The 57671-nt window shown below is 43.9% G+C and carries 65 protein-coding genes (2 of these 65 only partly in view); 12 read left to right on the top strand and 53 right to left on the bottom strand.

All coding sequences use genetic code 11. The features are described 5' to 3' along the window. The 36 genes from ABLT31_RS01560 to ABLT31_RS01385 form a co-directional block, all read right to left on the bottom strand. Positions 1-133, bottom strand: partial view of a cell division protein SepF gene (locus ABLT31_RS01560; RefSeq protein ID WP_367747991.1) — the 5' portion only. 314 nt of this gene lie to the left of the window's left edge; the window shows 133 of its 447 coding nt (coding positions 1-133); the start codon lies at positions 131-133; its stop codon lies beyond the left edge, outside the window. A gap of 15 nt (positions 134-148) precedes the next feature. Then, positions 149-841 carry a YggS family pyridoxal phosphate-dependent enzyme gene (locus ABLT31_RS01555; protein ID WP_367747988.1) on the bottom strand — a complete coding sequence of 231 codons (693 nt, stop codon included), beginning with the start codon at positions 839-841 and terminating at the stop codon, positions 149-151. 3 nt (positions 842-844) lie between these two features. Continuing rightward, positions 845-1675, bottom strand: a complete 831-nt coding sequence (gene pgeF, locus ABLT31_RS01550; protein ID WP_367747985.1) for a peptidoglycan editing factor PgeF — start codon at positions 1673-1675, stop codon at positions 845-847. 151 nt (positions 1676-1826) lie between these two features. After that, positions 1827-2114 carry a YlmC/YmxH family sporulation protein gene (locus tag ABLT31_RS01545; protein ID WP_367747982.1) on the bottom strand — a complete coding sequence of 96 codons (288 nt, stop codon included), beginning with the start codon at positions 2112-2114 and terminating at the stop codon, positions 1827-1829. Between the two features lie 196 nt (positions 2115-2310). Continuing rightward, positions 2311-3087, bottom strand: coding sequence for an RNA polymerase sporulation sigma factor SigG (gene sigG, locus ABLT31_RS01540; protein ID WP_129196883.1), 777 nt, complete (start codon positions 3085-3087; stop codon positions 2311-2313). A gap of 156 nt (positions 3088-3243) precedes the next feature. Further along, positions 3244-3966: an RNA polymerase sporulation sigma factor SigE gene (gene sigE / locus ABLT31_RS01535; RefSeq protein ID WP_367747979.1), complete on the bottom strand. Its 723-nt coding sequence runs from the start codon at positions 3964-3966 to the stop codon at positions 3244-3246. Positions 3967-3995: 29 nt separating this feature from the next. Next, complete coding sequence (gene spoIIGA / locus ABLT31_RS01530) at positions 3996-4955, bottom strand: sigma-E processing peptidase SpoIIGA (protein ID WP_367747976.1); 960 nt, start codon at positions 4953-4955, stop codon at positions 3996-3998. Positions 4956-5199: 244 nt separating this feature from the next. Next, positions 5200-6345, bottom strand: coding sequence for a cell division protein FtsZ (ftsZ, locus tag ABLT31_RS01525; protein WP_367747974.1), 1146 nt, complete (start codon positions 6343-6345; stop codon positions 5200-5202). A gap of 57 nt (positions 6346-6402) precedes the next feature. Continuing rightward, complete coding sequence (gene ftsA / locus ABLT31_RS01520; protein WP_367747972.1) at positions 6403-7668, bottom strand: cell division protein FtsA; 1266 nt, start codon at positions 7666-7668, stop codon at positions 6403-6405. Positions 7669-8090: 422 nt separating this feature from the next. Further along, positions 8091-8447 (bottom strand): small basic family protein, encoded by a 357-nt coding sequence (locus tag ABLT31_RS01515; RefSeq protein ID WP_367747969.1) that lies wholly within the window; start codon positions 8445-8447, stop codon positions 8091-8093. 5 nt (positions 8448-8452) lie between these two features. Then, the gene (locus ABLT31_RS01510) at positions 8453-9169 is read right to left on the bottom strand and encodes a DUF881 domain-containing protein (protein WP_367747967.1); all 717 of its coding nucleotides are present in this window, start codon (positions 9167-9169) and stop codon (positions 8453-8455) included. Position 9170: 1 nt separating this feature from the next. Further along, a complete protein-coding gene (locus ABLT31_RS01505) occupies positions 9171-9920 on the bottom strand; it encodes a DUF881 domain-containing protein (RefSeq protein ID WP_367747965.1) in 750 nt (249 codons plus the stop codon). After that, positions 9917-10690 carry a cell division protein FtsQ/DivIB gene (locus tag ABLT31_RS01500; RefSeq protein WP_367747963.1) on the bottom strand — a complete coding sequence of 258 codons (774 nt, stop codon included), beginning with the start codon at positions 10688-10690 and terminating at the stop codon, positions 9917-9919. Before ABLT31_RS01500 ends, ABLT31_RS01505 begins: the two co-directional genes overlap by 4 nt. A 108-nt stretch (positions 10691-10798) precedes the next feature. Further along, entirely contained in the window at positions 10799-12052 is a 1254-nt protein-coding gene (gene murA, locus ABLT31_RS01495) for a UDP-N-acetylglucosamine 1-carboxyvinyltransferase (protein WP_367747961.1), read from the bottom strand. Between the two features lie 15 nt (positions 12053-12067). Continuing rightward, positions 12068-12973 (bottom strand): UDP-N-acetylmuramate dehydrogenase, encoded by a 906-nt coding sequence (gene murB, locus ABLT31_RS01490; protein ID WP_367747958.1) that lies wholly within the window; start codon positions 12971-12973, stop codon positions 12068-12070. A 156-nt stretch (positions 12974-13129) separates the two neighbouring features. Next, a complete protein-coding gene (gene murG, locus ABLT31_RS01485) occupies positions 13130-14230 on the bottom strand; it encodes an undecaprenyldiphospho-muramoylpentapeptide beta-N-acetylglucosaminyltransferase (protein WP_367747956.1) in 1101 nt (366 codons plus the stop codon). A 51-nt stretch (positions 14231-14281) separates the two neighbouring features. Then, entirely contained in the window at positions 14282-15370 is a 1089-nt protein-coding gene (gene spoVE / locus ABLT31_RS01480) for a stage V sporulation protein E (RefSeq protein WP_367747954.1), read from the bottom strand. Positions 15371-15466: 96 nt separating this feature from the next. Beyond that, positions 15467-16858 (bottom strand): UDP-N-acetylmuramoyl-L-alanine--D-glutamate ligase, encoded by a 1392-nt coding sequence (gene murD / locus ABLT31_RS01475; protein ID WP_367747951.1) that lies wholly within the window; start codon positions 16856-16858, stop codon positions 15467-15469. Next, entirely contained in the window at positions 16858-17820 is a 963-nt protein-coding gene (gene mraY / locus ABLT31_RS01470) for a phospho-N-acetylmuramoyl-pentapeptide-transferase (RefSeq protein WP_367747949.1), read from the bottom strand. Before mraY ends, murD begins: the two co-directional genes overlap by 1 nt. A 39-nt stretch (positions 17821-17859) precedes the next feature. Next, a complete protein-coding gene (locus ABLT31_RS01465) occupies positions 17860-19335 on the bottom strand; it encodes a UDP-N-acetylmuramoyl-L-alanyl-D-glutamate--2,6-diaminopimelate ligase (protein ID WP_367747946.1) in 1476 nt (491 codons plus the stop codon). A gap of 38 nt (positions 19336-19373) precedes the next feature. After that, complete coding sequence (locus tag ABLT31_RS01460; protein ID WP_367747943.1) at positions 19374-21305, bottom strand: stage V sporulation protein D; 1932 nt, start codon at positions 21303-21305, stop codon at positions 19374-19376. A gap of 105 nt (positions 21306-21410) precedes the next feature. Beyond that, positions 21411-23666 (bottom strand): penicillin-binding transpeptidase domain-containing protein, encoded by a 2256-nt coding sequence (locus ABLT31_RS01455; RefSeq protein WP_367747940.1) that lies wholly within the window; start codon positions 23664-23666, stop codon positions 21411-21413. Between the two features lie 25 nt (positions 23667-23691). Beyond that, positions 23692-24069, bottom strand: a complete 378-nt coding sequence (gene ftsL, locus ABLT31_RS01450; protein ID WP_367747937.1) for a cell division protein FtsL — start codon at positions 24067-24069, stop codon at positions 23692-23694. Between the two features lie 26 nt (positions 24070-24095). Next, positions 24096-25028 carry a 16S rRNA (cytosine(1402)-N(4))-methyltransferase RsmH gene (gene rsmH, locus ABLT31_RS01445; protein WP_367747934.1) on the bottom strand — a complete coding sequence of 311 codons (933 nt, stop codon included), beginning with the start codon at positions 25026-25028 and terminating at the stop codon, positions 24096-24098. A 13-nt stretch (positions 25029-25041) separates the two neighbouring features. Further along, positions 25042-25473 (bottom strand): division/cell wall cluster transcriptional repressor MraZ, encoded by a 432-nt coding sequence (gene mraZ, locus ABLT31_RS01440; protein WP_367747931.1) that lies wholly within the window; start codon positions 25471-25473, stop codon positions 25042-25044. A gap of 137 nt (positions 25474-25610) precedes the next feature. Beyond that, complete coding sequence (locus ABLT31_RS01435; protein ID WP_367747928.1) at positions 25611-26876, bottom strand: adenosylhomocysteinase; 1266 nt, start codon at positions 26874-26876, stop codon at positions 25611-25613. Between the two features lie 21 nt (positions 26877-26897). Beyond that, a complete protein-coding gene (bshC, locus tag ABLT31_RS01430; RefSeq protein ID WP_367747925.1) occupies positions 26898-28517 on the bottom strand; it encodes a bacillithiol biosynthesis cysteine-adding enzyme BshC in 1620 nt (539 codons plus the stop codon). A gap of 175 nt (positions 28518-28692) precedes the next feature. Beyond that, positions 28693-29253, bottom strand: coding sequence for a helix-turn-helix domain-containing protein (locus tag ABLT31_RS01425; protein ID WP_367747922.1), 561 nt, complete (start codon positions 29251-29253; stop codon positions 28693-28695). A gap of 135 nt (positions 29254-29388) precedes the next feature. Then, entirely contained in the window at positions 29389-29793 is a 405-nt protein-coding gene (locus tag ABLT31_RS01420; RefSeq protein WP_367747919.1) for a DUF3397 family protein, read from the bottom strand. A 16-nt stretch (positions 29794-29809) separates the two neighbouring features. Next, a complete protein-coding gene (locus tag ABLT31_RS01415) occupies positions 29810-30724 on the bottom strand; it encodes a ketopantoate reductase family protein (protein WP_367747916.1) in 915 nt (304 codons plus the stop codon). Positions 30725-30800: 76 nt separating this feature from the next. Then, positions 30801-32357 (bottom strand): acyl-CoA carboxylase subunit beta, encoded by a 1557-nt coding sequence (locus ABLT31_RS01410; protein WP_367747913.1) that lies wholly within the window; start codon positions 32355-32357, stop codon positions 30801-30803. A 43-nt stretch (positions 32358-32400) separates the two neighbouring features. Beyond that, complete coding sequence (locus ABLT31_RS01405) at positions 32401-33291, bottom strand: hydroxymethylglutaryl-CoA lyase (RefSeq protein ID WP_367747910.1); 891 nt, start codon at positions 33289-33291, stop codon at positions 32401-32403. 38 nt (positions 33292-33329) lie between these two features. Beyond that, positions 33330-33542, bottom strand: a complete 213-nt coding sequence (locus tag ABLT31_RS01400; RefSeq protein WP_367747907.1) for an acetyl-CoA carboxylase biotin carboxyl carrier protein subunit — start codon at positions 33540-33542, stop codon at positions 33330-33332. Between the two features lie 25 nt (positions 33543-33567). Then, the gene (locus tag ABLT31_RS01395) at positions 33568-34902 is read right to left on the bottom strand and encodes an acetyl-CoA carboxylase biotin carboxylase subunit (RefSeq protein ID WP_367749333.1); all 1335 of its coding nucleotides are present in this window, start codon (positions 34900-34902) and stop codon (positions 33568-33570) included. 211 nt (positions 34903-35113) lie between these two features. Then, the gene (locus ABLT31_RS01390) at positions 35114-35785 is read right to left on the bottom strand and encodes an RsfA family transcriptional regulator (protein WP_367747904.1); all 672 of its coding nucleotides are present in this window, start codon (positions 35783-35785) and stop codon (positions 35114-35116) included. Positions 35786-35895: 110 nt separating this feature from the next. Next, on the bottom strand, positions 35896-36648 hold the full coding sequence (locus ABLT31_RS01385; protein WP_367749332.1) for an enoyl-CoA hydratase/isomerase family protein: 753 nt from the start codon (positions 36646-36648) through the stop codon (positions 35896-35898). A gap of 154 nt (positions 36649-36802) precedes the next feature. Here ABLT31_RS01385 and ABLT31_RS01380 point away from each other — a divergent pair, with 154 nt between their 5' ends. Beyond that, the gene (locus tag ABLT31_RS01380) at positions 36803-37681 is read left to right on the top strand and encodes a 5'-3' exonuclease (protein ID WP_367747901.1); all 879 of its coding nucleotides are present in this window, start codon (positions 36803-36805) and stop codon (positions 37679-37681) included. 63 nt (positions 37682-37744) lie between these two features. On the opposite strand, the gene ABLT31_RS01375 is transcribed toward ABLT31_RS01380, so the two are convergent. Beyond that, positions 37745-38101 (bottom strand): Spx/MgsR family RNA polymerase-binding regulatory protein, encoded by a 357-nt coding sequence (locus ABLT31_RS01375; protein WP_367747898.1) that lies wholly within the window; start codon positions 38099-38101, stop codon positions 37745-37747. A gap of 271 nt (positions 38102-38372) precedes the next feature. Between ABLT31_RS01375 and ABLT31_RS01370 the strand changes: the two genes are divergently transcribed. Further along, positions 38373-39074, top strand: a complete 702-nt coding sequence (locus ABLT31_RS01370; protein WP_367747895.1) for a helix-turn-helix transcriptional regulator — start codon at positions 38373-38375, stop codon at positions 39072-39074. Positions 39075-39196: 122 nt separating this feature from the next. Continuing rightward, the gene (locus ABLT31_RS01365; protein ID WP_367747892.1) at positions 39197-39463 is read left to right on the top strand and encodes a DUF2626 family protein; all 267 of its coding nucleotides are present in this window, start codon (positions 39197-39199) and stop codon (positions 39461-39463) included. Positions 39464-39580: 117 nt separating this feature from the next. On the opposite strand, the gene ABLT31_RS01360 is transcribed toward ABLT31_RS01365, so the two are convergent. The 3 genes from ABLT31_RS01360 to ABLT31_RS01350 all read right to left on the bottom strand — a co-directional run bounded on the left by ABLT31_RS01360 (position 39581) and on the right by ABLT31_RS01350 (position 43175). Next, complete coding sequence (locus tag ABLT31_RS01360) at positions 39581-40786, bottom strand: class I SAM-dependent methyltransferase (protein ID WP_367747889.1); 1206 nt, start codon at positions 40784-40786, stop codon at positions 39581-39583. Between the two features lie 302 nt (positions 40787-41088). Beyond that, positions 41089-41712, bottom strand: coding sequence for an MBL fold metallo-hydrolase (locus ABLT31_RS01355; RefSeq protein ID WP_367749331.1), 624 nt, complete (start codon positions 41710-41712; stop codon positions 41089-41091). 128 nt (positions 41713-41840) lie between these two features. After that, positions 41841-43175, bottom strand: coding sequence for a PhoH family protein (locus ABLT31_RS01350; RefSeq protein ID WP_367747886.1), 1335 nt, complete (start codon positions 43173-43175; stop codon positions 41841-41843). Between the two features lie 403 nt (positions 43176-43578). On the opposite strand from ABLT31_RS01350, the gene ABLT31_RS01345 reads away from it, so the two are divergent. Further along, positions 43579-44121 carry a YhcN/YlaJ family sporulation lipoprotein gene (locus ABLT31_RS01345; RefSeq protein ID WP_367747884.1) on the top strand — a complete coding sequence of 181 codons (543 nt, stop codon included), beginning with the start codon at positions 43579-43581 and terminating at the stop codon, positions 44119-44121. 32 nt (positions 44122-44153) lie between these two features. On the opposite strand, the gene ABLT31_RS01340 is transcribed toward ABLT31_RS01345, so the two are convergent. Further along, a complete protein-coding gene (locus ABLT31_RS01340; protein ID WP_367747881.1) occupies positions 44154-44615 on the bottom strand; it encodes a pyridoxamine 5'-phosphate oxidase family protein in 462 nt (153 codons plus the stop codon). A gap of 145 nt (positions 44616-44760) precedes the next feature. On the opposite strand from ABLT31_RS01340, the gene ABLT31_RS01335 reads away from it, so the two are divergent. Continuing rightward, entirely contained in the window at positions 44761-44997 is a 237-nt protein-coding gene (locus ABLT31_RS01335) for a glutaredoxin family protein (protein ID WP_367747878.1), read from the top strand. An 88-nt stretch (positions 44998-45085) separates the two neighbouring features. On the opposite strand, the gene ABLT31_RS01330 is transcribed toward ABLT31_RS01335, so the two are convergent. From ABLT31_RS01330 to ABLT31_RS01305, 6 genes are all read right to left on the bottom strand, one after another. Then, positions 45086-45430 (bottom strand): c-type cytochrome, encoded by a 345-nt coding sequence (locus ABLT31_RS01330; protein WP_367747875.1) that lies wholly within the window; start codon positions 45428-45430, stop codon positions 45086-45088. Between the two features lie 101 nt (positions 45431-45531). Then, on the bottom strand, positions 45532-45810 hold the full coding sequence (locus tag ABLT31_RS01325) for a hypothetical protein (protein WP_367747872.1): 279 nt from the start codon (positions 45808-45810) through the stop codon (positions 45532-45534). 3 nt (positions 45811-45813) lie between these two features. Continuing rightward, a complete protein-coding gene (locus ABLT31_RS01320) occupies positions 45814-46086 on the bottom strand; it encodes a YlaH-like family protein (protein WP_367747869.1) in 273 nt (90 codons plus the stop codon). Between the two features lie 231 nt (positions 46087-46317). Then, positions 46318-47088 carry an HAD family hydrolase gene (locus ABLT31_RS01315; protein ID WP_367747866.1) on the bottom strand — a complete coding sequence of 257 codons (771 nt, stop codon included), beginning with the start codon at positions 47086-47088 and terminating at the stop codon, positions 46318-46320. A gap of 107 nt (positions 47089-47195) precedes the next feature. Further along, positions 47196-47687 (bottom strand): DUF4446 family protein, encoded by a 492-nt coding sequence (locus tag ABLT31_RS01310; RefSeq protein ID WP_367747863.1) that lies wholly within the window; start codon positions 47685-47687, stop codon positions 47196-47198. 364 nt (positions 47688-48051) lie between these two features. Then, positions 48052-48651 (bottom strand): hypothetical protein, encoded by a 600-nt coding sequence (locus tag ABLT31_RS01305; protein ID WP_367747860.1) that lies wholly within the window; start codon positions 48649-48651, stop codon positions 48052-48054. A 195-nt stretch (positions 48652-48846) separates the two neighbouring features. On the opposite strand from ABLT31_RS01305, the gene ABLT31_RS01300 reads away from it, so the two are divergent. The 3 genes from ABLT31_RS01300 (at position 48847) to ABLT31_RS01290 (ending at position 52203) form a co-directional block, all read left to right on the top strand. After that, a complete protein-coding gene (locus tag ABLT31_RS01300; protein ID WP_367747857.1) occupies positions 48847-49479 on the top strand; it encodes a DUF1054 domain-containing protein in 633 nt (210 codons plus the stop codon). A gap of 124 nt (positions 49480-49603) precedes the next feature. Next, positions 49604-51073 carry an aminotransferase class I/II-fold pyridoxal phosphate-dependent enzyme gene (locus ABLT31_RS01295; RefSeq protein WP_367747854.1) on the top strand — a complete coding sequence of 490 codons (1470 nt, stop codon included), beginning with the start codon at positions 49604-49606 and terminating at the stop codon, positions 51071-51073. A gap of 143 nt (positions 51074-51216) precedes the next feature. Beyond that, positions 51217-52203, top strand: a complete 987-nt coding sequence (locus ABLT31_RS01290; RefSeq protein WP_367747851.1) for a 4Fe-4S binding protein — start codon at positions 51217-51219, stop codon at positions 52201-52203. 52 nt (positions 52204-52255) lie between these two features. Here the strand turns inward: ABLT31_RS01290 and ABLT31_RS01285 are convergent, their stop codons facing one another. Next, entirely contained in the window at positions 52256-52774 is a 519-nt protein-coding gene (locus ABLT31_RS01285; RefSeq protein WP_462976454.1) for a MarR family winged helix-turn-helix transcriptional regulator, read from the bottom strand. Positions 52775-53022: 248 nt separating this feature from the next. Between ABLT31_RS01285 and ABLT31_RS01280 the strand changes: the two genes are divergently transcribed. Then, positions 53023-53457: a DUF1885 family protein gene (locus ABLT31_RS01280; protein WP_367747849.1), complete on the top strand. Its 435-nt coding sequence runs from the start codon at positions 53023-53025 to the stop codon at positions 53455-53457. A gap of 81 nt (positions 53458-53538) precedes the next feature. On the opposite strand, the gene ABLT31_RS01275 is transcribed toward ABLT31_RS01280, so the two are convergent. Together ABLT31_RS01275 and ABLT31_RS01270 are read right to left on the bottom strand one after the other, a co-directional pair. Further along, positions 53539-54099, bottom strand: a complete 561-nt coding sequence (locus tag ABLT31_RS01275) for a hypothetical protein (RefSeq protein WP_367747847.1) — start codon at positions 54097-54099, stop codon at positions 53539-53541. A gap of 130 nt (positions 54100-54229) precedes the next feature. Then, positions 54230-54394: a hypothetical protein gene (locus ABLT31_RS01270; RefSeq protein ID WP_367747845.1), complete on the bottom strand. Its 165-nt coding sequence runs from the start codon at positions 54392-54394 to the stop codon at positions 54230-54232. Between the two features lie 77 nt (positions 54395-54471). Between ABLT31_RS01270 and ABLT31_RS01265 the strand changes: the two genes are divergently transcribed. Beyond that, positions 54472-54963, top strand: a complete 492-nt coding sequence (locus ABLT31_RS01265; RefSeq protein ID WP_367747842.1) for a hypothetical protein — start codon at positions 54472-54474, stop codon at positions 54961-54963. A gap of 12 nt (positions 54964-54975) precedes the next feature. Here the strand turns inward: ABLT31_RS01265 and ABLT31_RS01260 are convergent, their stop codons facing one another. Then, the gene (locus ABLT31_RS01260) at positions 54976-55530 is read right to left on the bottom strand and encodes a phosphatidylglycerophosphatase A family protein (RefSeq protein ID WP_367747839.1); all 555 of its coding nucleotides are present in this window, start codon (positions 55528-55530) and stop codon (positions 54976-54978) included. A 34-nt stretch (positions 55531-55564) separates the two neighbouring features. After that, complete coding sequence (locus tag ABLT31_RS01255; protein WP_367747836.1) at positions 55565-55828, bottom strand: hypothetical protein; 264 nt, start codon at positions 55826-55828, stop codon at positions 55565-55567. A 211-nt stretch (positions 55829-56039) separates the two neighbouring features. Between ABLT31_RS01255 and ABLT31_RS01250 the strand changes: the two genes are divergently transcribed. Together ABLT31_RS01250 and ABLT31_RS01245 are read left to right on the top strand one after the other, a co-directional pair. Beyond that, positions 56040-56552, top strand: a complete 513-nt coding sequence (locus tag ABLT31_RS01250) for a 2'-5' RNA ligase family protein (protein WP_367747833.1) — start codon at positions 56040-56042, stop codon at positions 56550-56552. Next, on the top strand, positions 56513-56992 hold the full coding sequence (locus ABLT31_RS01245) for a GNAT family N-acetyltransferase (protein ID WP_367747831.1): 480 nt from the start codon (positions 56513-56515) through the stop codon (positions 56990-56992). Before ABLT31_RS01250 ends, ABLT31_RS01245 begins: the two co-directional genes overlap by 40 nt. Here the strand turns inward: ABLT31_RS01245 and ABLT31_RS01240 are convergent. Continuing rightward, positions 56989-57671, bottom strand: the 3' portion of a protein-coding gene (locus ABLT31_RS01240) for a PHP domain-containing protein (RefSeq protein WP_367747828.1). Its footprint extends 160 nt past the window's final position; only the last 683 of its 843 coding nucleotides appear in the window; the start codon falls outside the window, past its right edge; its stop codon occupies positions 56989-56991. The genes ABLT31_RS01245 and ABLT31_RS01240 overlap by 4 nt on opposite strands.

Here is a 57671-nt window from a genome sequence, read left to right as displayed (position 1 = left end):
CCTTCTTGTTTATCGAAACAGGCTCTTCCGATTCCGGCTCATGCTTTTGATGAGTTCGTTCAGGATACTCCTCCTCGTAAGTCTCCTCTCCCGAGAGACCTAAAAAACCCATGATTCCTTTTAACACTCCCATGGCTTTTATCTCCTCCTACTTTGTCTCATTTCCGACCAGGATCGAACCTAGGCGAATAAAGGTAGCCCCCTCCTCAATTGCAACCTCAAAGTCATTCGACATCCCCATAGATAAATGTTGGAGCTGTACGTTAGGCAAATGAAGTTCATTCAATTCCCTGCGCAGTTCTCTCAATCGCTTAAAAACAACACGCGTTTGTTCCGGGACGGATTCATAAGGGGCCATCGTCATTAATCCACATAAGTTTATATATTTCATCTTACTTGTTTCTTTGACAAATTCCAACACTTGATTAGGCTGTAATCCAAATTTTGTCTCTTCTCCTGAGATATTGACCTGTATGAAGCAGTTTGTAACAATCTCTTTTTGCTGGCCTCTCTTCTCGATCTCCTCGGCAAGGGAAAGCCGGTCAAGAGAATGAATAAAGGAAAACCGACCAATCACATCTTTCACCTTATTCGTCTGCAGGTGTCCGATGAAATGCCAAGTGGCCCGGTCTCCAAGTGCCTCCCATTTCGGTACAGCATCTTGCACTCGGCTTTCTCCAAGATGAATAATGCCCTCATCCAAGGCTCGCTTAGTCGTTTCTAAACTCACATATTTAGTTACAGCTACAATCTCAACGTCCTTGGGATCCCGTTGAGCACGCTTGCATGCGGTTTCGATGCGTTCTTTGACTGTTTGAAAAGATAGTTGGATATCCTGCAATTTTTACACCTCTTCACGCCATCCAAGAAACGCCGCCATTCTTCCTGTCTTTCCTCCATCCGCCCGATAGGAAAAAAACAAATCGTTTCGGCAGCTAGTACACCATGAACTGACTTGGATATGTTCATGCGGTATACCTGCTTGAATGAACATATGATAGTTAACACGTTTAAGATCGATATGATACTTGCCATTCGTTGTATCCTCGAGCCAATCCTTTGCCGTTTCAGGATGCAACTTTTCGGATATTCGGTTTACGACGTAATCATCTACCTCGTAGCAGCAACCGCCTATAGAAGGTCCGATCGCAACGCGCAAGTTTTGCTTTTTTACGCCCTGCTCGCTTACTATGGATTCGACAATTTTCTGGGAAATAGCTGCTGCTGTACCTTTCCATCCCGCATGGGCAATTCCCACCCATTTCTGCTCTGGTTCCATGATCAGCAAAGGAACACAGTCGGCATAAAATGATGTCAATAAAACATTTTTTTCTGAAGTGATTAAGCCATCTGTCCCTGTGATTGCGTCTTCCATCCTTGTACGGCCTCGTCCTCGCTCGGTCGTCCGGATAACCGCGATCTCGCTCCCATGTATCTGATCTGCACAAGTCCAGCTCTCAAAGGGAAAATCAAGTAGCCGGCATAGCTGCTTGCGATTTTCTACTACAGACTGTAGTTGGTCCCCTACATGCAGACCGCAGTTCATCGACTCGAAGGGCAAATTACTTACGCCACCTTGCCGTGTCGTAAATCCTGCAACTAAACCTGGAAATTCTTTCTCCCATTCAGCTATTCTAAGAAGGACAGTCTCCTGTTCCAAAACAAATGGTTCCAAAGGTCAAATCCCCCCCATTTTAATTATAATTCATCTTACCATATTCCCTTCTACTACCTCAATGTCCTAGGTTTGTCAAGCAGATGGCTCCACTAAAATAGCATGCTCTTTTATAGGCGAGGTTTTCCCTCTTGAGCATGCCAGAAAAGGATCAATATGGTTTATAGCCTTCTTCCTCCAACTGTTTCTGTTCCTTATAATGTGTTTCTTCTAGACGAACAAGAACAACATCTTTTCCAATCTTAATAATATTCTTCCAAGGAATCACTATATCGGTTCCCCCGCCAAAGAATCCGAGAAATTTCCCCTGTCCGGGAACGACAATGGCATCAATTTGACCTAGCTTCAAATTAATTTCCAAGTCTGTCACTTGGCCTAGTCTTCTTCCATCCAACACATTGACAACATCTTTGGTTTGGAACTCAGAGATTTTCATCATATGCTAGCCCACCCTTAACATGGCTCTTCCAACCTTACTAACATATATATGTCTCTTGCGGGCAAACATGTGACTAAAAAAACGGATCACTTGTCTCATGCCATTGTTCAGCATACGGAAAAAGCACCCAGACGTGCTGGATGCTTTTTACACTGTCAGAATTTACACTGAAGACAGCATGGACAAATTTCATATTCTATTGTACGTGCTTTTGCATTTGAGAAATGGCCGCCTTTTCAAGCCGAGATACTTGGGCTTGAGAAATGCCAATTTCCTCTGCCACTTCCATCTGCGTTTTCCCTTCAAAGAATCGCATGGACAAGATGAGCTTTTCTCGATCATTCAATCGATGCATGGCTTCCCGTAAGGCGATTTCCTCCACCCACTGGATATCCTTGTTTCTTTCGTCACTGATCTGGTCCATCACATAGATGGGATCACCGCCATCCTGGTAGATCGGTTCGAACAAGGAAACTGGATCTTGGATCGCATCCAATGCGAAAACAACGTCTTCCTTCGGAACATTAAGGGCTTCGGAAATTTCGTAAATGGTTGGTTCACGAGAATTCCGGTTTGTTAGAGAATCCCGGATTTGTAGAGCCTTGTAGGCAATGTCCCTAAGAGATCTCGATACCCTTATAGGATTGTTGTCTCGAAGATATCGACGAATTTCTCCGATAATCATCGGAACAGCATAAGTGGAAAACTTAACGTTTTGTCCGAGGTCAAAGTTATCGATGGCTTTCATTAGCCCAATGCATCCCACTTGGAACAAATCGTCAACGTATTCACCTCTGTTGTTGAAACGCTGGATTACACTTAACACTAAACGCAAGTTGCCATTGACGAGTTTTTCCCTGGCCTGGTAATTCCCACTTTGTAGCTCTACAAATAGTTCCCGCATCTCCTTGTTGGTTAATACAGGTAATTTAGAAGTATCTACGCCACAAATCTCGACTTTGTTTCGTGTCACCTTTCTCCCTCCTAGGAGCAGCGTTACAGTTAATTATCTCCTGAGAGGGAAAATTTATGCACAACATGTTTAACTTAGCCTCCGCCTTCATCTACCTTAGGGATAAACCAATTTTGGAGGATTAGCGCCAAAAGAAAAAGGAAGCACAGCTTCCCGCTACACCATCTTATTAAATTCCTTCCTTAAACGTTTAATGATTCGCTTTTCAAGTCGGGAGATGTAGGATTGAGAAATCCCCAGCATGTCTGCCACATCTTTTTGCGTTTTTTCCTCCTGACCGTTTAATCCAAAACGAAGTTCCATTATGGTACGTTCACGTTCAGATAATTTATCTAATGCTTTATATAACAGCTTGCGATCCACCTGATCTTCCAAGTCCCTATATATAGTATCATTTTCTGTTCCCAATACATCGGATAGCAGGAGCTCATTGCCATCCCAGTCAATGTTTAGGGGCTCATCAAAAGAAACCTCTGACTTCAGCTTACTGTTTCGGCGCAAAAACATGAGGATTTCATTTTCAATGCATCGAGAAGCATACGTTGCCAGCTTGATTTTCTTTTCGGGGTCAAAAGTATTGACTGCTTTAATTAATCCTATCGTTCCAATACTCACCAGATCCTCAATATTAATTCCCGTGTTTTCAAACTTTCTCGCAATATAAACAACTAAACGTAAATTTCGCTCAATGAGCATAGCCTTGACGGCTGCATCTCCTTTAGGAAGCTTTCCAAGGAGATATTCTTCTTCCTCCCTGCTCAGAGGAGGGGGCAACGCTTCACTGCCACCAATATAATAGATTTCTTCTGCCTTGACGCCTAGCCAAAGTAAAAGTCTAAACCACCAGATTTGTGCCATTAGTCTGAACTGTGTTAACATAGATTCCTCCTTACTTTTTCATCCCCTGCTCATATGGCTTGTTTGGGAAGATCAGTGTCTTTATTTGGCATTCTTGAATCTTCATCTGTTAGGTGTGGGTGAACTATAGCTTGATAAGAGCCATCAGATGACAAAGCAACTGGATTTAACCCTATTAGAGCACGCTTCGTCTCATATATTTCCCCTTCTATCACAAGGCGTACCTTATCCGGCCTAAAAGCTAAAAGCAGATCCATTCCTCTAGATACACCCCTATAAGGAATTAATCGAATTCTTTGGATCCAATCATCCCCTACTTCTGAAAACACATCAAGAGAGCTCAAATCTTTCTTCTCTTTCACCGCCATATAAAGATGCTGAGGCAAGAGATCCTTCCATAAGGCAAGATCCATAATACTGACCGGCCACCTGGTAACCGGCTCGTATAATTGGTTCCCTGTATCAATTAAACCTCTGCATGTCACGGCTTGTTCGTTTATAAATACCTCGAGTTCCACATAAAAGGATGCTTTCCTATTATTTTCTTTTAGTTGCTTTAAAGCCTTGCCGGAAAGCCACCAGATACAAGGAAGAACCAATGCTATAAATCCCCAGGTAATAGATGTGCCCAACCCGCCTGTTTGCGTAAATACAATCCCTGATATAAGCTCACTTTCTGTTTGAAAAAAGAAATGAAGGCCTAATAATCCTCCACCTAAAACGAATGCGACCATATAAAAGCAAAGAATTCTCTGTAAGAAAACTCCTAATCGGTGAAAACCAAAAGTACAAAAAACCATAAGACCAGAAAAGATTAGCTTTGTGAAAAAAGTAAAAAGTCCACTCCAATAAGGAAAGAAGATCACTAGCGTATAGGCGGCTCCTATGCCTGCACCTAAGGCCAAACGATACCAACGCGGCTTGATCTTTAAAACCAGAGCCGTTGACCATAAAAGAATCAGGTCAATGAGAAAATTAGTTATAAATATTACATCTAAATAAACTGTCACTTCATCTCAAAGCCCCCCTTCCTCTAACACTCCGATGGTGCTTCTCAGAAGCAAAGAGGTTGCCAAATAATGACATCAACTATATGTGTTATCAGTATATAATAAAGCCTAATCAAAGTCTGTCTAATCTTGCCGGTCATCCAGCACTTTTTTCGTCGAAATAAAACTGTTCTATTCATATCTATTAATAGAAACAAAAAAGAACCCCATAAAGTTTAACATTACGGGGTTCTTTACCAAAAAGCTATTTATTGTTTCGATTGCGGCGATTACGCAGAAATGTAGGAACATCTAAACTGTTGCTATTAAAACTTTGGAATGGACGAACTTCTGTCCGCTCTTCTTCCTTAGCACTAGCTACTTGTGTTCTTGCAGTATTAACATTAGAAGCGGTATTTTGAGGTCGCTTGTCCAAACTGTTAATAGGCTTCTGGGCAGCTTCTTCAAATCCCGTCGCAATAACCGTAACAATGATTTCGTCCTTCAAATTCTCATTGATAACGGCACCAAAGATCATATTCACTTCTTGATCTGAAGCAGATGCAACAATATCGGCTGCCTCATTCACTTCATAAAGGCTCAAGTTATGCCCACCGGTAATATTCAGAAGCACACCTCGTGCTCCATCAATAGAAGTTTCCAATAGTGGACTGTTAATCGCCTGTTTAGCAGCTTCTGTTGCCCTGTTTTCACCTGTGCCAACACCTATTCCCATCAATGCAGATCCTCGCTCTGTCATGATGGTCTTCACATCAGCAAAGTCAAGGTTAATTAGTCCCGGCACGGCAATTAGGTCAGAGATCCCTTGAACCCCTTGGCGAAGTACATTATCCGCTTCACGGAACGCTTCAAGCATTGGAGTGTTTTTATCAACAATCTCAAGTAGACGATCATTTGGAATCACGATCAGCGTGTCTACTTTTTCCTTTAACGCGTTGACTCCATTATTTGCTTGCAAGGATCTTTTTCTTCCTTCAAAAGAGAAAGGCTTGGTTACAACACCCACAGTTAAGGCTCCCAATTGCCTTGCGATATCCGCAATCACTGGAGCGGCTCCTGTACCTGTTCCTCCACCCATTCCGGCTGTGACGAACACCAAATCTGAACCGCGCAATGCGTTTTCAATTAGTTCACGGCTTTCTTCCGCTGCCTTTTTTCCTACCTCCGGATTGGCACCTGCCCCAAGACCTCTTGTCAGCTTTTCACCAATCTTCAGCTTTTGCTCCGCTCTGGATAATTGGAGCGCTTGAGCATCCGTATTTACAGCAATAAATTCTACACCTTGCACACCCATCTCAATCATACGGTTGATCGCGTTGCTTCCACCGCCTCCAACGCCTATAACCTTAATCTGAGCAAGTGAGTCGTTTTCCAAATCAAATTCCAACATTCTTGGTAGTCCCCCTCACATGTCTTTGAAGCATGTTCAAAAATTTATTATCGGATATTAAATAAATTCACTAAACCAGTTTTTCACTTTATCAATCATGCCATTATCTTTTTCCTTTGGTTGGCTTGGCTTCTTTGCAGGTTTAACTTGTACAGGGACCTTCTCCTTCTCGACCATCACAGGTTGGCGGGGACTTGAATGCTTAGATGCATATTTAATCAAACCGACACCTATCGTATAGGAAGGATCTCGAACACCAATGTAGTCAGGCATCGCTACCCGCACTGGCACTTGAAGTTCTTCTCTAGCCAATTCCACGACACCTGGCATTCCAGCTACTCCTCCGGTCAGCACGTAACCTGCGGGAATATCACCTAAGTAACCCAGCTTAATCACTTCTTCTTGGACCAATCCAACAATCTCAGCTACCCTTGGTTCAATTACATGGGCCAGATCAGCTTGGGTACATTCAAGATCTGTATTGCTTCCAATTCGCTTAACCTTGAATTTCTCGTTCGGTGATGCTTGGTCAATCAAAGCACATCCATATTTCAACTGCAACCGTTTGGCTTCTTCCGTTGAAGTTCGCAGGGCGTAGGCAATATCGCTTGTTATGTAGTCTCCCCCAATGGGTACCGTGCTAACTCCTGCCAACGTTCCCTGCTCAAATATGGCGATCGTCGTCGAACCGGCTCCCATATCCACAAGAACTACACCTAAATTCTTTTCATCTTTTGATAGGGCGATATCGCTGGCTGCTAAAGATTGCAAGTAAAATCCCGCTATGTTCAATCCTGCCTTCTCCACACAACGATACAAGTTATGGATAATGGTTTTAGAACCCGTAATGATGGTTCCTTCCATCTCAAGGCGCACACCAATCATTCCATGCGGGTCGTTTACTCCGGACAAACCATCGATGGTGTATTCAATAGGAACGACATCAATGATTTCCTTCTCAGGGGGAATAGCGATAACTTTTGCGGCATCCGTGACCCTACGGATATCTTCATCCCCAATTTCTTTATTCTCACTGGAAACGGCAACGACACCTTGGCTAATCACCAGTTCAATATGATTACCGGAAATTCCAACATATACATCACGAATGCTTACATCCACCATGCGTTCTGCTTGATCCAAAGCCTCTTTTATAGCAAAAACCGTCTGGTCTATGTCTACGATGGCTCCTTTTTTTATCCCTTGGGATTCGGCTGTGCCAACCCCTATAATATTAATGGATCCATTATGGACTTCCCCAATTATGACTCTCACTTTGGATGTACCGATGTCTAAGCTTACTAGTAGGTCGTTGTTGTTCAATCCCTTGGCACCTCCCCTGCATGAACTCCATCTTTCAAATCTATCAACGCTTCATTTTATTTTCTAAAGAAAAAGGATGTCCTTCTTCTTCTTGTAGCTTCTCCCTCACTTGACATCAAGGGGTAAACCCCCAAGTCTGATAAAATAGGATTTTACTCAGACTTGACCCGTAGAGAGGATGTCAAGTGAGGGAATTGGCACTGCCAATTTTACTTTCAGTAACAGAAAGTTAATGTAATTTTTTAGCCTATTTAGTTAAATTCAACATCCTTTGTAGATTCCCTTTTTTTTTTATGCTATTTTTTCGCAAAAACTGTAAAACAATAATTTACAACAACGTCAAAATTTGGACCTGTTCAGACATAGGGTGTTAAACAAAGAGTCGTATTACCCAGAAATAAGACGAATAGTTCTTAGTCTCCTTACTCGCTGTATGATTTGTCTTTGAACCAACGACCAATCATAATTCTGCGAATCACTGCAATATTGTTAAACAGCCTGACACCAAAAGCAAAAATCGCCGCCAAATAGAGATCTACTCCCATATATACCCCTAAAAAAGCAAGTCCAGCGGCTAAGAGCGTATTGAAAAAGAACCCTGACATAAACACTTTAATGTCAAAAATATTTTCTAGATAGGATCGAATTCCTCCAAACACGGTATCTAGAGCAGCCAGTACAGCAATCGACAGGTAATTTCGATACTCTACTGGAACAGTAAATTCTGATGAAAGTCCTAAAATAACACCTACAATAAGTCCGATAATTGGCAACCACATATTTTTTATGACCCTTCCTTTAACGGTTTCATAAAATGGATCATACCTTTTCCATCATAGGCAGGAATAAGTAATTTGTCTAGCTTTTTAATTGTAATTCTCTTGTTAATTACATTAAAGTATTCTTCAAACCCTTTGAGTTTCAGCGCCGATTCCAATACCTCCGGATCACCGATGACCCGAATCTCATAAGGCAATCTGATCACCTTCGTATCGACTTGAATGTCACTCCCTACATTTCGTATAGAGGTTGTTGGCGTCATTCGATTTCCATTAATGGAAATCGCTTGCGCACCTGCACCAAACAGTTCATTAACGATATATCTGATGTCATCGTCAAATATTTGACTTAAGCTGCTTAATTCCTGATCGCTAGTATGGGAGAGAATTTCTTCAATTTTGATCGATAGACCCTTTCCCTGAAGAGGGGACAAGCCGGCAAAAACTTTGATCCGAGCTAGCTCCTCTCTCATCACATTGAGGGAATCCGCTTGATTAAGAGGGTTCTCATATTCATACAGCAATTGATCGTATTTGGAGATTTCCGTTAAAATTCTTTGATGGCGTTCCATTTCCTTTTGCAGATCTTGCCGAAGCTGGGAAATATCCTTTGCTTCTGGAGAAGCACTGGTGTTGTAGGATCTGAATTGTACAGCAAGCATAAACCCAATAATGATGCTTATTAAAATAATAATAAAAGGAATTTCTCTTGTAGGCTTCATTCTATGAATCCTCTTTCTGGGCTAGGTGGTCCGCACGAAACAGCTTCTGGCTATCACCCGTATAAGCGGGAAGATCAATCTTTTCCTTTATTTCGAGTTTGACATCTATATTAGAGAACTCTTTTAAATTTTGAACTACCCCTCCTGGCATGTCCAATGCGGTTAACAAGATTTCAGATTCTCCTATTGCCGAGATTTCAAATGGCGGAACGGTTTTTACCTCGTTTACGAGCACGGTAGGTCCCACGCATCGAATAGCCGAATTGGTAGTTAAGCGTTGCCCATTGATGCTAATGGCCTCTGCACCGGAAGAAAACAGTTCATTAACAACCTGGCGAATCTGTTCCTCATGCACAATATAATCATTCATGTTTCCTGACTCTGGCAGGGTTTTGCTATCATTCAGGGTGACCACAAGGCCTTTTCCCGTGACCGGCAACAGGCCCGCCCACATCCTGATCTCATCCAGCTCTTCTAAGACTTCCCTCGCCTGATCTTCCTGGTCCCCCATTTTTTTCTCGATTTCTGAGACCCTTTGCTTAATCTTCTGGAGCTGTTCCTCTAGGTTTTGAACTTGAGTCTGCTCTTCCAATATCTTCTCTTGCAGCCTCTGCTTTTTCTCCCATTGGGAATCCGTAATGGCTGAGTCCGTTGACGATATGCTCTTGGTAAACTGCACGGAATAAGAAATGATGAATCCGAAAGCCAACAATACCAAGGTTAGATAAACATGTATCTTGCGGATCTTCATTCTTCAGTCCCCTCTCCGGTGCCTTCGAGGTTGTTATATGGGATAAACCATTTCCCATCAAGCAGCATGATCATCCCCTTGTCCTTCCCTTCTTGCTTTAAATTGGCTACAAAAGATGGATACCAAGACATATTCTTGGCAAAATGCCTCACCGACGTGTGCACTTCATAGCCGTCTTTCATATATAGAACTAGTCTCTGCGGATCTTCTGTCATGGCTGGCTGAATTTCTGAAATAGCATGCAATACGATAGGTTCGAGCTTGAATAGCTCCTCAGAAAGCTTAGGAAGAAGGGCTTGGTCTTTCCACTCCCGCAGAATGGGCTTATCTATAACTCTATCATTCCACTCTCTGTTTTCCAACCTCATTCCATTTTCCAAAACTGGAATGATCTTATTATCATCCTCTAACATGAAAGCGACATGACGGTGTTCTTTTATGTCAATAAACACCTTTCCCGGAAAATCCCGTTGAACTGACACTTCCTTAATTTCGGGCAATGCCATGAGAGCTGATTCCATTTCCTTCGGATCAATAGAGAAAAACGAATCCCCTTTGGCTATCTTAGCTAATCCGATGATCTGCGTCTCTTCAACCATATCTTCACCTCTTATGGAAATCGAGTCAATCTTACTCAGAGGAGAGCGAAAAAAAATAAGCACGGACAGACCCAGTAAAATGACCCATCCAAGAGTTCGAAGAATGCGAGTCCCCCTATTCTTCTTTTTATGATCTTTCGTAAGCGCCGGAACCCTCTCCATATCTCCCATTGCTTGTCTCCTCCCTACTGAAAACTTGCCTGGCGCCTTGCCTTCAAATGCCTTGTTCTTTTAACCTACGATTGAAAAGCGGCATATCAACTATGCCGCTTCAAGCTATTACGTCCGTATTCGTTTAATGGAAGCACCGATCGATTGCAGTTGCTCTTCAATTCTCTCATACCCGCGATCAATATGATGAACTTGATTAACGTATGTTGTTCCATTTGCTGCCAGGCCAGCTAAAATCATCGCGGCTCCAGCTCGCAGATCGGTGGCGTCCACTTCGGCTCCCTTAAATCTAGCGTTCCCGTGAATAAAAGCTTCGTTCCCGTTGATATCAATCCTCGCCCCCATTTTTCTCAGGGCTTCCACATGTTTAAATCTAGCATCGAATACCGTTTCCTGAATGACGCTAGTACCGCTTGACAAGGTGAGTAAAGTCATCAACTGAGCTTGCATATCCGTAGGAAACCCTGGGTAGGGTTCAGTCCTAACCGAAACAGGCCGAATGGGCTGATTCATAGATACCATCATTATATCATGGGCATAGTCTATTTCAACACCACATTGCTGAAGAATATCAATGAGGGATTGAAGATGCTCCACAACTATATTATTGATTGTTAGACTGCCTCCTGTCATACAGGCAGCCAATGCTATTGTACCAGCTACAATGCGATCAGGAATAACCTTATAGCTTATTGCCTCCAGACGATTGACCCCTTCAATCTCAATCATGGGGGTCCCCGCACCTCTAATTCGTGCTCCCATGGCGTTTAAAAAGTTTTGCAGGTCTATAATTTCAGGTTCTTTAGCCGCGTTACATATTAAGGTCCTTCCCTTGGCTAATGTAGCAGCCATCATTATATTCTCTGTTGCACCGACACTAGGATAAGCAAGCTTGACTTCTGCTCCAATCAATTCTTTTGCTTGGCAATGAATATGGTCCTCAGAAGATGTGAACTTTGCTCCAAGTGCCTTCAATCCTTGAATGTGAAGATCGATTTTTCGCTCCCCGATTGCACACCCGCCCGGCGGGTATATCGTAACTTCACCGAAGCGGGCAAGCATCGGGCCCATGAGGAAGATTGATGATCTCATCTGTCCCATTAAATCTACAGGGATATGTGGAGAAAAAAGCGAGGATGTGTCTATCGTCACGGCGGATTGTTCATGGTTGCATTTCGCTCCGAGAGCAGTAAGAATCTGGAGCATGACTGAAATGTCGGTAAGGTGAGGAACATCCTGAATGGAGTACTGGCCATCCGCCAGCACAGTGGCTGCAAGTATCGGAAGGGCCGCGTTTTTGGATCCTTGGATGCGAAGGCTTCCGGTTAATGGCCTTCCACCTTGGACAGCAAATTTCTCCATGGTTTCACCTCCGGATTATCCTTCACCCACCACCTCAACTTCTGGAACTAAGTGAACCTTATACCTTTCAGCAATTTCCTCTTTTATATACTCTATTAGGGTAAGTACGTCCTCGGCAGTCGCTTTCCCCCGATTGACGATGAAATTGGCATGCTTCTCAGAGACCTGCGCATCACCGATACGATATCCCTTTAATCCTGCTGCCTCAATGAGCCTCCCTGCATGATCCGGCAGGGGGTTGCGGAATACGCTGCCGGCGCAAGGCAACTGCAGAGGCTGGGTCGATCTTCGCCTGTCTTTATAGCGTGCCATGGCATCGGCAATTTCCTTACGATTACCATGAGCCAGTCTGAATACCGCCGAAACCACCAATCCTCCTGTTTCCTGAAGGATCGAATGTCGATAGCTAAATTTCATATCATCATGCGAGAATTCAACTAACTCCCCGGTTTCCAGCAATACCTCGGCTGACTTAAAAATTCGTGATACTTCCGATCCATGGGCACCTGCATTCATGTAAACGGCTCCGCCTACAGAACCGGGTATTCCGCCGGCAAACTCCAATCCCGTGAGTCCCTCTTTTCCTGCCATAACAGATAGCCGAATAAATGAATATCCCGCTCCGACATGCACCACATCATCCTCAAATCGAAGATGATCCAATCCATCAGCCAATTTAAACACTACTCCGCGGATTCCCTTATCCCGTACTAACATATTGGAGCCTTTTCCAATCACGCGCCAGGGCAGGTTGTGTTTTTTTACGACTCTCATTGCTTTTGCCAGCCCAAATTTATCTTTTGGCTGTATAAATAAGTCTGCTGGGCCACCGATTTTCCATGTCGTATGGTTGGCAAGGGGCTCTTGTTCTAAGATTAATCCTACGTCTTCTGCTTTTAATTCCCTAACTGCCTCTTCCATTTCCCTTACCCCCTCCGTTAGATGCCGTAGGATCTTTCATCCTGTACCAAGTCAATCGCATAGGATGAAGAAAACTTGTTAGCGTTATTCACAAGCTTTCTTGTATCACGCTAATAGTATACTTTATGCGGGCCATTCACTTATTGTGACATCAGCCTATGGAACAATAAGTCGCTTCAACTCACCATAAAGCTTCTCAGCCGACTGTGGTTCTCCTAATTTTTTTGCCGATTCCTTCATGGAAGTCCATTTGGAAGGATTTAACATTATTTCTTCAATCGATTGAATGAGAGTACTTGCGGTTAGGTCCCTCTCCAGCAGAACAGTAGCTGCCCCATTTTCCTCCAGCCATCTTGCGTTTTTCTCTTGATGGTTATTCGTTACATAAGGAGATGGTACGAGAATGGAGGGAATGCCTAACGCGGTGATCTCAGCCAAGAAGGAGGCTCCTGCCCGATTAACGATTAAATCCGTTGCAGCAAGGACCTCTGGCATATTGTAAATGAATGGAAAGATGCTGACATTCGTAGGAATATCCCCTTTTTCTTTCAACTTAGCTACCACATTCTCGTAATGCACGTCTCCCGTAACATAGACAAAATGCAGCTCTTTTTTTTCCGCTAAGATGGGTACTGCCTCTAGAAAGGCCTCATTGATTGCCCTCGCCCCTCTGCTGCCGCCAACAACCAATACCATCTTTCGGCTGGAACGCAGGTCTAGTGAAGAACGCCCTTGCTCCGGATCCGCCTTAGCCACTTCTGAAGCGCGAGGATTTCCGGTAACAATCACCTTCCCAGAAGGAAAATAAGATGCCGAAGCGGAAAAGGAAACCGCAATTCGTCTAGCATAGCGGGCTAAGAATTTATTCGTTAACCCAGGAATGACATTCTGCTCGTGAATCATGGTTGGAATTCCCATTCTGGCTGCCGCGTAAACCACTGGACCGCAAACGTATCCGCCAGTCCCTACTACTGCGTCGGCACCGAACTCTCGGATAATCTTCTTGGATTTGGCTACTGCCTTTAGGAAACGGATCACCGTTTTGACATTTTCCAAAGATAGACTGCGCTTAAAGCCGCTAATTTCAATCGATTCGAAACGAACTCCTGCTTTGGGTACGATATTCGCTTCTAAGCCTTTCTCACTGCCAATGTACAGAATTTTGGCATCCGGATGCTGCTCCATAATCTCCTTAGTTAGAGATAAGGCTGGATAAATATGGCCGCCCGTTCCTCCACCTGAAACAATTATTTTCATTTTCTAATCACCACTTATGTTCATCCAATGCGTGACACTGGAATTATTCTATCATCTGGCAAAGCGGGAGACATTCAGCAAGACGCCCATCCCTGTAAGAATTAAAGTCAACGAAGACCCCCCATAACTCAGGAAAGGCAGCGTAATCCCGGTAACGGGGAACATGCCTGTTACAACTCCTACATTAATGATGACCTGAATGGCAATCATACCGACAATGCCGACCGCAAGCAAGCTTCCAAACTGGTCAGGAGCTGTAATGGCCACTCGCATGCCTCTCCATAAAATCAGCAAGAATAGCATGAGCACCAGTGATCCGCCGATAAAGCCCAGTTCTTCAGCCAAAATAGAAAATATAAAATCATTATATGGTTCGGGCAAGTAATGGAATTTTTGTCTGCTCATTCCGAGTCCGAGTCCCATAATTCCTCCCGGACCAATAGCATAAAGCGATTGAATGAGCTGGTAACCTGAACCTAGCGGATCCTGCCAAGGATCAATAAAAGCTGTAATCCGCTTAATGCGGTAAGGTGCGGCTAAGATAAGTCCAACAAACCCGCCCACGCCCAAGAGAGCCAAGCCCATCAAGTGCTGGATTCGACAACCCGCCACAAAAATCATGAGTACTGCCGTCCCCATTAATACCGTTCCGGTTCCCAAGTCCGGTTGAAGCATAATAAGAGCAAACGCCAGTCCGGGAATACCCAGAGCAGGAACTAGTCCCTTTCGAAAGGTGACAATATTCTTTTGGTTTTCTGACAGCCATTTAGCAAGAAAGACGACCATTCCCAGCTTGGTAAATTCGGCTGGCTGAATCCCAAAAGCACCGATTCCCAACCAACTTTTCGCTCCATTCACCGTATTCCCAATAATCAAAACTAATACCAGCAAGCCGAAACAGACATACAGCCCAACCTTAGCCCACTTCTTCCAAATCCAGTAATCCATGTTCATCATAAAAAACATGGCTACAATTCCAAGCAGCGCGAAGATCAGCTGCCTTTTCGTAAAGAAGAATGGATCTCCCATGCGAATAGCCACCACCGCGCTGGAACTGTAAACCATGACGACACCGATGCACAATAGAATAAGGGTAGAAATAATAATAATAAAATCTGGAGTTGATCTTGCCTTTGCCACAGCGGCCACCTCTACATCGTCTTATTAGCCGTACATTGAGGCAAGCAATGGGAAAAGGCAATACATACCCGAGAGCAGCCCTAAGGCTTGCCTCCATCAATGCAGGCTTGTTTTAAGCTTATGCACAGACTCCTTAAAAATGCTTCCCCTTTCCTCGAAGGAACTGTACATGTCCCAGCTGGCACATGCGGGAGAAAGCAAGACAATGTCACCGGACTCTGCCATTAAGCTAGCCTGTTTAACGGCTTCCTTAACATTATCGACGGGAGAGAGCAGCTTCAGTCCTGCATCCTTTCCTATGTTTATGAACTTTTCCTTGGTTTGCCCATAAGCAACGATTCCTTTAACCCTTTGTGCAATAGCAGGAATTAACTCGGAAAAATCAAACCCTCGATCCAATCCCCCAGCAATGAGCACAATCGGAGACTTAAAGGATTCAAGTGCTTTGAGTGTCGCTTCAGCATTAGTTGCTTTAGAATTATTATAATATTTGACTCCGTTAATCTCTGTGACAAATTCCAGACGATGCTCTACCCCTTTGAAACCGATCAAGACCTTTTGTATAATGTCTGTTTCAATACCTAGAGACTTGGCAATAAGGGCAGCAGCGAGAGCATTCTCCAGATTGTGGGCGCCCGGTATGCCAATCTGGCTGACCTTCACAATTTCCTCTTCCTGCCTGTTCGCGCCGCGGTAGTATACAGCATCATTCTTGACGAAGCATCCCTGGTCTACCTTTGTTTGCCTGCTAAACCAAAGCTTGCGGCATTGAACTCGTTGTGCCACTTCCTTGCATCCGGGATTATCCGCATTAAATATTGCGATATCCTGGTCCTTCATATTGACGAAGAGCTTTTCTTTAGAGCTTATGTAGTCTTCCCATGTCTGGTGATAGTCCAAATGAGCGGGAGTAACATTCAGCAGGCAGCCAATGGCTGGACGAAAGTGAACCGTACCTTTTAACTGAAAACTACTAAGCTCGGCCACAATAATCTGATCAGGCCGAGCTGTTTCTGTTTTTTCACATAATACAGTACCAATATTCCCTGCAACGATGGGACTTTTCCCTGCTTCTTCTAGAATTTTGCCTACAAGGGTAGTGGTCGTTGTTTTCCCATTTGAACCTGTAATCCCAATCATTGGGGCTGTACCCCAATCGTAGGCGAGTTCAATTTCCGTAATGACAGGAATCTTTAGCTGCTCAGCCGCCTGAACGGGTGGACTAGAATAGGGAATCCCCGGATTTTTAACGATCAGATCCACTCCAGGATGGATCAAGCCCTCAGGGTGATGTCCGGCAATGACTTGTATGCCCATTGCCCGTAGCTCCTCAATCCCATTAAGCTCGGCTTCCGGCTTCTGATCGTTCACAATCACATTCGCTCCTCGGGCAGCCAATTGCTTGGCAACTGCCAAGCCACTTTTGGCCAATCCTAAAACAATGATATGTTTTTCTTTTAACCATTCTCTATCATAATGTTTATTCATCAGTTCAACACCTCTATATATACGGCTAAACCAGCAAACAGCAGGCCAATAATCCAAAAAGTAACGACAACCCTCCACTCCGACCAGCCACCTAGCTCAAAATGGTGGTGAAGCGGGCTCATTCGAAAGATTCGCTTTCCCCTCGTTTTAAAGGAAATAACCTGAATCATGACCGATAGGGTTTCAAGTACAAAGACCCCGCCAATTATAGCGAGCAAGAGTTCCGTTTTGGTTAGGATGGATACGGCAGCAAGTGCTCCTCCCAAGGCGAGGGAACCGGTATCCCCCATAAATACCTTAGCTGGGTGCGAATTGTAGACCAAAAACCCTAAAACAGCCCCTACTACGGCAGCGCAAAAAATAGCTACATTCATTTGGCTAGACATCCAAGCGATAATAGCATAGGCACTAAAGGCAATCGCGCTCGTTCCAGCCAATAGACCGTCCAAGCCATCTGTCAGATTCACGCCATTGGAGGCTCCTACGGTAATGAAGATAAGGAATGGCAAATACATCCAGCCAAGATCCACTCCCCAGGACGTACCGGGAATATAGACTTTAGTATCAAAATTATATTGCATTAATACATAGTAAAGGATCACGGCAATAGCCAACTGCCCAAATAGCTTTTGCTTTGCGGTAAGCCCTAAATTCCGCTTAAAGGAGATCTTGATAAAGTCATCCAAGAAACCAATCAATCCGTATCCAAGGGTTAGGAACATCAATAAGAAAAGCTCCATGGAAGAATTAGCGAATTTAAAAACAGTAATTGATAAGGCCACAAGAATTATGATTCCTCCCATTGTGGGAGTGCCTGCTTTTTTTTGATGAGATTTTGGTCCTTCCTCTCGAATGCTCTGCCCAAACTTAAGTCTTCTTAAGAAAGGGATGAAAAGGGGGCCTAATAGTACGGCAATGAGAAAAGCTGCTGCTATGGCAAATAATAAGACGCGTATCGGCATCCCCCAGCCTCCTTCCACCTCGATACAATCTTTTCTATGTTACTTCATTCCTTTTCGAATGGCAAATGACGCCACTTTACGATCATCGAAGTCCAATACTTGGCCCTTGATAATCTGGTACGTTTCATGACCCTTTCCCGCTATAACAATGCAATCCCCGCTGTTTGCTAAGGCAATACTGCGCTCGATAGCCTGCTTGCGGTCAATGATGCATTCATACTTTCCTGTTGCTTCCTTCTTCAATTCTCGAACCATGTCATCCAGGATGGCTTGCGGATCTTCGGATCGCGGATTATCCGACGTAAATATAGTACAGTCCGCATTCTCGGATGCAATTTGGGCCATGATGGGACGCTTTATCTTGTCTCGGTCACCGCCGCAGCCGACCACACAGTATAATTTCCCCTTTGTAAACTCTCGGGCCGTCGCCAAGACATTTTCCAGACTATCAGGCGTATGGGCATAGTCAACGATAACGGCATAGTCCTGTCCCTCATCAACTGCCTCAAATCGGCCAGGAACGCCAGCCATTCGTTCAATGCTTGCCTTGATCTGCGGGAGCGATACCCCTTCCATCAAGCATGCTGCCGTTGCTGCCAATACATTATACACACTGAACTTCCCCATCATCTTCATTTCGATTTCGGCTGAACCTTGGAAGGTTTGCAGCGTGAAGGCGGTCCCCCCTGAACCAATCGAAATATTCAGCGCCTGAACATCAGCATCCTGGTCTATGCCGTATGTAATCACTTGAGCCGCTGTCATCTTCCGATAAACTGCAGTACTGGGATCATCAATGTTCAAAACAGCAAACTTCTGCTGTTTACCATTATAAGTATTCCCTAGCTGAGAAAAAAGAAGGGATTTCGCATGCCTATAGTTTTCCATCGTTCGATGATAATCGAGGTGATCTTGGGTCAAATTGGTAAATATCCCGGTTTTAAAATCGCATCCCCAGACTCTCCCCATCTCGAGGGCATGCGAGGATACTTCAATGCAGGCATGAGTCGCTCCCTTTTCTAGCATAATCGCAAACATTCTTTGCAGCTCTAAGGCGTCAGGTGTCGTATTTTTCACCTCTTCAGCGTAATCCCCCATGCGCATTTGAATGGTTCCAATAATGCCTGTGGAGTGCCCTGCATCATTTAAGATTTGTTCAACTAAGTGGGTAACCGTTGTTTTTCCGTTTGTCCCCGTTACGCCAAGCAAACGGAGACTGCTTGTCGGATGCCCGTAAAACTGAGCGGCAAGTATAGCTAATGCTCGTGTGGTATCCGAAACCCGAATGCATACCTGCGGGATGTCCATATCCTCTTCCACCAGATAGGCAGCAGCGCCCTTCTCTTGAGCCTGTTGGATAAAGTCATGCCCGTCTACGGTAAAGCCTCGCAGAGCCACAAATAAATTCCCTGGCTTTACCTTTCTTGAATCCGTTGCAATTCCTGTAATCTCCATATCCAATTCCCCTTTAGCTTGAAAGAACGCTAAAGGGGATAGAAGTTCACTTAGCTTCATGCCTTCACCCCCTGAAAATCACAAATACGAGTACCATTTTAATTCTCTTTGCTCTTTTTGTCACCTAGATAAATGCGAATCGTTTTCCCTTCCTCAATCTGCGTCCCCGGTTCCGGCGATTGATAGGTGACTACATCTCCATTTCCTTCCACTTCAAGAGGAATAGCGTAATATTGGGACTGCAGGCGATTCTTTTCCATACCGACTAAGTTCGGAACTTCAATCAGCTTTTTGTCCGGGTACATGTATTCCTTAGGCATTTGGTTTTGTCGTTTAGGTACATTTAAGGAGCGCAAAGCGGAGTCTAAAATGTTACGGACAATTGGCGCCGCGATGGTCCCCCCGAACTGCCTGACCCCTTTAGGGTTATCTACTGCAGTATACACGACAATCTGAGGATCATCGGCGGGGGCAATGCCGATGAACGAAACGATGTGCTTGCTCTTGGAATAAACGCCGTTTTCTACCTTCTGTGCTGTACCTGTCTTTCCTCCTACGCGGTATCCGTCGATATAGGCGTTTCGTCCCGTACCATTCGCTACCACAGATTCTAGCGCATAACGAACCTTGGCTGAGGTTTCCGGCGAGATGACTTGGTCCACTACGTCAGGTTCAATTTTAGCAACCACATCATCGGTTACGGGATGGTGCCATTCTTTTGCCAAATGCGGCTTGATGAGCTTTCCGCCGTTAATCGCTGCGGATACGGCAGCCACTTGCTGAATCGGAGTGACCGATACCCCTTGGCCAAACGCTGTTGTAGCCAGCTCAACCGGCCCCACTCGACTCATTTTAAACATAACCCCGTTTTCTTCTCCAATCAAATCAATTCCTGTTTTTTTTCCGAAACCGAACTTTCCGATATAATCAAAGAGAGTTTCTTTTCCAAGCCTTTGGCCTAAAGCTACAAATCCCGGGTTGCACGAGTTTTCAACGACCTGCAGGAAGGTTTGGTCACCGTGGCCCCCTGGCTTCCAGCATCGCAAACGGGCACCCGCTACATTGACGCTTCCCGGATCGCTGAACCGTTCCTTATCTAAGTCCACTTTTCCTTCTTCCAAGGCTGCGGCCAATGTGATGATCTTAAACGTTGATCCGGGCTCATAGGTTTTCCATATGGGCAAATTTCGATTGTATGTTTCAGAGGGATATTCACGAAACAATTCTGGATGATAATTGGGCCGGCTAGCCATGCCTAGTATTTCCCCGGTTTTAGGGTCCATTGCAATGACCAAAGCATCATCCGGATCATATAAGGCAAAGGCCTGATCAAGCTCCCTTTCAATGATGGCCTGGACTTTTGCGTCGATGGTGAGGTACAAGTTAAGCCCGTCCTTTGGCGGGGTGAATTTCTGGGTGTCTCCAGGCATTTTTTCCCCCTTGGCCGTGGCGTCATATTTAATTGCCCCTCTTTCGCCGCTTAGCATCTCATCATAAACTTTCTCAATCCCTGCAAGCCCCTGATTATCTATCCCTGTAAACCCGAGGATATGCGAGGCAAAGGCACCCAAAGGATAATACCGCTTGCTGTCTTCCGCAATATGGATTCCAGGCAGATTCAACTCACGAATTTGCTTTGCCGTTTCTTCTGAAATCTTTCTTCCTCCCGGTACCCGGACAATGGAAGCCCGTTTCGAAATCTGCTTGTAAATCTCTTGCTCATTCCCTTTTAATATTCGTGCCAATTCCTTGGCTGTGCCTGGTTTGTCCTTCACCTGAATAGGGATGGCCATAACGGACGGAACACTTATATTATAGGCCAGCGCCTCTCCGTTGCGATCGTAGATCATCCCCCGTTTGGCCTCAAAAGGAATATTTCTAGTCCATAATTCTTCGGCGTTTTTTGTCAGCCATGGGCCTTTAATGACTTGAACGTAACCTAGCCGCACAACTAAAAGACAATAGAGAAAAACCCCTATCAGCAGCGCAATAAAAATGCGCCTTCGTACGGTAACATTGGAAACTCTCACCCTTCAACCCCCGTTTCCCAGTATTTCTTCGTCCATAACTTGTCTCCCTAAACCCTATTCAAAAAAGAAGAGAGATAGAACGCTTGACACGTCCTATCTCCCCATTTAGTTCATAAAGTTTGTAGATGAAGATCTCTCCTCTTGCTGAGACTGTTCTTCACCTTCTGTTTCTTGCGTGCCCTTTTCTTCGGTATTGCCTTCCGCTTCAGGCAGCTCATCTAATTCAGATGGCGAATTCGGCTTTAATTGAATCTTCAGCGTTTCTCCTTGAGCAGTCACTGTGCCTGGCGGGATGCTTTGATTCGTAACGTACCCTTTTCCTTCAGGATCCACTTTCAACCCTAAGATGTTACAAAACTCAAGAACCTCCCGAAGCGTCATCCCAGTAAACTCTGGCATTTGGATTTCCTCTAAATTATCCGTAATGAGATAAACCTTACTCTCCGGCATGATCGTTTGCCCTGATTCCGGATATTGCCTTACCACTTTCGTTCCGGCTCCTAATACTTCACCATTTAACCCTGCGTCTCTAAGCAGCTGCGCTGCCACCGTAGGAGTTTGCTCAACCAAGTGCGGAATAATCAAGTCTTTCGCTTTGCTTACCGCAATCGGCTGTTTATTCGCATCGGGGGAAACCTTCTTGTATTGCAAGCTGTTTTGCATCACATGCTTAAAGATCGGAGAGGCCACATCCCGCCCTCCAAAGTTCGCATCAGGGATCTCAGGCTGATCCACAACAACGTAAACAAGGAATTCCGGATCATCCTTCGGAGCGAAGCCAATGAAGGAATAAATATATTTGTTGGATAAATAACTGCCGTCCTGGCCTACGACTTGCGCTGTACCCGTCTTTCCTGCGACATGGTAACCATCAAGGTAGTAATATCGCCCTGTTCCATCCGTTACAACGGTTTCCAGGATGTCGCGGACTTGTTTCGCCGTGTTTTCCGACACTACTCGCCGAACTACTTCTTTCTCATGCTTTTGTATGACTTGGCCGGTTTGAGAGTCCCGAATTTCCTTAATAATGTAAGGTTTAAGGAGCTCGCCTCCATTGGCGATCGCTGAAACGGCTGCAACCTGTTGAATGGATGTTACAACCACCCCTTGCCCAAACGTCATAGAAGCCACGTCCCGGGGATATAAGCGATTTAAATCCTTCAGGTCAGCGGCAGCTTCTCCGGGTAGTCCGATGCCCGTTTTCTGTCCAAAGCCAAATTTCTCAAGATAATCATAAAACTTATCTTTTCCTAACCGCTCATAGCCAAGGATAGTAAACAGCACGTTACTTGATTCTTGCACCCCACGTAGAAAGCTGATGGTACCCCATCCCTTACCGGCATTATGGTCACGGATAGGCGGCCCGGGAATCTTGCGGTATGTCCCGGATAAATAAGTTTCATTATTGCGATAAGCCTTTTCTTCAATGGCTGCAGCCAAGGTCACGATTTTAAAGGTAGACCCAGGCTCGAAGGTACTGCTGATGGCAAAATTCGTCCAATTGGTGATATTCTTGTATTCATTCGGATTAAATTGCGGACGGTTTGCCATCGCTAAGATTTCCCCCGTTTTGGGGTCCGCAACGATGACAGAAATTCCTTTGGTCTTATATTGCTGCGTAATCTTATTTAACGCGTCTTCCACATAATTCTGAATCTGATAATCTATCGTCAGGTAGATGTTATTTCCGTTTTGTGCTGGCTTGAAGCTTTCAATCCCGTCTGGCAGTTTAAACCCCTTCCGGTCCTTTAGCACTTTATAGGAGCCTTCCTTCCCCTGAAGCTCTTCATCAAACAGTCTCTCAATCCCCATGATGGCTTTCCCGTCTAAATCCGTATAACCGACAACATGCGAAGCAAAAGCATCATTTGGATAGTATCGCTTCGTTTCTGGATAAAGGATTATTCCCGGAAGATTAAGCTCAAGGACTTGTTTGGCTTTATCTTCATCAATTTTCCAACCGCCTGGACGAAGCTCCACCTGGGTTCTCTCTGACTCTCGTCCTTCTTCTATTAGTTTAACGATCCTTTCCGTCGACATTCCTAATAGGGGAGCTAGTTTTTGTCCCGTTTCTAGCGAGTTTTGAATATAGTGCTTATCCGAGTTATCCCAAGGCTTCAGTTTCGCTATAACGGTATAGGCTTTTGAAGTATACGCCAAAACCTCACCATTTCGATCATAGATGGTCCCGCGTTTAGGATGCAGCGTATCGTTTCGCTCCCACTGGGCTTGCGCATTCTCTACCCATAAGTCCGCTTTGACCGTTTGAATATAAAACAGCCGAAACATTAACAAAAAAAATAAGAGAGTAAAAGCTACTCCCAAGAACCGCGTGCGAAGCTTAATCCTTCTTTCTGTCATGGTTCTCCCCTCCGCAATTTGCTCGTTAGTGGGACAAAACCCGCACTGTGCTATTTTTTGTTGTCATCCCCAGCTCTTTTTGTGCGATATCCAATATTCTTTCCCGCTTGCTTAATTCATCCACCTTAAGCTTCAGACTCGAATTCTGTTCTTGGGTTTGAATTGCGGCTTCCTTCGTTTTTTCGATTTCGTAATTATATTGGGAGATCAACGCATATCTCGAGAGGATAAACCCAGAAATACAAACAATGACGATAACGCTTAAGAGATACAGCAGCTTCTCTTCCAATGGAATGCCGTAACGTACCGTTACTTTTGCAGCCTGCTTGGGTTCCCTTACCTTTTGTTGCACTCTTTCCTGGTTTAGCTGAACAGCCAAATTTCCGTAGTGGTTCCTGCTCAAGTTTATCCCCCTCTTAGTCTCATTTATTATAGCTTCTCAGCAATTCGCAACTTGGCTGAACGAGATCTGTTGTTTTCTGATAATTCCAGCTCTCCGGGTAAGATTGGCTTTCTATTTTCAATTCGGATCGTTGGTTGATTTCCGCAAACACATTGCGGGAAATCGGGCGGGCACGTACAGCCCCCGCTATATTCCTGAAACACTTGCTTGCAGATGCGGTCTTCTAAAGAGTGGAAGGTAATGACACTAACCCTTCCGCCAGGGCGAAGAATGCGAATCGCATCATGAAGAGCTTCCTTAAAAGCATTCAATTCATCGTTCACAGCAATTCTTATCGCTTGAAAGGTACGTTTCGCGGGATGTCCCCCCGTTCTCCGTGCAGGGGCTGGAATCCCTTTTTTTATGAGCTCAACGAGCTCCCCTGTAGTCTCAATAGGCTGGGTCTGTCTTGCTTTGACGATTTCACGGGCAATCTGTCTGGAGAACTTCTCTTCCCCATACTGATAAATGATGTGTGCAAGTTCCTTCTCATCCCATTCATTGACAACATGCTTTGCCGTTAATTCTTGACTTGTATCCATCCTCATATCCAGCGGGGCATCGGCGTGATAACTAAATCCTCGCTCTCCTTCATCCAGTTGAGGAGATGAAACACCCAGGTCAAAAAGTACGCCATCGACCTGCGGATGCCCTGCTTCTTGTACGACTTGAGCGATTCTTCGAAAATTGCTTTTCACCAAAATGACCTTCTGTCCATAAGAACCAAGGCGTAACCGGGCATTATCTAAAGCCCAATCATCCTGGTCAATAGCAATTAGCCTTCCTTCATCGGATAACTGGGCCGCAATCTTCTCGCTATGCCCTGCTCCTCCTAAGGTACAATCCACATATACTCCATTAGGCTGAACACGCAGCCCTGCCACTGCTTCTTCTTTCATTACCGTGACGTGGTGGAACATTTTATCACCTCATTTACAAATCAAAGTCTACAATTTTTTCTGCAAGCTCATTGAAGGATTCTGCAGACTCCTCAAAATAGGTTTCCCACAGCTCACGGCTCCATATTTCTACCCGATTGGAAACGCCAAGGACAATGCAATCCTTATCCAAATGGGCGTGTTGCCGTAAAGATCCTGGTATATTTACCCTTCCCTGCTTATCTAGTTCGCATTCAGTGGCACCCGAAAAGAAAAATCGCGTAAAGGCTCGGGCATCAGAACGGGTAAAGGGAAGTGATTTAAGCTTTGCCTCCAGCAGCTTCCATTCATCCATGGCGTAAACGAATAAACATTTATCCAGTCCACGGGTCATGACAAACTTTTCGCCCAGCGCTTCTCGAAACTTCGCAGGAATTGTAATTCTCCCCTTTTCATCGATGTTGTGCTGGTATTCCCCCATGAACATGTTTATTCACCCCACTTCTCCCCACAAATCCCCCACTTTACACCACTTTGTCCCACTCTGTTGTAGTATTCGCGAAAGCAAAAAAAAATTCCTGCTAACCGGCAGGAATTTTTTTCACACGGCCTATACCTATTCTTTTATTCTTCCGCCCAGCTATCCAGGTAATCTTTTTGCTCCTTTGTCAGCTGATCAATTGAAATTCCCAATGCTTCCAGCTTATAACGAGCAACCTGTTCATCCAATTCATAAGGAACATTGACAACTTGCTTCCCTAACTCTTTATAATTCTCATTAACATAAGCTAAAGATACCGCCTGCAAAGCAAACGTCATGTCCATAATCTCTGCCGGATGGCCATCGCCTGCAGCTAAATTGACTAATCTTCCCTCGGCTAGAAGATAAATTTTTCTTCCATCCTTTAATTGATACTCCTCGATATCTTTTCGCACTACTCGCTTTGATACTGATAAGGCTTCAAGCTCTACCTTATTGATCTCCACATCAAAGTGTCCCGCATTGGAGAGGATCGCTCCCTCTTTCATCACTTCGATATGCTCCCCGCGAATGACGTCTCTGTTCCCTGTAACGGTGACAAAGTAGTCTCCAACCTTCGCTGCCTCTGCCATCGGCATGACCTCAAAGCCATCCATATAGGCTTCTACCGCTTTTATGGCATCGATTTCCGTCACGACCACTTTTGCCCCTAATCCTTTTGCTCTTAGAGCCACACCTCGGCCGCACCATCCATAACCGACAACCACCACAGTCTTCCCTGCAACAACCAAATTGGTTGTTCGATTAATCCCATCCCACACGGATTGTCCAGTTCCGTAGCGATTATCAAATAGGTATTTGCAGAAAGCATCGTTAACAGCAACCATCGGGAATTTCAATTCCCCGGATTTCTCAAGAGCCTTCAGGCGCAGGATGCCAGTTGTTGTTTCTTCCGCTCCGCCGCGCACCTGTCCGGCCAAATCCTGCCTCTCACTATGAAGGATAGTTACTAGATCCCCTCCATCATCGATAATGAGATCCGGTTTGGTTTCTAAAGTTTTAATGAGATGAGACTTATACTCTTCAGGGGCTGGGTTGTATTTCGCAAACACCTGAATGCCATCTTCAACCAGAGCCGCACACACATCATCCTGGGTAGACAAGGGGTTGCTTCCGGTGATGGTAACCTCAGCTCCGCCAGCCTGAACCACTTTAGCAAGGTAAGCCGTTTTTGCTTCCAAGTGAAGGGAGATCGCAACTTTTAAACCGGCAAACGGCTTTTCCTGTTCAAACTTTTCTCGAATGCGATTTAATACCGGCATATGCTCTTTCACCCAATCGATCTTCAAATGACCGTTAGGGGCAAGCGACATATCCTTGACGATACTTTCTTTTTTCGTTGTACTCATTTATGTTCCTCCTATTAGGGTTTATATGTAAATAAGGATATGCACGGGTTTAAACGATATATGCTGATTCATAAGATCTCGGATGAAGTTTTGACCATATTTGTTAAGATAACCAAAAACATTATAAACTCTTTCTTGCGGTTTTTCCATCGGATACAAGGCTTGGCGAATTTGCTCCCAATGCTTTAGGCTAGACTGGTGTCGAATTTCGATGGCTTCTTCCGTCTTTCTCTGCAAAAACTCAACATGGGACATGATTCTCTTCCAATTCGCTTCCCCTAGATTCCTTACTCCAGGCTCATTTTGAATCAGCTGATCCAAGAAAGGCATATAGACTTCTTGCAAGCCGATTTTGAGATCCTTAAAGCTTTGCTGCCAATCCACCGATATTTGCTCTGCGATCCAAACTTTTCGTTTTTCCTCCCAGTACTCATAAACATCTTTTAAAGTTAATTGGAAAGATTCCATATGCTTTTGAACATCTCTCTCCATTATAGTAAAAGACATCCGCGGGAAAACGATTGGCATTTGCATATTCATCTTCTCAAAAGCGGGTTTCAACTGCGCCCAGTAAGCGATCTCCCCGGGCCCCCCAACAAAAGCCAATACAGGGAAAAGCCATTCCTGCATGATGGGCCGGCTGACCACATTAGCACTAAAGGAGCATGGGCTGTCATCAAGAAGGCGCAATAGCTCTTCCGGCTCATATAATTTCCCGCCGTTTTTCGCCTGGAAGCAGCCTCCTTTCCTCACCATCAATTGACGCTCTCCTTCCTCGTAAACAAAGAAGTGAGCCAGTTCTTCTTGAATGTTCAATTGAGAATGAAACCCTCGGGAAAGCAGGCGTTCCTGCACCTGAGCAAGCTCCTTGCTTATGTCATTCTTAATAAAGGAGGCAAACACAGGCTTTTCCAACTCTCTGACAAAAGGATCTGCGGAATCTACCAACACAAGCCCATATTCTCCGAATAACCAAGCCATAATCTTGGCAAAGAAATCATTCATTTTGCTTACGGAATTAGAGACTTCCAGAAGCTTCTCTTTTAGGTTCGATTGGTATGTACTGTCTGGTAATCGCGAAAAAAAGTCATGAATCATCTTTTCGAAACTATCGCTGCCAATGGACAAATGAGCTATAGACGCCCTTTGAGGCGCGCTAAATTCGAGTTGAAGCTTTTCAACTGCTTCTTCCCAAGCCGAAACATAGACATGGTTTACTTCATCATAGTCATGATCCTCACTAGCAATCCAGAATACAGGAACTACCGGCTTTCCTGTCTCTTGTTCTTGCTGTTTAGCCAGCTTAATCAGCGTGATCGCCTTGTATATCACATATAACGGTCCTGTTAACACACCCGCTTGTTGTCCCCCAATGACAACAAATGAATCTTCCTGTTTCAGCTTTTCTATATTCAGCATGACCGCTTGGTGATTTTCCAAGGAGAGATTGTAGACCCGCAAGCCTTCTGCCAACTGTTCCCGATGAGGCAGAGGGTGCTGAAACAACCATTCCCTTCGGCTTTTCCAGGACGAAGCCCGATAAGGGTCATGCACGAAAAAATCTTGCACTTGATCAAAGGCGGAAACATAATCTTCGACTATGCGGCTTCCAAAGAAAGCCTTCGTTTCCTCCAACAGCAAAGGGATCCCTCCTCCACCATGAGTATTTCCAAATGATACAAATTTCATTTTAACATATTTTCAAGGAACCACCACCCGAACATCCACTCCCTAACACATTTGCTTTAGATGAAAATGGAGCAACGCAAAAAAGCCTTGCATCCCCAACCCAAAGATACAAGGCTTCCGCTATTATTTATGAATACTTCGAAGGAGTTACCGACCAAATGTAGGTGACTGGCCGATCCGTATTGTTTATGGCAGAATGGGCTAAGGTGCTGTCTAAGAACAAACTGTCGCCTTCATGCAAGACGAGTTCTTCTTCCCCAATCCTAAGGAAAAGTTCTCCCCTTGTGACTACTAGACACTGTTCCCCTTCACGGTTTAAAAAATGGTCCTTCATCATTTCCCCAGGATTTAAGACAATCTCCAGCATTCTCAGCTTCGTATTATCTGTATGCCCCAAAACATAGCAAGTTCCCGTAGTGCCGGGAAACAGGATTTGGTTTCGCTCTTCCTTGCGAACAACATGCACCTGAGTATGGGCAACGTCCTCAAAAAAATGAACAATAGAGGTATCTAAAGCTTTCGTAATCTTCCAGAGCGTTTCTAATGAGGGCTGTGAAATCCCCCTTTCCACTTGGCTGAGCAAACCTTTAGACAGTCCCGTACTTTGAGATAAGTCCTCCAGCGTTTGGGCCTGCTTCTTCCGAAGACTCCTAATTTTTCCCCCAATCCTTTCAATCGGTAGCTTCATGGCTCCCCCACTCCCCTAAACTATCATACACATCGAATTTTTTTCTGCTCTTGCTTAATTTCCACACCTGGGGGTTTCATCCCTGCTCCTCATTGTGAACATTCTGAGAACATTAAGCTTGACGTGTAGGGATCTTTACGTAAGGTCCAGAAAGTAATTGATGCTAGAGTAAAATAAGAAAAAGTAAGCCACTGTAAAAATAACGAAGGCCAATCGCCATACCGCACGAAGCATCTTGAGAGGGTCGATCTTGCCTTTCACTTTGTGCTGAAGCCAAGCAATGAGTCCCGCGGTACAAAGAAAAAAAGCAAGAATCCACCAAAAAGCGGATATTGAATCTTCCGTCTTAATGAGTCCGTGCATGAAGAATACCGCTGTAATAAGAAAGAAGGTTGTCACATTCGCAGCCAAATTTAAGGACTCTTTTTTGCTTTTTTTCTTCCATAAAGAAAACAGAAAATATACCGCAACAAAAGCGGCAAATGGAATGAATACTGGTACGGTCACAATTCCAGCCAATAGTTTTGAAATGACTTCCATCAGCCGCTCCCCCTTATCACTTTTGCTGTTTCGCTTGAATTAAACGGACGATCAGAGAATGATAGAACACGCTGCTCCCGTGCTTCTCAGCTATTCTTTCAATCGCACCATTAATATACTGAATCTCTGTGATCCGGCCTGCCTCTATATCCTGTAGCATAGATGATTTATTTCCATAAGTATTTCTACAAACTGTGACAATTTCCTGCATAAATTGGGAGTCTATTTTTATATCTTCTAATACTGCCGTCCTTTTTGCTTCCTCGAAAAGCATCGTCATGGCATCAAGAGTATATTGAGATTCCAGCAATTCTCCATTTTTAATACCAAGCAGTGCTGTCAATGGGTTAATACACGCATTAATGACTAGTTTTTTCCACACTCGTTCTCGGATATTATCTTCTGGAATGATTTGAAGATCAGTTCTTTCAAACAAACCCAGCAACTCTTCAACCTTTGGGTCGGCAGAAACAGGAGCCTTCCACTTTCCGATCCAAGTTGCCCCATGGCCAGTATGGCGAACAGAGGTGAAGCCTTCCTTACAGGAACCTTCCGTCGTTACTGCAAAATAAGCAGGAATCTCTGGCAATTCCTCCATCACTGCCTCTTCGTGGCCTATTCCGTTTTGAAAACAAAGCAGGGAAAAAGAGCGTTCCCCTAATCTATGTAGATAAGTGATAGCAGACTCGATTTGAGGCTGCTTTACGGTCAAGAACACCCAATCAAAAGGGATTGTCTCTTCAATATGGATAGCATGGACTTTTAGGTTTTCCATTGATCCATCCAATCTGCTATAGGTTAGTCCGTTTGAACGAATGCTTTCAGCTTGAAGCCTCTGGCGGCAGATAACCACCGGTTCCTTTCCAGCCATCTTGAGCTGAGCCGCCAAATGCAATCCGATCGAACCACCGCCAAGAATCCCGATTTTCATAGTTACACCCCGCTAATCGTTACTTTCCGCTAAACAAAAAAGGGCCGGCCCTCAAGCAGGGACAGCCCCTCTCCCATTATACCGGATAAACCGGATGCTTTCGATGGGAGAAAATCATGTTTTTACTTTCATAAGCTTTAAATCGATGGATCAGCTCTTGCCGAAGCATAGATCCGCTTACAATACCATCTATGATCAACTCGGAAGCCAGTCGGTAGACATCGATATCCTCTTGGTATTCTTTGCGCTTCTGCATAATGAAATCCTGGCGTTCCTTCGGATCTTCAATGGCATTGATCTTATTGCTGTATACTGCGTTTACCGCAGCCTCAGGTCCCATGACTGCAATTTGGGCTGTAGGCAAAGCCAGGCAGCAATCCGGCTCAAACGCAGGTCCAGCCATAGCATATAATCCTGCTCCGTAGGCTTTCCTTACAATAACAGAAATTTTAGGAACAGTGGCTTGCGCCATAGCAGAGATCATCTTAGCTCCATGACGAATAATGCCTGCCCGCTCCACCTTTGTTCCGATCATAAATCCAGGAACATCGGCTAGGAACAGCAGCGGGATAGAATACGCGTCGCAAAGCTGCATAAACTTTGCGGATTTATCGGCGGAATCCACAAATAAAACTCCGCCTTTTACCCGCGGCTGATTGGCGATAATGCCTACCACCCTGCCATCGATGCGCGCTAAACATGTGATAAGCTCGGCAGCAAATAATTTCTTAATTTCATAGAAAGAACCTTCATCTATAATGGAATGAATGAATTCATACATATCAAATGGAGCGTTTTGATTCACGGGTACAATGTCTTCTGGGCTCCTTGCATCCGACTTGACCGGTTTTGATTCGCTAATAGGTGGCTTTTGAGCAAAGTTGGCAGGAAAATAAGAAAGGTATTGACGCGCAGAAGAGATCGCTTCCTCTTCACTAGCAGCCAGTACATCGCCACATCCGCTGACCGTACAATGCATGCGGGCTCCGCCCATTTCTTCTAGCGTTACTTTTTCCCCTATGACCATTTCTGCCATCCGCGGCGAGCCTAGATACATGCTTGCATTTTTATCTACCATAATGACGATATCACAAAAAGCAGGAATGTAGGCCCCTCCAGCGGCAGAAGGCCCGAACAAAATACAAACCTGCGGGATCATGCCGGAAAATTTCACTTGGTTGTAAAATATCCTTCCCGCTCCACGGCGTCCAGGGAACATTTCAATCTGATCCGTAATTCTTGCTCCAGCAGAGTCCACCAGATACACCATAGGAACGCGAAGTTTCTCGGCGGTCTCTTGAATGCGGATAATTTTTTCTACCGTCCGTGCTCCCCATGACCCGGCCTTTACCGTTGAATCGTTGGCCATCACGCAAACGGTTTGCCCATTTACTTTGCCTATTGCCGTCACTACACCGTCTGCTGGAAGATCGCCAGCCAAAAAATTGGCCATTAATCCGTCTTCGAGCTGAAACTCGCCCTTATCAAAAAACAGATTCAACCGGTCACGGACAAACAGTTTATTTTGTTCTTTTAGCTTTTCGTGATATTTATCGTCTCCGCCCTTTTCTACCTGCGCGATTCTTTCCTTTAAAATGTCATTTAGCGTTTTCGCCGAATCCAATGTACTCATCCGTTCCTCCCCCTTCATGTGTCTGTGAAGCTCTAACTTTCTTTCATTGCGCCAGAGAAGCAGCCAGAACCTTGGAAGGAAGCTTCCTGCCCAGGCGCTCCTGCATGAAAGAGCCGGCCTTCACCAGCTTTTCCAGATCAATCCCCGTGGAAAGCCCCATTCCCTCCAACATATATACCAAGTCTTCTGTAGAAATATTCCCTGAAGCTCCTGGAGCATAGGGACATCCCCCAAGCCCGCCTATCGAACTATCAAAGGTACGGAGTCCCGCCTCCAATGAGGCGTATACATTGGCCAAGCCCGTACCTCTCGTATCATGGAAATGCCCAGCAAGCCGTTCCGTTGGAAAATGCTGAATAAGTATTTCCAGCTTTTCTTTTACTTGCTTTGGTGTAGCTACACCAATCGTGTCCCCAAGGGACACTTCATAAACTCCCATGCTCAAGAGTTCCCCAGTGACTCTAATAACCGATTCAATGGAGACCTCCCCCTCATAGGGACAGCCAAAAACGGTAGAAACATAGCCGCGTACCTTCATCCCTTTAGCTCCGGCTTTTTCCACGACTTCTTGCAGGATAGGAAATGTTTCCCCAATGGGCTTATTGATGTTTTTTTGATTATGCGTTTCACTGGCAGACATAAAAACAGCGATCTCCCTCAGCCCTGCCTCCGCTGCTCCCCCTAACCCCTTGATATTTGGTACCAAAGCGCTGTAGTGAACCCGTTCTGCCTGAGGGAGGCGGCTAGCTACTTCCTTCGCATCGGCCAGCTGCGGGATCCACTTCGGATGGACAAAAGAGGTTGCTTCGATATGGGAAACTCCCGCTTGAGCTAATAGGGAAATCAATTGAACCTTGTCTTCTGTTGAAATGAATTCTTGTTCATTCTGTAGGCCGTCTCTCGGTCCAACTTCAAAAATTTTAATGGGTTCCATTACAACCCCCCTTTTCTCTGCAAATAAATAAGCAAGAATTACTCCAACACGAGAATGACGTCTCCCTCGTTTACAAAATCCCCCACATTCACTTTTACTTCCGTCACTTTCCCGTCCTGCTCCGAAGCGATGGGCACTTCCATCTTCATAGACTCAAGAACAATCACGTCCTGACCGGCAGAGACCTGATCTCCTGCTGCCACCAATACATTAATAATAGTCCCTGCCATGCTAGCTGCTACTTCTTTCATTTTTTACCTTCCCCTTTTCGTAAGATTATTTCAGATAAGTTTGGACAAATGTCGTATCGTAGTCCCCTTTTTGAAATCTCTCATGCTCAAGCACCTGTTTCAGCATGGGAACATTGGTTTTAATCCCTTCTATTTTTATTCCTTGAAGGACATTCAGTGCACGATCAATCGCTTCATCCCTTGTTTTTCCGCTTAAAATCACTTTGGCTATCATCGGGTCATAGTACGGAGTAATATCAGACCCAGCTTCCACGCCATCATCAATGCGCAGGTTTGCTACAGAAGGCATTTCGTAAGCAAGGATCTTTCCAGGTGAAGGAAGGAATGTCTTCGGATCCTCAGCGTATACTCTCAATTCTATAGCATGAGCTTTCGCCTTTATCTCCTCCTGCTTAGCGGGCAAAGGCTTTCCTTCTGCAATATCTATTTGCATACCGACCAAATCGATTCCGGTAATCTCTTCTGTTACGGGGTGCTCCACCTGTAAGCGGGTATTCATCTCCAAAAAGTAAAAGGATCTGTCTTTACCCATGATAAATTCGACCGTTCCTACTCCCGTATAACAAACCGCTTGAGCCGCCCGGATTGCGGCTTGGCAAACCGCTTCTCTTGTCGCTTCATCAAGGAATGGAGAAGGGCTTTCTTCAATGACCTTCTGATGACGCCTCTGCACGGAGCACTCTCTTTCTAGCAGGTGAATGACACCCCCATGCGCATCCCCGGCAATTTGTACTTCAATATGGTGAGGGTGTTCAATATATTTCTCAATAAACATGGCATCGCTTCCAAAATAGGCTTTAGCGCGTCCTCGTGCCGATTGGAAAGCCTTTTTAATATCCTCATCGCTATAGCATAGCTGCATGCCAATGCCGCCGCCTCCAGCACTTGCCTTCAGCATAACGGGGTAACCAACCTGAGTCGCTATCTTGCAGGCTTCTTCGGCAGAGTCGATGTTCCCGCTGTATCCTGGAACGACCGGAACTCCTGCTTTTTCCATAATCTTTCTTGCTTCAATCTTATCGCCCATGGATTTGATAACGTTTGGACTTGGTCCCAAAAATATAATTCCTTCTTCTTCGCAGCGTTGGGCGAATACACTGTTTTCCGATAGTAATCCGTAGCCGGGATGAATGGCTTGAGCCCCTGTCTGTTTAGCTGCCTTTATAACCTCTTCCATTTTCAGATAGCTCTGGGCAACAGGAGGCGGTCCGATGAGCAAGCGCTCATCCGCTTCCCGCACAAAAGGCATGTCGCGATCCGCTTCTGAAAAAACAGCTACTGTTGCTATTCCCCTATCTTTGCATGTACGGATCACTCGCCTAGCAATCTCCCCACGATTAGCGATTAATATTTTTTGAATGATCATTCACTCACCCCAAAACCAAGAAAATTTTTCTAATTAATTATACTTCTACAAGGTTTTATAAAATTCCTTTTCAGACTTTACGTTTTTTTAAAAATATTTTGCAGTTGGATAAATTCAGGAAGACCCTTCTCCTATCCAAAGAATATGACAAAGGTAGCCGCTCTGACATAAAAAAAAAAGGGAATGGCTCAGCGCATTCCCTTGGTTAAGTATCGACACGTTCTAGGTTTCCATTAGCATCCATCTTGAATTTAGGCTTTAAATCCAGATCTTCATTTTCCGTAAGAAGTGCCATCTTCCGAGCCCGGTCCATGATCTGAATGAGTGTGCGGTAATCTTCGTTTACCACTTGATAATCGCTTTGCACATGGTTAAGCTGTTTGCTCATTTTATGGTTTTCTTCTCGAAGATGAAGAAGCTCTGCATCCTTTTCCTCAATTTCTTTCTCCAATTGCTTGACTCTCTTACTTAAATCCTTTTGATTCTTTATGAAACGGATGACGGCATCATATGACAGTTCGTCTTCTAAACTGGCATATACAGGAGTAGAAGGGGTGCTAGAAACAACCTGACTAGCCGTAGACGAAGACATCGCGCTTTCCTCAAGCCCTGTGGCAACGGGTACAGACGGCTTCAATCTTTGCGACTGCTTCCGCTGCTTGCGTTGAGCCTTAGCAATTTGGATAGCCGCTTCATACTTTTTTCTCACAAAACTATTCCATCGAAAACCACATGCCGCTGCCGTGCGTCCTAGCTTCTCTCCTACTTCTTCAAACGCTCCCAGCTGAGTGCCGCCCTCGCGAATATGTCTCAGGGTCACCTCCGCCAGCAACAAATCATCATCAGGCGTCCAAGCATCTTGTCTAGCTGCTGTCATTTTTGAATCCCTCCGTTTTGATTGGTCGTAATTTATTCTATGCAGGTAATAGAGTTCATAGAATGATTTTTCTAGTAGAACAGTATGTCCAATCAAAACGGAGTTTAAACCTAATTTCCCCTCGATTTATTCAAGAAAGAATTAACCACAGCTACATGCTCATCCGATCCCCACATCTCCGCACATCTATCAATTTCCCTTTCAATGCTTTCTTCAAGATCCAGCCCCTCATCCAACCCATGAACCATTTTCATATAGGCTTCAATGCCCTTCAAAGGCTGTTTTGCAATCCTTTCGGCAAAAGCAATCGTTTGCTCCTGCAGGCTATTGTGCTCAAACACTTTATCTACGAAGCCGATCTCCATAGCTTGACTAGCATTTATTACGTCTCCGGTCAACAAAAGAGCCAGTGCTCGATTGCGGCCGATCTTCCTAACCAGGCGACTGCCCGATCCCCAGCCTGTTGTAATATGCATGCCGATCTGAACAAAACCCATCACGGCCCGATCACTTGAAAATCGGAAATCACAAGCCGTTGCCAATTCGCATCCCCCACCTATCGCGGCACCATTAATCATAGCGATGGTAGGCTTGTTCAGTTTTTCTATTTTGCTTAATAATTTGCCTACCCTTGCTAGTACAGGAAGGGCTTTTTCCTTTCCCCTAACCGATAGGAATTGCTCTAAATCTCCCCCGGAAACAAACGCCTGAGCCCCGCTGCCCGTGAATATGATGACCTTCACCTCCGGATTCGCAGCTAGCTGATCAAGCAATTGATCCAGCTCTTCCGCCATCTCGAAACTGATCGCATTTCTCACTTGGGGACGATCGAAAAAGACGAGGGCGATTTGATTCTCTAGCACTATTTTCAAGGTACTCTCTATCATCCTTGTCTACCTGCCTTTTCCTAGTTATGTTTTATCTACCCTTTACTTTATTCGTTCGTTCCTGCATAGTAAATAATTGAACGCAGTTTTCAAAGAATACTTTAGCCAGTATAAGAAACGGGGAATAAAAATGGAAAAGCAGAAGAACCGACTGCTCATCGTTGACAGCATGGCCCTCCTGTTTCGTGGATTCTATGCCACTTATGGATTCGGTCCGGTCATGCAAACGAAGAGTGGGCTCTACACGAATGCAATTTATCAATATATTAAATATTTCATGGATGCGGTAAAGAAATTTCAGCCCACGCACATCATTTGCGCAACAGATATGGGAAAAGCTACCTTCCGGAATGAACTGTACCCTTTGTATAAAGCGAACAGAGGAGAACCCCCTCTCGAGCTTCTTCCTCAGTTTGATTTGGTTAAAGAAGTCGTAGACAGCTTTGATATCCCTTTTGTTGGCCTAAGCGGATACGAGGCTGATGACATCATGGGGACATTTGCGAAAAAATATGCTAATGAGGATACCCACGTTTACATTCTCACGGGAGATGGCGATACCCTTCAGCTTTTAGATGAGAACACCTCTATTATTATGATGAAAAAAGGCTTCGGCAATTATGATGTTATCACTCTATCTGACCTAAAGGATAGGAAAGGGCTTGAGCACCCAAGCCAAATTATTGAATTAAAGGGATTAATGGGAGATCCATCCGATAACATCCCGGGGTGTCCGAACGTCGGCCCCAAAACTGCTGAAAAGCTGCTGCTTGCCTACCGTACCATCGACGGAGTATTTGCCGCCATTCACGAGGTCTCCGGTAAACTTCAGCAGCGACTGCTAGAAAACAAAGATCAAATCTACCTGTCTCGGGAGTTAGCTGCCATTAATACCCTAGTACCCTTAGACTGCGTATGGAATTCGTGCCATTGCAATTTTGACCAAGACAAAATTAAGGACATGTTTGAACGATTTGAATTTAATAGCCTTATGAAGCTATTGGCTTGAGACAAAAAAATAGAGGGCTGCCTTTAACCATCGTGCGCTGGTTAAAGGCAGCCCTCTTTCGGCTTATGCAAGCAATTCTTCCATAGCATTGCGATTGTACCCAATAATTAATCTTTCCCCATCCACAAGAATAGGGCGGCGCAATAGACGCGGTTCATCGTGAAGCATCTCAAGAAGCTGGGATACAGTCATATCATCGATCTCGATATCTAGCTCCTTAAACTTCCTGCTTCTAGTGGATAAGATATCATCTAGTCCATTATGCGTCATTTTGATAATTTCCAGAAGCTCTTCCTTCGTAGGCGGCTCGCGGAAAAGATGCCTCTCCTCATAAGCGATCCCGTTCTTCTTCAAAAACGATTTCGCCTTCCGACAGGAGGTACAGCTAGGGTATGTATAAAACTTAACAGCTCCATTCATCTCCAATTCACCTCGTTATCCCAGCTTCAGATCTCCCAAAGTACTTTCTATATAAAAGTATATTACTTAATTTATTACTATGTCAATAGTGTTTAATATCCGCGTCAATGGTCCCTTCTTTAAATACCGTATTTATCTTTAAAAACATTGACAAAGTAATGACAAGTACTATTTGCTATCTGTTCTTATATACTGGTTATGTTATGATAAGTTTAAACTGAGCAACTCTTTTGCTACGTTTTTTCACTAAACATCAAAGGGGGATTCGCCCGTGGAAAACGAAACGCTGAAGCTTACGAGTGTCTTGGCCGACCCCACTCGTTTTTCTATTTATCAATACGTAGTATCCAGCCACCGTCAGGTGACCGTCCAAGAAATTGCAGACCATTTTGATATACATCCGAACGTGGCCAGACTTCACTTGACCAAGTTGGAGGATGTCAACCTGCTGACCTCCTGCTCTGAAAAGACTGGAAAAGGCGGTAGACCAAGCCGTCTTTACTCCATTTCTGAACAAGTGGTGAATCTTCAGTTTCCGCCGCGCGATTATCAGCTGCTTGCAGAGATTGCAATCGATACGCTTGTTTCTTTAGGGGAACCTGGACAAAAGGCTCTTCGCGAGATGGGCCGCCGCTTCGGTCAAGAAGCCGCCAAGAGAGCCATAGAAAGCGAACGGATTCATCCGGATGCGGATTCGGAAGTCAAGCTAGACTATATTCGTCGACTGATCTATGCCCAAGGATTAAACCCTGAAATTGAGCAGTTGGATGAACAAACAATCAAGTTTCGTATCTATAATTGCACGTTTAAGGAAGCAGCCAAGAAAATGCCCGATAGCATCTGTCAAATGCATCAAACGTTCCTGCGAGGAATTTTTGAGACCTTCTTTGGAGATATTACATTAATAGAAGAGAATTCCATTATGGGCGGGTGCCGTACGTGTGATTACACCGTACTAAAACTGCCAAATTAAAGGAAAACATATTAGGTTGTTCATAATTCAGACAAAACCTTTTCGATTTACATCCCTTGTGTTCTCCTTTATAATGGTACTGGTATTATCATGGACTTATACAAAAAAAGGAGGGAAATCAAATGGATCGCATGTATCGCGTTTTAGGCTTCTGGACCCTAATGTTTGGGCTCATGTCTATGTGGGCTGGCTTAACAACTGCGGCGCTGATTTTCTTTGCTCAAACAGCCTTGTTTGTGGCCTTGAGCTATCTTAACCTTTCCGAAAGATCGTACATGCTGCTGTTTGCGGCTTATATGGTTTTTTCTTTCATCGGATTCTTTTATTACGCCTTCTTTATGATGCCGCTTGGCGGAGAACATCACGCTATGGCTTCGCTTGTGCTTTAACCCAATAGGAAACTTGATAGTGCAAGCTGAAGGTTTTCCTCCCCTGTCATGCGTAAGAGGCAGGGCTACATAAAAAGAAGCTTGTCGGGCGACAAGCTTCTTTTTTCTTTCCTTCACCTACACCCAACCTTTAGGCTCCAATCCAAGTACTTCACGACGAGCCACTCCCTTGCCATGCACCAATACTTTAAACGCATCCCCCATCCCTCCCGGTAAGATCAGCTGACGAATCGCACGATTTCGCTTACTCATGGCGCCATGAAACGGATCACTCTCTTGATGGGATTGGAGCTTTGAAAGAATTCCTCCGTTAATTAAAAATTGACTTTGGGTAAAAAAACCTAAATGAGACAGACCATGTTTCTCTCCTTCTTCGATCATATAAGAAAAATTCACATGAGAGGTTATATCTTTTTCTCCAGGCAAATCTAAAACATCCTCCGATGCTATATGCTGCCGATAGGACATCACGGTTCCCCGCTTTCTCTGGGGGAGATAAAGCTCAGGACGCAAATAACCATAGTCAATAGTTATCAGGTAGCCCGATACCATGTTTCGCCCAATTTCCCTTATCCAGGATCCAGCATCCTGATTGAATTCCACGCGATACCCCAAAGATTTTGGGATATAAGGCTCCTCCTGCTTTAAGTAGTGGAGCAGGTCAATATCCTTCACTTGCACTAATCTTTCTTCCAATTCTGCTTTTTCCTCATTCCAGCCTACTCTGACTTCTTTCCATTCCCCGTTGCGCCACTCTGCTATTTTAACGGGGAACGCATCCAAAAGCTCGTTGGAATAAACCACGCCATTTATCGAATCCTTCGCCGAAACCAGCTCACTCCATTCTTCAAACCATTGCACAGGAAAGTCCGCAAGCTTCTCTTTCTGGAGGCGCCGATGAAATTCACTTTTCTCAATCATGACAGGCCTAACCACTCTTAACAAATCCGGGTTGGATTTTACCCACTTCCTTAAGATCTGAGCCATCAGCTCCCCATTTCCCCCACCGAATTCGACGAGGCAGCCTGGGCTATTGAAGGACAAGCGCGACATCATATCTGCAAAGATATCTCCCAGCGTTTCGCCAAAAACATCTCCTACTGATGAGCTCGTATAAAAGTCTCCTTCTTTTCCTACTTTTACTTTCTCCTTGCTATAATAACCTATGGCTGGTTCATACAGCGCTAACTCCATATAGTCGTAATAGGATATAGAATGATCAGGATCTTGTTTGATCATGTTCTTAATTATCTCGAGTAAGCTCACCTTTTCTCCCTCCAACCCTTTCCATGCCGTCGAATCTTTAATTAACACTATTGACATGTTATCAATATTCTTATATTATAAAAATGAACCATCCCACATCACAAATGTGATGAACCTTGGGGAATCTCCCCCACCCTATTTATATTTCGGAATTTTAAACCTCCCCCAAAACACAACCTTCTACCCCGAAGGTTGTGTTTTATTTTGTTGAGCATAATCAAAGGGTGTCCCAAAAGCGCCTGGCCTCTCCTAACTGCACCATATTTTGCACTTGTCATCAGAGATCATGTACTAAATATGGTGCAGGAGGTGCCTGGACTTTGTTTTGGGACACCCTCGTCCTGAAAACCATCTCCCGCTTATTTCACCATTCCTGTAATAAAAGGGTTATAAAGCTTCTCTGTACCAATGGTCGTCTTCGGACCGTGCCCAGGATAACAAATGGTTTCATCAGCCAATCCCATTAGCTTGTCCTGAATGCTTTGCATGAGTTGGTTGTAGTCCCCTCCCGGGAGGTCTGTTCTGCCGATCGACTGGGCAAATAGCGCATCTCCGCAAAATAAATGTTCGTCAATTACAAATGAAATACTCCCCGGGGAATGTCCTGGAGTATGCAGGACTTTGATGGAGAATCCCGCCAATTCGAGGGTTTGTCCATCCTCCAATTCGAATTCCGCCTTTTCGCAAATGGTTTTCTCCGCTACTGACGGCCAACGGGATGATCCGTTCAAGTCTGGATCCCGGAGCCAAGACTGCTCTGAATTATGTATATAGACTGGTGCGTTGGTTGCTTGTCTGATTGAATTCAGACCCGCAATATGATCAAAATGAGCATGAGTCAAAAGAATGGCCTTCACCTTATAATCCAATGCCTTGCTCAACAGCACATCCGGTCCCGCCCCCGCATCAATGATAAGCGCTTCTCCCGTCTTTTCATTACCTACAACGTAGCAGTTTGTCTGCAGCGGCCCCAAGGGTAACATGAATATTTTCACAAGGGCTACCTCCTTTAATAAAGAATATGTTTATTCTATTCTACACTACTGTCAAGTTTTTGAAAAACGGCAGGGCATAAAAAAAACCCGTATCATAACGGGTTTTCCTTTCATACTTATAAAATATCTGCTGCCAGCTGAGCCAAAGAGGAACGCTCGCCTTTTTCCAATCTTACATGGCCTGCCATTTTCTGATCCTTAAAGCTTTCGACTACATAAGTAAGTCCATTGTTGGACTCATCTAGGTAAGGGTGATCAATTTGCTCAGGATCGCCCATAAGGACAATTTTGCTTCCTTCACCCACCCGGGTAAGAATAGTCTTAACCTCATGCTTGGTTAGATTTTGCGCCTCATCAATGATAATGAACTGCTCCGGGATACTTCTCCCCCGTATATAAGTTAAGGCTTCGACTTGAATGCTGCCCATGCCGGCCAAAATCTTATCCAAGTCGCCTGATTTTTTCGTATTGAATAAATACTCCAGGTTATCGAAAATCGGCTGCATCCATGGACGTAGCTTCTCTTCCTTTTCCCCAGGCAAAAACCCGATATCCTTTCCCATGGGAACAATAGGCCTGGCAACTAGCAATTTTTTGTAAATTCGCTCATCTTCAATTAAATGAAGGCCTGCTGCTAAAGATATTAGCGTTTTTCCTGTCCCCGCTTTACCCGTTAAAGTTACGAGCGGGATATTGTTGTTCATCAGCAGCTCCATCGCCATACGCTGTTGAGCATTTCTCGCTTTGATGCCCCAGACCTGCTCCTCATCCCTGCGGAGTACTTCCAGCCATTTTGTATCCGCACTCACCTTCCCAATGGCAGATTGAGAGCCCCCCAGCTCATCTCGCAATATTACGAACTGATGCGGGCAAAAATTATATCTCGTGGTTAGTTTGGTTGTATCAATCTTTCCATTGGAATAGAATTCCTGAATATACTGACTTGAGACTGCCATTTTCAGGTGACCGGTATAAAGATTCGTGTATTCATGAACGACACGGTCGGATAGGAAGTCTTCCGCCACAATCCCTATGGCATCTGCTTTAACCCGGACCAGAGCATCTTTGCTGACAATGATAACGGGACGACCATTCCCCATTTCTTGTTGTTCTGCTTGAATATTTAAAGCAACTGCTAATATGCGATTATCGTTAGTTACTTCCCCGAAGTGTTCTTGCATCCGAGTGAAGGATTTATGATTCAGCTCAATCCGCAGAGTCCCTCCCGTTTCCAGCTTGACACCTGCATGAAGTTTTCCTTTTGCCCGATAGCTGTCCAATAACCTCGAGAAGAATCTTGCATTCCTTCCGATTTCATCCATATATCTTTTTTTTGAATCAATCTCTTCGAGAACAACTGCCGGAATTACGAGTTCATTATCTTCAAAAGAATAGATCGCATTTGGATCTTGAAGTAATACATTCGTATCCAAGACGTAGATTTTGTTCAATATCTCGCCTCCTATAATTCTTCTCAACTGAACACAAATTTTTGTGTCTCATGCTATTTTATGCAGGTTAGGGAAATAATGGTCTGAAATTAGGAGTTTGCTTTTAGTTTATGAAGAAAAAAGAATTATAGACGAGTTATTTTAATGAAATTATGGAAATATGTATGCATGTTTATTGGAGTAAAGCGAAGAATAAGAAAAGCTTCTATCGAAGCCCTTTCGGAGATGTAGTCGAATTTTTCTTTAGCGGAAGCTTTTGATGCCTCCGGAAAGTTTCGTTCGCTTTAACACTTTAGCGTCCATTGAAGCATTTCATGGAACTCAGACCAGCTTAAGAGGAATATGCTTCTGGGAAAAACCTTTCCCATCCAGCACAAAATAATGAAGGAAGGATGTATCCTGCATGAATAAAAGTCTAATTGCTCTTACCGTGCTTACCTTGGTACTATCAGGCTGCCAAATGGGCAGGCAACAGGGGGAGCCCGCTCGCCAAGGCAACACCCAGATTCAGCAAACTGAACGTGTTCCTCAAACGGCCAAGCAAACGAAAACGAATCAAGATTCCCAAGCAACAGCTGAACGCTTGGCGAAATTAGCGACAGGTGTTCCAAACGTTAACGATGCAACAGTAATCGTTTTCGGTGACATGGCCATTGTTGGAATTGATGTCAGAGCGAAGTTAGATAGACCGCGCGTGGGAACAACCAAATATACTGTCGCTGAAGCATTAAGGGAAGATCCGCAGGGTGCTGCAGCTATTGTCGTAGCTGACCCGGATGTCGTTCAGCGGATCAGGGAAATCAATCAGGATATCAAGCGAGGGCGTCCTGTTGCAGGATTCGCAGAGGAACTGGCGGACATTGCAGGACGCTTTATGCCTCAGTTGCCAAGAGATACAGCAGAAAAAAGACAAACGCAAAATCAGGGCCGAGCTGCCAATCAATGAAGAAAAGACCCCGATGAGGGTCTTTTCTTCATTTAGGTGCTAGCCCCTTTTAGGGCAGTCATCACTTGATTATCTAGTTTTTCAGCTGCCTTTTTATCGTAGGTTTTTTCATACTGAGGTTCTACTGAAATTCGCGAACCATAAAACATAACATCCCGCACCCCATTGATCAGCATTTCAATTTTTGCAAGCTTAAGCGGAACGCCAGCCATTTTCTCGTCCTGTATAGTTGCTTCACCGCTTATTGCATATACCGAACCAGCACCAATTAAAGTTAATGTAACACTCCTGTTGTTTTCAATATTCTTAACAATACGTGAACGATTATCTACTGCAAAAACAATGGTTGATTCATTCAAAGCATATATCCAGGAAATGGCACTAACGTTAGGAGAACCCGTATCCTTGTCTACGGTGTTTAACAATACGAATCTTTCTTTTTTAAACAATGGCAACAATTGTTCATTTAATGATCGAGCTACGGTTTCAGCCAATAGGATAACCTCCTGTAGACAAATGTAATGGATCATTCTTATTGTATACCCAATCCCTTCCAATCATCAATCTATTCTCCCTCTTCCTAATTCCACCCTGATCTTGGTATACTAACAAGTAATAATTCTGACAAGGAGACTGATCATGAAAGTCATCGTTTATTCTACAAGCCATTGTCCCGAATGCAATGTATTAAAGATGTTCTTGCGCGATTACCAAATTGATTTTGAGGTTCGAAATTGCTCAACTCAACCTTCCTACTGGGAGGATGTAAAGGGCTATGGGTTCCTCGGGGTTCCTGTTACCGTTATTAACGGCAACGCCATCCAAGGCCTGAGGCCACAGGAAATAATGAACGAGATCAAGAAACACCAGGGCTAGCGCGACTCTAGCTTGACAAACACCAACCCAGGTTACGAAATCAAGAAAAGGGCCGTCACCCTGCGAGGGGACAGCCCTTTAAACCCGATTACTTTAAAGTTAACAGATATTCAGCCACTGCATCTTCAATGCCAGGAACCAATCCTGCTGGCATACCGCCTTTACCATTGCGAAGAATATCTGCAATTGCAGCTTGGTCATACTTCTGGTCTAGATTATGTAAATTTGGACCTGCAGAACCTTTTAAATCAGCACCGTGACAGGATGTACAAGCAGCCTCTACAGTCCCTTTCACTTCTTCAGCAGTAGGACCTGCAGCCTGTTCCGCTTGTTCGCCTTCTTTTGGAACGCCAGCACCGGAGAAAGCCAGACCTAAGCTAAGAACGAGTCCACCTGCTAGCAAACTAAGCAGCGTTCTAGATGTTTTACCCATTACTCTTCACTCCTTTTTCCAACTCAACATCTCTATTTTTACTCTTTTTCACTCAATAGTCCCATTATAATATCTTTTCCCTAGAAATGCGAATAGAATTCTTAGTTAAAATCATAACGTTCAGGATTTTCATTGATAAAGGAAAGAAGAACCTCAGCAGCTTCTTGTGGAAATTGCTGGGTCTCATCCACTCCATTTTTGGTGTACTTCACTTGATATCGGCTAGAATCCTTTACTACTTCCACAATGCTCACTTGATAATTCTGATTCAGGATATCGGCAACATGTTCCATAGATTGCTTAGCTGCTTCATCATGCGGACGGCTTTCCACCACTAACCAAAGCTGAAGCCAATTAATAAGTGTATCGTAAAGCGTCATCCTTTACCTCATCCCTTCGTTTTCCCTGGAATCCGCCGGTCTGCGCAATCTTACAAATATTAAAAGGGCAGCCGCAACTAGCATGGCCTCAATCATCGGCAAACCCAACGCTTTAAGGATCGTAAGAGGCACACAGCCAATAGCCAGCAAGATATAAATAAAGATCCGCTTTAAGAGGGGGAGCTTTCTAGCAAAACCGAGCTCATAAACAAAGGCTGCAAGTATAAGGATTATATAATAGGGATATGTATCCATCATAGTCTTGATCCATTCCAATTCCATCACCTCACTAGATACTACTTTACCTTTTCTAAAGAAAGAGAACAAGCTTTGTAGCAAGAAAACTTATAAAGCCCAGATGACATAAAAAAACTAGCCCTATAGGGCTAGTGGATATACTCGAAACACGCTTCATGTTTCAGAGGGTTTGATCAAAATAGTAAGCCTGAATGTATTTTACCACATGTCTCAATAAGATAATGGTTGAAGTTTTATCCAATTCTAACATCAGAGAAGATCCTTCAAGTAATGATAAATTCCATCCTCGTTATTAGACATGGTGACATGGTGCGCATAAGCCTTCACTTCATCTGGGGAATTACCCATGGCAACAGCCTTCCCCACAACCCGGAACATATCAATATCATTGTAATTGTCTCCAAACGCTGTACATTGGCTAAGCGGAATCCCAGTATTCCTGCTCAACCTGCATAGAGCGGATGCCTTGTTATCATGCCCTGATAAAACTTCCCACATATCAGGATTGGGACTTAATCTGATCCCTGGATCGATACTATTTAATTCCTGTCTAATTTTCTCCCTGCTTCGGCTGGATATTCCATCCAAATTAAAAGCGAGTAGATTCTTAGCGTGGATTTTTTCGTGGAATTGATTATGATCAAACAAGCGCATGCAATGTTCTACATCATTATAGGGAGTATGATAAGAAGTGCTTATGACCATGTGGTTCGTAGCGATCAGAAAATCTGCGAGACCGGAGACCAGCTCAATAAAACGGCGGATAAAATATGGAGGTAAATTATTATCATAAAGAATTTCACCTTCACGTGTGCGAATATGCGATCCATTGCCGCAGATCACATAATCGACCATTGGCGAGACCTTCTTCATGATAGGTTTAGTGCAGGCCCAGGTCCTACCCGTACAGAGTGCAATCGGATGTCCCTCGGCTCGCAGTTTCTGCAGGGCAAAAAGGGTATTGGGGAGGATCTGCTCCCTGCTATTCAACAATGTGCCATCGATGTCAAATATAAACATGCCGATTCAACTCACTTTGTTTTTTAGAATACCATATTCTGAAGATTATAGCAATGTTTTTTTAAACGTAGGATAAGCCCTTTTTTTCGAAATAAAAAAAAAGCCCATTAAAAATTTTGGGCTTTTTCAATTGCCTGCATTTCCTCTTCAGTGAGATGGTAAGAGGACTTTCCATTTTCCAGCGGCTTGGCATATGTCCTAGATTCCTCACGTCCGAATATACTGGTCATTACAAAACCATCCGCTTTGTCGTCAATAAAAGCGATGGAAAAGCTTAGATCACTTCCTTCATTAGCGAACGCGTTAAACCTGACGACCCCTACATTCCCTTTCTTTCGTTGAAGAGTATCGGCCATTTGGCCTAGCGACTCCTTCTGTATGCAGTGCTCTTGTTCAAGAAGGTAAATACGATCGAACAGCTTCTCCAGTAACGACTCCAAGTTTTCCTTTTCTGTCCCCTCGAGCAGCTGGTTAAACTGTTTTCTTAATTTCCACAAACGCACCCATGTAACAATGATCCATACCAAGAGGAGAATGACAAAGATCATCAGCATTCCGATCATTATTGCCATGATCTGCAGTTCGTTCCAGGTGTTCACGTTAATCTCCCTCCCCCTCATATCCTGTTTCTAGTCTGTACTATGTATTGTCGCTAATTCATCTTACCTCCTCCATGGATCCTCTTTGATTGATTGAAAAAAGCTTCATTGAAGCATTTTTCGTGGTAAGCCAGACCACTTTTAGAGGAAGCTTTTTCCCTAGCTTTACATCAAGGGGTAAACCCTCAAATTTGATAAAATTGATTTTATCAAATTTGACCCGGAGGGTTGATGTAAAGCTAGGGAATTTATGTGTTTAAGAAAGCTTGTTCACTTTAGCGCTTTAGTGAACTTAAACTTTCTTAAACAGTCAAAAAATAAAGGAAGCACCCTTCATTATAAGGCGCTTCCTCAGATATGCAAACTATATTTCCAGCATCAGCATTTCCAATCTTAGGCCCTCTAGCCTTTTCTTACATTCATCTGCTCGGTGGGTTTCGCCTTGCTGCATCGCTTCGAATAATTGTGCCAATTCATAATCCAATTCAAGCCTTAAAACCGGAATCCTTTCTTCTGCGTCCTTACGTTGGATGGCTTCTTGAACTTGCTCCATAGTGACGATGCACTCCTTTTCAAACAAAATCTTCTTATTAGGTCCCTTAATTTCAACGATTCGCACAGACTCGCCATAACGAATATTCTGAACCAGCAGCTGATCATTTGAAAGAAGCTTTACCACAGCGTGTCCCTTTACATCTTGTATAAAGCGCTGAAAAATCGTAGCAAATCGGATATCTCTAAAATGATAACTCTTGTTTCGCAACTTGTATGTTTTTCCATGTTTCTCAAAAGTTAATCTTGTTGTTGTTTCCACTGTCTTAATGGAGAGGGTAAAGTACCTTTTTGTTTCTTTCCAAGCTATTGGCAGTCCCGCTTCAACCACGGCATCAATAAGACACTCGATGTGAGATTTCTCGAAATGCAAGGTGATATTGCTATATTCCATAACCTCATACGATTTCATAAGCGGCCTCCATCTTTTACTAAATTTTCAGTATATTTAATACAATAATATTACGAATAAACAATAAAATCAAGTATAAATTAGGCAAATCCACTTTTTCTCGCCCTTGTAAATGCTTGCCTCTTGTTGTGTCTTATATATGTATGAGCATTATGGTATATTTATGTTAAATTCACTACGCGGAGGCTATAAGGAATGGTTTTTACTGGCTTTACCCCTAAGGATTTTGCTGTCTTCTCTATCGAGGGACTTGATGAAAGAATGGAAGCGATTCGTGAACAGATACAACCTAAATTTAAGGAGATAGGAACGCTTCTTTGCGATGAATTGGCTGTTTTAGCCGGGAACGAAATGTTTTTGCATATTGCTAAGCACGCTCGAAGAACGGTCAATCCTCCAAAGGATACTTGGTTAGCCATCTGCCATGATAAGCGGGGCTATAAAAAGCACCCGCACTTTCAGGTTGGTCTGTTTGATGACCATGTATTTATTTGGCTGGCTTGCATCTACGAGGCTCCTAACAAAACACAGATTGCGGAGAACTTCCTAAGAAATATAGATGCGCTTCGCGATATGATTCCAAGTGATTTTGTCATTTCATTGGACCATACACAGAAAAACTCCTTATCTATGAAGGACCTAAGCGGTGAGCAGCTGGAAGAAAGCTTAGTTCGATTTCGCGATGTGAAAAAAGCGGAATTCCTGGTTGGCCGACACTTTCCAAGCGGAGATCGGATCCTAGAGAACGGCGATGAATTTATCGGCATCGTTAAACATACGTTCAAAACCTTAATGCCTTTATACCAAATGGCTTTTCATTCATCTTAATCTCCGCCTTAAAAGGCGGTTTTTTTTTTTTCTATAGGAAAACCTAAAAGAAAATATTGTTGAAATCGTTACAGATTGATATACTCAATTTTGTTGCAATTTTTATATGGATGGGGGGATAACGATGGATCAAAATAAAACCCCGCTTTTTTCAGGACTATTGGAACATGCCAAGCGGGATCCCATTCAATTCCATATCCCAGGTCATAAAAAGGGACAAGGAATGAATCCCGAGTTTAGGGAGTTTATCGGAAAAAACGCATTATCCATCGATTTGATTAACATTGGCCCTCTGGATGATTTGCATCATCCAAAGGGAATGATCCTGGAAGCTGAACAATTGGCTGCTGAGGCATTTGGGGCAGATTATACATTTTTCTCCGTGCAAGGAACCAGCGGTGCAATCATGACGATGATCATGGCCGTTTGCTCTCCTGGAGATAAGATCATTGTACCGCGCAATGTACATAAATCAGTCATGTCAGCCATTATTTTCTCAGGGGCTATCCCTGTATTTGTTCATCCAGTGATGGATGAACAGCTAGGGATTTCCCACGGCATTACGACGGAATCGGTTCGCAAAGCACTCGAGCACCATCCGGATGCGAAAGGGGTATTGGTCATCAACCCCACTTATTTTGGAATATCTGCAGATCTAACGGGAATCGTGGAACTTGCTCACCAATTTGAGATTCCAGTTCTAGTCGATGAAGCACATGGGGTCCACATTCATTTTCATGAGGATCTTCCGGTTTCAGCGATGCAAGCGGGAGCCGACATGGCAGCCACAAGTGTCCATAAGTTAGGCGGTTCTCTAACCCAAACCTCCATTCTCAATGTACGGGAAGGATTGGTCTCGGCGAATCGAGTAAAGTCTGTGATTAGCATGCTAACAACTACATCTACGAGCTATATTCTTCTTGCATCATTGGATACAGCACGCAAGCAGCTTGCCATGGATGGCAGGGATATGGCAAATGCAGCTATCCAAATGGCGGACATAGCTCGCAGGGAACTAAATGAAATTCCAGGCATTTACTGTGTCGGCAGCGAAATACTGGGTACTCCCGCAACTTTTGCAATGGATCCTACCAAGCTCATTATTCATGTAAAAGAACTTGGGATTACGGGTTACGAAGTAGAAAAATGGCTGCGGGAGCATTATCGGATTGAGGTTGAACTTAGTGATTTGTATAACATCCTTTGCATTATTACCCCAGGGGATACGGATGAAACGATTCAAGCACTAATTCGAGCCATCAGACATCTTTCCGATGAATGCTATCTGAAAAGCAAGATAGAAACGGTGTCCGTTACCTTGCCAAAGATTCCTGCATTAGCTCTTAGTCCAAGAGAAGCCTTCTACTCGGAAACCGAGATCATTCCCTTAAAGGAAGCCCAGGGTAGAATTATTGCTGAATTCATCATGATCTACCCGCCAGGAATCCCTATATTTCTTCCCGGAGAAATCATTTCTCAAGATAACATTGATTACATTCAGGAGAATTTGGCGGTCGGCCTTCCGGTTCAAGGACCAGAGGATGAAAGCATCGAGACCATTCGAGTAATTAAAAGGCATAATCCTATAAAATAGCTTATAGCTATAGCTATCCATTAAATCAGGTGTGAATCCCCAAGGGATTCACACCTTTTCCTTTTTTCACAAAGTATTCACTGTATTTACCTGGTAGGGTATGAGAGAATGACGGTATAAATAGTACAAATGGGGTGAGTGAGATGAAAGTTGGGGGAACCAGAACAGTAACACAAGTGGCCATTTTCCTATTGTTCTTCATTGTTCCTATACTGGATCTCTTTAGGATGGATTTAATGCAGCTCCGCTTTTATGTTTTGCGAAAAAGTTTTTCCTTTAGCGAAGGGTATATTCTGCTTCTTAGTGTACTTCTTATCGTTTTTTTCTTTGTTGGTATTTCTAAGTGGTTTGGACGCCAATTTTGCGGATGGATGTGTCCTCATAATACCTTCTCCGCTTATATCACCAAATTTACCGGATCTGAGAATCTGAAAAACAAGCCACAGGTTCAAAAACTGCTGAACATTCTTTTATCTGTTATATTTGCCCCAGTTATTGCTTTTAGTATGGTCGCTTATTTTTTTGATCCTATTATTTTATTCAGAGATATTATCACGTTGCAGTGGAACAGCTGGGCGATAGGCGCCTACGCCGTCTTGATCATCCTCTTCTTTATTATGATTTTTAGGCTGAGAAGCATATTTTGCCGGACAGCATGTCCTTATGGCATGTTTCAAATGATCCTATCAGACAAGGACTCGCGGAATGGCGGCATAAAGAACATGTTTAGAGGGGCGGGATTGGTTCTCTTAATTCTCGTAATGACGATCATGGGTTTGTTAGGATACTCTATAATGACCACTAGCGGATTTTCTGTCTCCATTGATAAAAAAATACAAGGCATACCGGCAGGAGAATATATTACTTACGCGTATGGCTTAGACATTCGGAATAACTATAAGGAGCCTGTCCTCTATCAAGTCGAATATGACGGTATTCCTTCTGCATGGGATAGCAAGCTTCCTTCAGTTCTGAAAGTTGAAGGAAACAGTTCCCTTGAAGAAACGATGATGTTCCGCATCGATCAAGCAAGCTTGGGACAAAACTTTAGTATTTTGATCAAGGTAAAAAGCGAAGATGGTCATGTGATTGAAAAGAACCTGAGCATTTTTCCGGTTGCGTCTAAATAAAAAATGCGAAAATGAAGAAGCCCTTCTGCTGTATGCATCAGGGCTTCTTCATTTATGAAATCTCTCTGACCTTCTCTTCACTTTCCTTAATCCATTTAATCTTCTCTTCACCGTGAAGCTCTTGGGCTAAAAAGCTAAGGCATTCAAAGAAAAGGTTCATTACGTTTGTCCCGTACCTATCCCTGAAGCTATCCAGTGCCTTCGTAAAGTGAAAATTCTCCAGGGCCTGAATCCGGCTATCTTCGACGATCTTTTTACCCAAGTCTGTAAGGAATACGTTCACGACTCGACCATCTTTGTCGCTTTTCTCAATCGTAATTAAATCCTTCTCCATCATCTTCTTGACGTGAATAACAACAGAAGAAGGGTGCCAGAAAGTCCACTCAGCAATTTGTGTTACGCGTACCCCTTCATAGCAATACACAATCCACAAAATATTAAGTTGCACTGCTGAATCCAAATTAAGCCGTTTCGCTGCCGCCTCCCAATCATCCTTGTTTACAACAGAGATGGCTCGGAATAGGTTTAGAGCCTCATGAAGTTGTTGAATGCGATCCTGCATATCCTTCATCGTTTTCTCCTCACTTACATACTTTGATTTCAACCTATTATGTTATGGCAATGCAATCATTTTGTTGTTTGTAAAGTATTATGCTTATTGTATATTTTTCAAAAAATTTAGTCAAGCCCTTTTTCAGCCTTTATTGCCAGACTTCTGGATTCGGTTGTCAAACTCCTATAGGAATGCTAAGATGTGGATAGCACAGCAGAGGTGCGCTTAGCAAGGGAGATCAAGCGAACTTGAGGAGTGAAAATTCGATGGGTAGCAGTGCCTATATAAAGTTAGTTAAGGAATCGCGTGTTCACCAAGTTACATTGGATGATGTCAAAAGTAAAATAAAACATTACATAGAGATGACACAAAAAACAGGACAACAGCTGGCATGGGGTTATGCTGATGCTGCCTTTCCCTATACGTTGATAGAAAAGCCGGAAGCTCAAGGCAAGTGGTTCTATCTCAAGGGAAATGACCCTAAGCTTTACAAATACATCATGTTCGGTGTTGGAGAAGAAGAAATAGAGAGAGAAGATGAAAAAACTTCTCAATTTTTTATCCAGGTTGTTTTACCGGAAGGCAGCACTCATGGCGATAAGGGCAAAGCAAATGAATTCTGTAAATATCTGGCTAAGGAATTTCAGGGGGAGCTTCATTTATTTAATAATCGAGTAATGTATTATTATCCACGCAAATAAGGAACTACGAAAAAGCTTTATGGATGGCTAAGAAAAGGAGTAGCCCCCTTTCCAGGTAGGGGCTACTCCTTTTCTTTTTCTTTAATTGGAATTCACTTTAATAATGGTTTGTCCGACTCTTACATACTTGTCCGTATGTCTAATTTTCATCAGAAATTGGATTTTATATTCTCCTACGCGATCAAAGGTAATCTCATCCAGTGTAGCAATCCCGACAAAAGCTGTTCCTCTCGCTTGGGTATTGACGGGATCTAAATCAATCGATAAGATTTCTCTGTTCCTGGGATCCAGTACAGTCACCTGGGAATATAACGCTCTCGTTGCAGGTGCACCATCAATCATATAGTACAGATGGGGAATCATTTTCGCATTCTTTTTAACGGATGTAAAAGGCGTGAGAGAAATCCGATTGGTCGCACTTTCCTTAACCTGTTCAGAAACGATCATGTTCACATTGGGTTTAGTTCCAAGGAGTGCAATGATATCCCCCTCAACAGGTGCTTCATAGCCAAGCCCTCTTTCGAGAAACGAATCAACTTTAACAAAACGCTTAAAGAAGGCATCTTCAACTGGAGCGCCAAGGGCAGGTGTTGAACCTAAGAGACAAAAGGTGGAGATGAGAGCTATCGCCTTGCGTTTCATTGTGAACCTCCGTATTTCTTTTTCTTACATGGTTATACGCGCAAAGTGCCCAATAGTTTTGTTTGATCCCCAATTTTATTTTGTTTTGCCTTTGGCTCCCAGAAAACCCATTCATTAAGCTTCTCATCCCCTACCACACGTACCTTACTCCGTATTTCCCGTTCTTATATCGGAAGATCTCCACTTCTTTTGGACTTCTGTATCCATACACCCACCAATCTTCACTCATGCGCTTAGCTAAACAGCCTGCCTGGAACTTCGATTCAAACATTCTTGACCAATAGATCCATTTCATTCTAGAAAAACTCCTTTATGATTTCTCGTTAACAGAGAACACTAAGTATAAATTGTTCAGATAAAGGATGATTTATCATGTTCAAGGTATGGTTCAAGCAAGCTTTTCCTCATAAAACGTTCCAAGCGCATTTCCGTGTAGAACATGAGTTTCATGGCGTAGTTCATCATCACATTTCCGAAACCTTCAAAATCAGGCCCGTAAGCCTTTTGGGTGTGCAATTTTTATTAGATGGGGTACAGGTAAGTGATCCTGTCCTCCATTTGAAGTCGAAGATTATGGTAAACAACGATTATATAAAAGTGTGCTTTCAGGTTATTGACCCAGCAGAGTCGAAAAAAATGATCAACCAATTGGTAAGAGCCCTTGTTAAACAATTATTGGCTTTTGAAAAGCGGTTTTACTCCAATCCCGTCGTCCACTATGTCGAGCCCTTCTGCAAGAGATGTATCCATTACCAGACCAAACCGTTAAACCAATGCATAGCTACCTGTTGCTTTCAGGCTAGCGAATCGGAGAACGCTGCCGAGAAGGCTGAATTATCCTTTAATAGTAATCCCAGGAATTAGGGATTTTATTACTTATCCTACCTGTTGGTTTTCATCTGAATCGTTTAGCTTCCTATCCCTCTCCGCCTCTTCTTCATCGCGAAGCCGATGGGCCATGCGGCTGGATGCGGATGCGGCGATGCTAGCGACAAGATCATCCAGGAAAGTATGAATCCCTTTTCCTCGTTTCGTATCTAGCTTTTTAATGATTCCGACTTTTTGTTTATCAAGATGACCAAAAGTGGTTACGGCTATACTTCCGTATCCAAAAACGGATCCAAGGGCCAGTGTTTCGTCACAGCCAAACAACCCTTCGTCGCTTTCCACTATGGATTGCAATGGTTCGGCCAATAGCCCCTTTTCGGCTAGGATATCCAGTTCTGTTCCAACCAATACCGCATGCTGTATTTCCCTTTTCTCCAGTACGGCATGAACGCTTTCAATGCAGCTTTCAATCTTTAGTCCTATGTGATACGGGGCTTGCATAAGGTAGACAACCTCGGCAATATCCTCAATCGTGACACCACGATCATCCAGTCTTTTCAATGCTGCTGCCTTCACTTCTTTGCTGTGTATTTGTCTCCTCATAAGAAATCTCCCCTCTAATGCGATCTATCCCCACTCAAAACCTGTTTGGCTCCTTTTCTTTCGGAATAAGATTGTATAAACTTCCTCGAGTTGTCATCCTTATTCCGCATAAATTCCCTAACTTTACATCAACTCTACGGGTCAAATTTGATAAAATCAATTTTATCAAATTTGAGGGTTTACCCCTTGATGTAAAGTTAGGGAAAAAGCTTCCTTTAAAGGGGGTCTGGCTTCCCTGAAATGCTTCAATGAAGCTTTTTTTACCGCTAAAAAACAAATCATCTATTAATTCAAACAAAAAATCAGTCTCCTACTAAATAGAATAACACAAAATATAAAAATCGAAGGGGCTAATTAAAGGCTGTAAATTATTCTATGTCAAGGAAGGTAAGGTTATCACCGTCCATTCACCTGTCTTGCTTGCACAAAAATAATACATCGCAAATAGGAAAACAATAACAATACATGTTAGAATAAAGGTAAACCTTCACGAGGAGTGATGAAGAAAAATGAAATACACGATCGCCATATTTCCAGGACACGAAGTCCAGGAGCGCGCCAACTCTTACCGGAAAAGATACGATTCCCATTATGCGCTCATTCCTGCCCACTTGAAACTGAAGTGGCCTTTTGACGCAGCTGAACAAGACCTTTCAGGCATCGTTGACTATATTGATCGCGTGGCTAAAGAGACGGATCCTTTTGATCTGACTTTCCACAAGATCAAAACGTTCTATCCGACGAATCCGGTTATCTATTTTGGTGTTCAAGATCCTTCTGATCTAGTTTCCCTGCACAGTAAATTAAATGAGGGTATTCTCCAACGAGATGAGAAGTACGTCTTTCTGCCCCACTTAACGATTGGTCAAGACATGATTGAGGACGAGTTTCACGACGTGTACGGCCGACTGAAAATGATTAACCTGAATTTGAAAAGCCACATTGACCGCATATCCTTACTCTATCAATTAGGTGATAAAACATGGACAACCCATCAAACCTTCCTCTTGGGGAAAAAATAATTGCTTCTGTGAGAGCGGTGAAGACTCCGGAGGAAAAGGACCATGCCCGCTCTGTCCGAAAACAGGTATTTATTGAAGAACAAAACGTCCCTCCGGAATTGGAATATGATGCACATGATGAAGATCCACAGACCGTGCATTTTATAGCCTACTCCAATGGCATCCCTCAAGGTGCAGCCCGATTAAGACCTTATTCCTCCAACAGCGGAAAAATCGAAAGGGTGGCTGTTCTCAAGGAAGCCAGAGGCCAAGGGATCGGTGCGCTTCTTATGGTAGCTATAGAGGAGCAAGCCGTTAGAAGAGGATTTAATAGTTTAAAGCTAAATGCTCAGCTGCATGCTGAACCTTTCTATCGCCGCATCGGCTATTCCCCGATTGGCAATGTGTTTCTGGAAGCGGATATCGAACATATTGCAATGGAAAAAGAGCTGGAAAGTTAATTTCCAGCTCTTTCTTTTGCCTTTTTCTTCAATTGTAGTACGGTATCATAACTTGTTTTTCTATTTCCCAAATCACCATGGAAGATCACCCCATTACGTTCCCCATGGAAATCAGAGCCCGCTGTTACGATGAGACCATGCTGCTCCGCGAGCTGGCTATAGTACCTTTCCTGTTCTGCGTCATGATCCGAGTGATAGGCTTCTATCCCTTCTAATCCGTTATCGATTAGTCTTTTCAAAAGGCCATTATCAGGCCCATATAAGCCAGGATGAGCCAAAACAGGTACCCCTCCCGCTTCCTTGATCCAATTGATTGCATCCTGAGGCGTTATCCGCGGGGGGTTCGCATAAGCTTTTGCGTTTTGCCCTAAATATTCACGAAAAGCTTCTTCCATTGAAGAAACAATGCCTTTAGCCATTAAGACCTCAGCAATATGAGGCCGACCGATATTTCCTTCGTCCATCTTTCTTCTCTGGCTCACCTCTTCTAAGGTAATGTCAATGCCCAGTTTCTGCAGGTTTTCAACAATCATCTCATTGCGTTTGTTTCTCGTATTGCGCAATTCCTGCAATCGGGTAAGGAAACGCTGGTCCTCAATGCCGATATAATATCCAAGTACGTGGATATCCTTGCCCTGGTCAACGGTGCTGATTTCTATGCCGGGAACAACCTCGACCC

The sequence above is a fragment of the Ammoniphilus soli genome (genome assembly GCF_040813775.1).
The sequence above is the reverse complement of the archived record's forward strand: the minus strand, read 5'-3'. Positions and strand labels throughout refer to the sequence as shown.

Coding starts and splice junctions, on each gene's coding strand:
- murA (WP_367747961.1), bottom strand. CDS start 12,052: ATGGAGAAATTTGCTGTCCAAGGTGGAAGGCCATTAACCGGAAGCCTT.
- murB (WP_367747958.1), bottom strand. CDS start 12,973: ATGGAAGAGGCAGTTAGGGAATTAAAAGCAGAAGACGTAGGATTAATC.
- ABLT31_RS01455 (WP_367747940.1), bottom strand. CDS start 23,666: ATGACAGAAAGAAGGATTAAGCTTCGCACGCGGTTCTTGGGAGTAGCT.
- ABLT31_RS01290 (WP_367747851.1), top strand. CDS start 51,217: ATGAAAGTTGGGGGAACCAGAACAGTAACACAAGTGGCCATTTTCCTA.
- mraZ (WP_367747931.1), bottom strand. CDS start 25,473: ATGTTCATGGGGGAATACCAGCACAACATCGATGAAAAGGGGAGAATT.
- ABLT31_RS01380 (WP_367747901.1), top strand. CDS start 36,803: ATGGAAAAGCAGAAGAACCGACTGCTCATCGTTGACAGCATGGCCCTC.
- ABLT31_RS01425 (WP_367747922.1), bottom strand. CDS start 29,253: ATGAAGCTACCGATTGAAAGGATTGGGGGAAAAATTAGGAGTCTTCGG.
- ABLT31_RS01420 (WP_367747919.1), bottom strand. CDS start 29,793: ATGGAAGTCATTTCAAAACTATTGGCTGGAATTGTGACCGTACCAGTA.
- ABLT31_RS01270 (WP_367747845.1), bottom strand. CDS start 54,394: ATGAAATGGATCTATTGGTCAAGAATGTTTGAATCGAAGTTCCAGGCA.
- ABLT31_RS01300 (WP_367747857.1), top strand. CDS start 48,847: ATGGTTTTTACTGGCTTTACCCCTAAGGATTTTGCTGTCTTCTCTATC.
- ABLT31_RS01400 (WP_367747907.1), bottom strand. CDS start 33,542: ATGAAAGAAGTAGCAGCTAGCATGGCAGGGACTATTATTAATGTATTG.
- ABLT31_RS01360 (WP_367747889.1), bottom strand. CDS start 40,786: ATGTCAATAGTGTTAATTAAAGATTCGACGGCATGGAAAGGGTTGGAG.
- murG (WP_367747956.1), bottom strand. CDS start 14,230: ATGAAAATAATTGTTTCAGGTGGAGGAACGGGCGGCCATATTTATCCA.
- ABLT31_RS01505 (WP_367747965.1), bottom strand. CDS start 9,920: ATGAAGATCCGCAAGATACATGTTTATCTAACCTTGGTATTGTTGGCT.
- ABLT31_RS01500 (WP_367747963.1), bottom strand. CDS start 10,690: ATGGGAGATATGGAGAGGGTTCCGGCGCTTACGAAAGATCATAAAAAG.
- rsmH (WP_367747934.1), bottom strand. CDS start 25,028: ATGTTCCACCACGTCACGGTAATGAAAGAAGAAGCAGTGGCAGGGCTG.
- ABLT31_RS01365 (WP_367747892.1), top strand. CDS start 39,197: ATGGATCGCATGTATCGCGTTTTAGGCTTCTGGACCCTAATGTTTGGG.
- ABLT31_RS01275 (WP_367747847.1), bottom strand. CDS start 54,099: ATGAAACGCAAGGCGATAGCTCTCATCTCCACCTTTTGTCTCTTAGGT.
- sigE (WP_367747979.1), bottom strand. CDS start 3,966: ATGTTAACACAGTTCAGACTAATGGCACAAATCTGGTGGTTTAGACTT.
- ABLT31_RS01295 (WP_367747854.1), top strand. CDS start 49,604: ATGGATCAAAATAAAACCCCGCTTTTTTCAGGACTATTGGAACATGCC.
- ABLT31_RS01515 (WP_367747969.1), bottom strand. CDS start 8,447: ATGTGGTTGCCAATTATCGGACTTATTGTAGGTGTTATTTTAGGACTT.
- ABLT31_RS01325 (WP_367747872.1), bottom strand. CDS start 45,810: ATGACGCTTTACGATACACTTATTAATTGGCTTCAGCTTTGGTTAGTG.
- ABLT31_RS01390 (WP_367747904.1), bottom strand. CDS start 35,785: ATGACAGCAGCTAGACAAGATGCTTGGACGCCTGATGATGATTTGTTG.
- ABLT31_RS01305 (WP_367747860.1), bottom strand. CDS start 48,651: ATGAAATCGTATGAGGTTATGGAATATAGCAATATCACCTTGCATTTC.
- ABLT31_RS01405 (WP_367747910.1), bottom strand. CDS start 33,291: ATGGAACCCATTAAAATTTTTGAAGTTGGACCGAGAGACGGCCTACAG.
- ABLT31_RS01435 (WP_367747928.1), bottom strand. CDS start 26,876: ATGAGTACAACGAAAAAAGAAAGTATCGTCAAGGATATGTCGCTTGCC.
- mraY (WP_367747949.1), bottom strand. CDS start 17,820: ATGCCGATACGCGTCTTATTATTTGCCATAGCAGCAGCTTTTCTCATT.
- ABLT31_RS01245 (WP_367747831.1), top strand. CDS start 56,513: ATGGACAACCCATCAAACCTTCCTCTTGGGGAAAAAATAATTGCTTCT.
- ABLT31_RS01285 (WP_462976454.1), bottom strand. CDS start 52,774: ATGAAGGATATGCAGGATCGCATTCAACAACTTCATGAGGCTCTAAAC.
- ABLT31_RS01465 (WP_367747946.1), bottom strand. CDS start 19,335: ATGAAGCTAAGTGAACTTCTATCCCCTTTAGCGTTCTTTCAAGCTAAA.
- ABLT31_RS01355 (WP_367749331.1), bottom strand. CDS start 41,712: ATGTTACCCTTGGGGCCGCTGCAGACAAACTGCTACGTTGTAGGTAAT.
- ABLT31_RS01315 (WP_367747866.1), bottom strand. CDS start 47,088: ATGTTTATATTTGACATCGATGGCACATTGTTGAATAGCAGGGAGCAG.
- ABLT31_RS01415 (WP_367747916.1), bottom strand. CDS start 30,724: ATGAAAATCGGGATTCTTGGCGGTGGTTCGATCGGATTGCATTTGGCG.
- ABLT31_RS01260 (WP_367747839.1), bottom strand. CDS start 55,530: ATGAGGAGACAAATACACAGCAAAGAAGTGAAGGCAGCAGCATTGAAA.
- ABLT31_RS01330 (WP_367747875.1), bottom strand. CDS start 45,430: ATGGGTAAAACATCTAGAACGCTGCTTAGTTTGCTAGCAGGTGGACTC.
- ABLT31_RS01410 (WP_367747913.1), bottom strand. CDS start 32,357: ATGAGTACATTGGATTCGGCGAAAACGCTAAATGACATTTTAAAGGAA.
- ABLT31_RS01375 (WP_367747898.1), bottom strand. CDS start 38,101: ATGAATGGAGCTGTTAAGTTTTATACATACCCTAGCTGTACCTCCTGT.
- ABLT31_RS01280 (WP_367747849.1), top strand. CDS start 53,023: ATGGGTAGCAGTGCCTATATAAAGTTAGTTAAGGAATCGCGTGTTCAC.
- ABLT31_RS01335 (WP_367747878.1), top strand. CDS start 44,761: ATGAAAGTCATCGTTTATTCTACAAGCCATTGTCCCGAATGCAATGTA.
- ftsZ (WP_367747974.1), bottom strand. CDS start 6,345: ATGTTGGAATTTGATTTGGAAAACGACTCACTTGCTCAGATTAAGGTT.
- ABLT31_RS01250 (WP_367747833.1), top strand. CDS start 56,040: ATGAAATACACGATCGCCATATTTCCAGGACACGAAGTCCAGGAGCGC.
- murD (WP_367747951.1), bottom strand. CDS start 16,858: ATGAATAAACATTATGATAGAGAATGGTTAAAAGAAAAACATATCATT.
- ABLT31_RS01545 (WP_367747982.1), bottom strand. CDS start 2,114: ATGATGAAAATCTCTGAGTTCCAAACCAAAGATGTTGTCAATGTGTTG.
- ABLT31_RS01265 (WP_367747842.1), top strand. CDS start 54,472: ATGTTCAAGGTATGGTTCAAGCAAGCTTTTCCTCATAAAACGTTCCAA.
- ABLT31_RS01345 (WP_367747884.1), top strand. CDS start 43,579: ATGAATAAAAGTCTAATTGCTCTTACCGTGCTTACCTTGGTACTATCA.
- ABLT31_RS01510 (WP_367747967.1), bottom strand. CDS start 9,169: ATGAAGCCTACAAGAGAAATTCCTTTTATTATTATTTTAATAAGCATC.